The sequence below is a fragment of the Paenibacillus dakarensis genome, from assembly GCF_001373415.1.
Lineage (GTDB): Bacteria > Bacillota > Bacilli > Paenibacillales > Paenibacillaceae > Paenibacillus_AQ > Paenibacillus_AQ dakarensis.
The window spans coordinates 57,672-115,342 of the sequence record NZ_CDSE01000030.1 but is presented as its reverse complement, the minus strand read 5'-3'; the positions used below and the strand labels follow the sequence as shown (position 1 = coordinate 115,342).

The following is a 57,671-nucleotide window of genomic DNA, read 5'->3' as shown; positions in this document are numbered from 1 at the left end:
AGCAGTATCGGCAAGGGAACGGCTGATGTATTTGTGGTGATTCCGCAGGCGGATTTTAATCTGGATATCTATACGGAAGCTTACTTAACCTTTAAGGATGCAGAGGCACTCGCACCATATACCCCTGCCTATGATGAGCTTATTGAACAGCATAAGGAAGAGGTAGAGCAGGCGCTTGAGCATCAGCCTGAGGAGCGGCTGAAGGAGATTAAGAAGGAAGGACAGGTTGAGCTGGATGAAGCCCGTCTAAAAATTACCGATGCCAAGCAGCAGCTGGCGGATGCCCGGAAGAAGCTTGCGGATGCCAAGGCTGAACTGGATGAGGGACGACGCAGCTATCAGGATGGTGTAGAGAAGCTCCAGTCTGAGCTTGCCAAAGGCCGGAGTAAGCTGGATGCTGCGCAGCAGGAGCTTGAAAAGGGCAAGGCTGACCTGGAACGGAACCGAACACGTATTACCGAAGGGAAAGCCCAGCTAAAGGCAGGACAAGCAGAGCTGGATAATCAGAAAAAGGCTTTGGAGCCGAAGCTTGCTCAAGGACAAGAGCTCGTGAGTTCGCTGAAGCAAATAGCGAAGCTGCCGCCGGGAGCAATTACTGAGGAGCGGAAGTCGCAGCTGGTTGCCGCAGCAGGCTCAGCGGATGAGAAGCTGGGACAGGTCGTTTCAGGTTATTTCAGCGGAGCTGTAGATGCTGCCGTTTTGAACGGTGCTGTAGGTTCTTTCGAACAGGGATTAAACCAAGCCTCCGGTAAGCTTGCTTCCGCACAGCAGACGCTGGATGCGAAGAAACAGCAGCTGGATGAGGGACAGGCCCAGCTTCTAGCCGGTGAACGCAAGCTGGAACAAGGGCAGACAGAGCTCGACAAGGGTCGAGCGGATCTGGCCGAGGCAAAACAGAAAGGCGAGGCAGAGCTCGCATCTGCGAAGAAGAAGCTTGAAGATGGCCAAGCGGAATATGAAAAAGGCAGGGCCGAGTATCAGGAAGAGAAGCAGAAAGCAGACCGGAAAATTGCTGACGCAGAGAAGGAAATTGCGGACGGGCAGAAGGAGCTGGATGAGCTCGAGCTGCCGAAGACATATGTTCTGGAGCGCAGTACCAATCCAGGGTATACCGAATTCGGTGATAATGCGGACCGGCTCTCATCCATAGCAACGGCGTTCCCGGTATTCTTTTTCCTTATTGCGGCTTTGGTCAGTCTGACCACGATGACACGGATGGTGGAGGAACACCGGCTTCAGATTGGAACGCTGAAAGCACTCGGGTACAGCAACGGGGACATTATGAAGAAGTTCCTGGTATATGCTACTCTGGCAAGCGTAACTGCCTCCGCGGCAGGTCTGGCCGTGGGCTATACCTTATTTCCTACAATTATTTTTAATGCTTACGGGTCGCTGTACAATCTGACTGACTTACGGATCAGCTTCTATCCTAGCTACAGCATTATTTCAATTATTGTTGCACTGGTGTGCACCACGATGACAGCGCTGATTGCTTCACGGGTCGAGCTGCGAAGTAACGCATCTGTACTCATGCGTCCCAGAGCGCCGAAGAGCGGACAGCGTATTTTGCTCGAACGGGTAGGCTTTATCTGGAAGCGTCTTAATTTTACCGGAAAGGTAACCGCGAGAAACCTGTTCCGCTATAAACAGCGGATGTTTATGACGGTACTCGGAGTAGCAGGCTGTGCGGCTCTCATTCTTGCCGGATTTGGGATGAAGGATTCAATCGGGGGAATCGCCCCGCTTCAGTTCGGCAAGATCATGAAGTACAATGCAGCGGTGGCTTTCCATGACGACAGCAGTGAGCAGGAGAAGAAGGATTATGACCAGCTGATTGCGAATATACAGGGGCTAACTGGTGTCCTGAACGTAACTCAGGACGCAGTTACGGCGACCGCTAAGGGAGTCAATAATCAGGAGGCGATCGTATTCGTTCCCGAATCTCCGGATCAGCTCAGTGATTTTATCCTGCTGAACGACCGGAAGTCGGGTGAAAATATACCGCTAACGGATCAAGGCGCTGTAATCACAGAAAAGCTGGCTCGATTATATGGTGTAGGTGTTGGAGACAATCTGACGATCCAGAACAACGATAATGATAAGTTTGATATCAAGATTGCTGATATTACAGAGAATTACACGATGCATTATCTATACATGACACCTTCCTATTATAAATCCGTCTTCGGTGATCAACCGGAAGTCAATGCGCAGCTTCTTACGTATAAGGATACGAGCGAGAAGTGGGAGGATGCCTTCGGGGAGAAGCTGATAAAAAACGGTGGAGTGGCTATGGTCAACTTCACGAGCGGAGTGAGCAGCGCGTTCGATGATACGATGGGCAGTATGAATGTGGTGGTAGTCGTTCTTATCGTTTCTGCAGCAGCGCTGGCCTTTGTCGTTCTGTACAATCTGACTAACATTAATGTTTCGGAACGGATCAGGGAGCTGTCGACGATTAAAGTGCTTGGCTTCTATGATAAGGAAGTCACGATGTATATTTACCGGGAGAATATGTTTTTGACTGTTCTCGGCATTTTCGTCGGTAATTTCCTCGGGATATGGCTGCACTCATTTGTGCTCAAGACCGCTGAAGTCGATGCGATGATGTTCAGCCAGAACATCAAGTGGATGAGCTACGGGTATGCGGCGGTGTTAACCCTGCTGTTCTCCGGGATCGTGATGCTGTCCATGCATTACAAGCTGAAGCGGATCGATATGATTGAAGCGTTAAAATCGGTAGAGTAGGGAAGTTGGGTACGAAAGAATAAATCTCATCTATAGCTTATTGAGAAAAGAAACAACGGGCTCCGCCATGATGCGGGGCCCGTTGTTGTTTAACCATTAATCAGCTGCCGGAATGCTCTGTTCAAAATGTGTGACATCTGCATCATGTCTTTTTTATTGCTGTAGATTCCGTTCAGTACCATCTCTCTCTCGGTCTGCTGTTTGAAATCAAGGAACATGTTTTGAGCCTGGATCAAGGCCCCCATGGTTTCAGCCTGATGACGGTTATCGTCTGATTTCAGAAAGTGGATCAGGTTGATGACCTTGATAATCTGGAGTGCAACAGCCTCCTGGGGAATTTGGCTCAGCATCTTGCCCACAGTGCCGCCGGCTATCGCACCAAGCAGGCTGCTTCCGCCGACAAGCACTGTCATGCCGCCGGCCATTCCAAGACCGCCCGCTGCAATCGAGCCGCCGCCAAGCATGGCAAGACCAGCCGTTGTAGCAGCGGCCCCGGAAAGGCCGAGCATCCCGCCAACGGCGGGGGCAATGACAGGCAGTGCCAGCACAGCTGCGACGGATCCAATGCCGACGAGGCCAGTGATGCCCCATTTCAGCATCTTCCCGCCTTCATCCTTGATATCTATGAAGAACTTCTCGGTGTTTTTATAAATCTTCTTGCCCCAAGGGCCGAAGCCGCACATCAATGAAATTTTATCGATATGAGCTTCAAAATGGGCCTCTTCGCCAACATTCTTAAAGTGGTCCATATCATAGTAAATCGGCGTATGAATAACTTCCTGCATAATGAGAAACAGCTGTACTCGCCCGTTGGCCGTTTCGCTGTATTGGCTGATCAGCATCTCGGTGGATGTGTTGCGGAGACTTTCCGGGAGTACAAGCAAATACTTCGCTTCCCAGTACGCTTTCCATTCCTCTTTGCGGCGGATTCGCTCCATGACCTTTGCGGCTGCGTGATCCTTATGGGCCTTATTCAGCGAGTGAATGAATCCGTTCTTCTGCGCGATATGCTGCTGCTTCTCTTCAATCAGCCTTAAGGTATGCTGTTCATACGACAGATCTTCTTCGATCCGGAAAAGCACCAATTTCTGGATCAGGGTGTATCCTTCTTCATTTAACGTAAACGTCTGCGGTAGATTCATGACATCCTCTTCTTTCTACATTGCTATATACTATATCGAAAAAAATGGGCTATTCATTTAGCACTTCCCCGAGCAAATTTCTATTTCTAAACGATTCAGCCTGAAAAAAAACGTTATAATGTACATATGTGGTTATGAACGAAATATTGATGTTATTATGGAAGGCCTTCGCATAACGCGCTGTTGCGACATCAAGGCCCGGAAGCCGGAGGAATGTGAATGGGAATCGTTTTTTCGTTTTTGAAGAAGTACCGGGTTGCCGCTTTAGCGGCGCTTGCGATGATGCTGATTGAGCTCACGCTTGAGTTAGTGCAGCCGCTGATCATGTCCAAAATTATTGATGACGGAATCCAGCATAATGATTTAACCGTAGTATGGATGTGGGGCGGGGTGCTCATGGGAAGCTCTGTCATTGCATTTGCAGCGGGCATAGCCAGCTCCTTCTTCGCAGCTCATACAAGCCAGGGGCTTGGATATGATATGCGGGACAGGCTGTATGATAAGGTTCAATCCTTCTCTTATGCGGTGTTTAACCGGTTTGCAGCATCTTCTCTGATCACGCGGCTGACTGGAGATGTGACACAGATTCAGGATACGGTGTTTATGGGTTTACGGTTTATGACACGGGTTCCGCTTGTCGTATCGGGAAGTATCATTATGGCACTTTTCGTTAATGTGAAGCTTGGACTGTGGCTGGTACTGACCGTGCCGGCATTATTTATGTTCATCGCCTGGATTATGAAAAAGGCTGCTGTTTCCTTCCGTCAAGTACAGAAACGTCTGGATGCAGTGAATGGAGTAATCCAGGAGAACCTGACGGGAATCCGGCTGATCCGTGTATTTGTACGAATGGGGCATGAGACCCAGCGGTTTGCCCGTTCTTCCGGACAGCTTATGAAGGATACGGTGTCTACGCTTCGGATGACCGAGCGGACGATGCCTTTTATTCTCATCATCATGAATGCGGCCATTCTTGCAATTCTATGGTTCGGCCGTAACGATATTGCGACCGGAAATGGTGCTTCCATGGGGGAAGTCGTTGCAGTGCTTAACTATACGCTGCGCTGTATCGGAGCTATGTCGGCCTTGTCGGGACTTGTCATGGTATTATCCAGAGCGCGTGCGTCTGCCGGGCGGATAGAGGAAGTCATGAAGACGGAGAATGACGCTTATGAGTTACAGATGACTACGGGGAACAAGGCAGTGGAAGGCGGAGTAGAGTTTACGGATGTAAGCTTCAGCTATCCTGGAAGTGATATTAAGGTCTTGTCGAATATTTCGTTTAAGGTGAGTCCAGGTGAGCGTATTGCGATTATGGGCGCCACAGGTTCGGGTAAATCTTCATTGGTCCAGCTGATTCCCCGATTGTATGAAGAGAATTCAGGTACAGTCCGGGTAGATGGAATAGAGGCGAGCAAGCTGAACCCGGATCATTTACGGCGAAGCATCGGTTATGTTCCGCAGGAAGTACTGCTGTTTTCCGGCACAGTACGAGACAATATCGCCTGGGGACAAGAGCAGGCAACGATGGAGGAAATCCGGGAAGCTGCCAGACGGGCTCAAATCCATGAGACCATTGAGGGCTTGCCTCACGGTTACGATACAATGATCGGTCAGCGGGGTGTGAACCTCTCTGGTGGTCAGAAGCAGCGCTTATCCATCGCGAGAGCGCTGGTTCGCAAGCCGGCCATTCTGATTCTGGACGACAGCACCAGTGCACTTGACGTACGGACCGAGGCAGCGTTGCTTGATGCACTGAAGGATTTGTCCTGTACGACATTTTTGATTACACAGAAGATCAGCTCCACGACATCGGCGGATCATATCCTGCTGCTAGATGACGGACGGTTGATTGCACAAGGGGATCATGAGGCTTTAATGGACAGCTCCTCACTGTATCGCCGCATTTATGAGTCCCAATACGGGGAGGAGGTACAGCATGTTCAAAGCAATCACTGAACCATTCCGTCACCAGAGGCCCAAATTTGAACTGGGAGAAGGCACGGGGATTTTCAGCCGGAAATCAAATGTTAAGGCAAAAAACTGGTCAGCGACACTTCGCCGCATCTGGTCCTATTTAGCACGCCGAAAAGGGAAGCTGTCACTCGTCCTGCTGATGGTAATGGTAAGCTCGGGATTAGCGCTGCTTGGACCGTATTTGCTGGGGACTGCTGTGGACGATTTCCTCATGGATGCGAGCAGGTCAGGCGGAAGCGGCGGACCGACATGGGTTTACTTCCTTATAGGATTGGCTATTGTATATGTTCTTCAGGCATTAACAACCTGGCTCCACAATATATGGATGATTGGTATTGCTCAAGAGACGGTATACCGGATGCGGATGGATCTGTTCACGCATTTGCACCGTCTTCCGATCCCGTTCTTTGGAAAGAGGCAGCAGGGTGAGATCATGAGCCGGTTAACGAATGATATTGAGAATGTCAGCTCCACCCTTAACAGCTCTGCGATTCAGATATTTTCGAGTGTGCTGACACTCGCTGGAACAGTATCGGTTATGCTGTGGCTCAGCCCGCTTCTGACTCTCCTGACATTTATCGTCGTTCCTTTGATGGCGCTGGGGATGAGGTGGATTACCCGGCGGACAGGCCCGCTGTTTAAGGAGCGCCAGCGGAATCTTGGTGAACTGAACGGCTACATTGAAGAAACGCTTTCTGGTCAGCGTATTATCAAGGCTTTTTCTCAAGAGGAGCGGGTTATTCGGGAGTTCGGTGAGCGTAACGCCAAAATTCGCTTGTCCGGCTTCTGGGCACAAACGATATCGGGCTTCATTCCTAAGGTGATGAATGGTCTTAATAACCTGAGCTTTGCGATTGTTGCGGGCATTGGCGGCATTATGGCCATTAAGGGGTATATTTCGATAGGGGTCATTGTTATCTTTGAGAGCTATGCAAGGCAGTTCACCCGGCCGCTGAATGATCTGGCGAACCAGTGGAATACGCTGCTATCTGCTATTGCAGGTGCGGAGCGGGTATTTGAGGTGCTGGATGAAGAGGTAGAAGCGAAGGATGAAGGTAAAGCGGTGAAGCTGGCGCAAATAGAGGGGGCAGTAACCTTTAAGAATGTTTCCTTCTCCTATGAGAAAGATGGTGACTCTGATACGCTTGAGGGGATCAGCTTTCAGGCCAAACCGGGGGAGATGATCGCTTTGGTCGGTCCTACCGGAGCTGGAAAAACGACACTCATCCAGCTTCTTTCCCGCTTTTATGATCCGAAAAGCGGAATGATTACGGTAGATGGCCGGGATATTACAACGATTCAGCGGGAAAGCCTGCGTAGTCATATGGCATTTGTGCTGCAGGACTCGTTCCTGTTTGAAGGAACGATCCGGGACAATATCCGTTTTGGCCGTCTGGACGCAAGTGATGAGGAGGTCGAGGAAGCGGCGAAGCTGGCGAATGCTCATTCCTTCATCATGCGACTGAATGACGGTTATGACAAGGTTCTGAAGGAGGGGGGCAGCGGAATCAGCCAAGGCCAGAAACAGCTGCTTGCTATTGCCCGGGCCATTTTGGCAGACCCTGCTATGCTGGTGCTGGATGAAGCAACAAGCAGTATCGATACCGTGACTGAGATCAAAATCCAGGAAGGATTGCAGCGCCTCATGAAGGGGCGCACAAGCTTTGTCATTGCACACCGCTTGAATACCATCCGGCAAGCTGACCGTATCCTGGTTTTGAAGGAGGGACAGCTTCTGGAGCAGGGCTCGCATGAAGAACTGTTGAAGCAGGGTGGATTCTACAGTGACTTGTACCATAGTCAATTGAAGAGGGCTGCGTTGTAACAGCAACCAGCTGTGTTTGAAAAGACAGCTTGGCCCCTCTACGGTATGAAAGTGAGGAGATATTATGCAGCAATTAATGTCACAGGAGGCAATTCAGCATGTAATCGAGGAGCAAAGGCTTGTTCTGTTCGTCGTAAAGACAGGGCAATGCGGCGTATGTGAATCGGTTCAGGCTAAGGTTGCCGTAATGCTGGAGTCACATCCTGATGTGACAGGCATATATGTTTACATGGAGGATGCACCTGAGGTGGCTTCAGCTTACCTGGCGTTTTCTGCGCCGACGGTAATCCTGTTTTTTGAAGGGAAGGAAGTATTCCGCGTTGCCCGGTTCGTCCGCTTTGATGAACTGGAGCACGTGCTGTCACAGTACGAGGAAGCGCTCAGGGAAGGATAATTATCCCATCAATGGAGGTGTCCCAAGAGATCTATGATCTTGCGGGATGCCTCTTTTTTCTTCCTTCAAGCTTGCAGTGTAATTCTCTCAAAAAACCTCTTGCCTATAATGGAATGTTCTGGTATTCTAATGTCCTTCTCTCATTTTCGCCTTGTCTGAAGTGGACGGATATGCCGTCAACAACTACTTATCGGAGGTGTTCCATGCTTTATTTCACACTGGCTTCCAAGGCCTATGCCCGAAATTTGCAGTACCGGGGCGCACATATGGTCCATAATATCGCGAGTGCGATGTTTGGCTTCATGTATGCCTGTATCTGGATTGGTCTAGGGGCAGACTACTCCCTAGGAGAATACGGGACGCAAGGGATGGTAAGTTATATTGCCTTTACCCAGTCTGCGTTATGGATCGCAAGCTTTGTTACGAATGGTCTGGGTATACCCCAGGCGGTCAGGACCGGCCACATTTCACTCGATTTGATGCGTCCTGTCCATTTGTTCAGCCACTTGATGGCCAAGGAATGGGGGCAAATTGCCTACCAGCTCGTGTATAAATCCATTCCCATCTATCTCGTCTATTATTTCGCCTTTTCACTCTCCTTCCCTTTGCAAAAGTCTTCCCTTCTTTACGCCGTTATTGCATTAGCCGGAGCCGCATATCTGTCGATTTGCATCAATTATCTGATTGGCGCATCTGCCCTGTGGACAACGGAATCTTCATGGCTCTATTGGGGAAATCACGCTCTCATTAATTTGCTTGCCGGATTTTTCATACCGATTGAATGGCTGCCGGATTGGCTTGAACGTATCGCCTGGTGGTCACCTTATCCGTACCTGCTATATGTTCCTACTAGATTCTATCTCGGCTTAGGTCATGCTTCGGCTTTATGGGGCACGCTGTTCTGGTGCGTTCTGTTTACCGTGGTATGTCTTCTTGCGACCGGATTCCTTCGCCGTAAAGTGGAGGTACAGGGAGGATGACGATGAAATCCTGGATTTCTTTATATGGACTGCTGATTCGAACAAGTATCAAAAGCCGTATGCAGTACAAATTCAACTTCGTCCTTGCATCTCTGCTCGCTGCGCTCATTCAGATTTCAGAATTTTTGATGGTTGCCATTGTGCTTCATAAATTCGGGGCCATTCAAGGCTGGTCTCTGTATGAAATCGGATATTTGTTTGCGGTGATGACACTCTCGAAGACACTATATCGGACCTTCGCGGATGAAGTGCATCATCTGGAGAAATACCTTGTTTCCGGCGAGCTTGACCAGCTGCTGACCCGGCCTATGCCCGTGCTGCTTGCACTGATGCCGCAAAACTTCCGCATCATGCTTGGTGAGGTGCTGCAGGGAGGATTCCTGCTGATCTTATCGATTAGCGGCATGATGAACAGCGGTCAGGTCGATTGGATTGCCGTGCCTCAGACCGTATTCATTATTGGTACAGGGGCTGTCATTCTGTTCTCGATCGGGCTTGCTACAGCAACACTCGGGTTCTGGACGACCCGGATCAATGAGCTGCAGACCATTACCGAAGATGCTGCACGCACCGCGGCGCAATATCCGCTGTCCCTGTATCCCCGATGGATGTCGTCTATATTGCTCATCGTTGTGCCTGTTGGTTTCGTGAATTATGTGCCTTCATTATACATACTGCGCGGGGAACTTGGCCCCTGGGTATTGCCGGCTGTCGCCTTCGTTGCAGTAGCATGCTTTGCCCTCAGCCTTCGGTTCTGGCGGTATGGCATTACTAAATACCAGAGCGCTGGGAGCTAAGGAGGAATAACGAATGATTGAGGTACATAACATACGCAAGGAATTTAAGACCCCGGTAGTAAGACAGGGGCGGTTTGCTGGTTTGAGAACTCTTTTTTCCAGAGATTATAAGATTAAAGAAGCGGTTCGTAACATTAGCTTTACCGTCAACAAAGGGGAATTCGTGGGATACATAGGACCGAACGGGGCAGGCAAGTCAACAACAATCAAAATGCTCACGGGTATTCTGCATCCGACTTCCGGTGAGGTTTCCATTCGGGGAATGAACCCCCATAAAGACCGACGCCGGGTCGTACAGAATCTGGGTGTCGTGTTCGGTCAGCGCAGTCAGCTGTGGTGGGATCTGCCGGTGAAGGATTCATATGATATTTTGGCAAAAATGTATTCGGTGGATAATAACGATAAGCAGCGGAGACTTGATCAGTTTACAGAGCTTCTCGATTTGAAGGCGTTCTGGGAAACGCCTGTTCGGAAGCTGTCGCTCGGACAGCGGATGCGCGCCGACCTTGCGGCAGCGATGCTGCATGACCCGGATATATTGTTCCTGGATGAGCCAACCATTGGCCTTGATGTGAACGCCAAGCGGAATATAAGGCAGTTTCTGACCCTGCTGAACAAGGATTTTGGCAAAACCATTCTTCTCACCACCCATGACATGGATGATATTGAACAGCTGTGCAGCCGGGTGATGGTTATTAACAACGGTGAGCTGACGTTTGATGGAACAACCCGTTCCCTGAGAGATACGATTGGATTGCCAACTCGAATTACGGTGACATATAAAGGGGCTATTCAAGTACCCGATTCCTATCTGAAGCATGGGATGGCAGCCCCTGGCTTGAAATTGGCCCATACCATAAAGACTGCAGCAATTCCTCCTACGATCCGCGTAACTGATGTGAATGAGAATGTGGTTACGATCGAAGTCAATCGGCGGGAAATGAATACGATGGATGTGATTAAAGAGCTTGGGGGCTGGGGAGATCTGGATGATATCGATATGGAGAATCCGGACTTTGAGGATGTCATTCATAAGGTGTATTGAATAAGAGGCTGGACATATGATTGTATTTTAGGGAAAATATGAGTTGAATCTGAGCAGGAGGGGAAGCCGCGAGGTTTCCCTGTTTTTTTATAAGATTATAAGCAGCTATACTTGGTTTGGGTAATGATGAAGTAATATAGTAAGCATGAGGAATGATTTGGAATCATAATGTCATACATACAAACTTAAAGGGTGAGAGAAATGCTTGTAATGGACAGAATCTGGCTCAAGCTCGGGCGCTATTATCAGAGTCGACAAGATCTAGAGAAGGCTCTCAGATATATTAGAAAAGGTCATAGAGCTATACAATCATTAACTGATCAGATTACATACGCTGAGATGCTGCATCATACAGGGCATTCGGAAGAAGCTATTGCCTATCTTGGACAGGTTATAGAATGGAAGGGAGCAGGAGTGGCTTACGAGCGGAGGGCCCATATTCTACGGGAACTGAACCGGGAAGAAGAAGCGATATCCGATCTGAACGAAGCGATTGAGCTTAATAGCGATAATTATATAACCTGGTATACGAGAGGTGTTACATATAAGGATCTTGGCAGGTACAATGAGGCGATTAGGGATCTGAAGGAATCGATCAAGCGAGAGGATAAGGATTCCGCAATATCCACTTATTATGAGCTCGGGATGGCGTATTATGAGAGCGGTAATCCGGGTGATGCGGTTGATTGCTTCAGGGAAAGCGTAAGAAATCCGGAACGGGCCATTCCGATGTATTATTGCATGCTTGCCAGATGTCTCGATTTGATCGGTGAGTTGGAGCATGCCGTATCCGTCTTATTACAGGGAGTGGTTTTGTCTGACCGATATGAAGCTGAGCCGGATCAAGGGTTCAGTTTGTTCAATGCAAGTACGAATTATAGCCGCGGAGCCTTCCTCACCTTTCAGAGACAGATGAAGGAGACCTTTTCATTCCGGCTGCTGCTCGCGGACATGTTCCTGCGGTTAGGTCAATATGAAAAAGGTGTTCATGCGGCTTCAGAAGGACTACAGATCTATACAGGTGCTGTGGATCTCTATTTGAAACGGGCGGAGGTTTATACAGAGTGGGGTAAGAAGTCGGAGGCTGTAGAGGATCTGGAGCTTGCCATCCACCAGGATATGAACGACTTCCGTGCCTATTTTGGGCTTGCCAGATTGTACCGGAATTACGATGAGGAGGACAAAGCTGCGGATGTAATTGCGAAGCTGTACCGTTTGCATCCGGAATCTCCGCTTGTGTGCTACTGGATGGCCGATGCCCTGTTTCGCTTAGGGCGTCATGACGAAGCTGTTAAATTGAATGATAAGCTGCTTGAGTTAGAAAAAGACGATGCCGCTAACTATACCCAGCGTGCAGATATTTATATTGAGAAAGGGAATTTGACTGCTGCTGAAGAGGCTCTGCAGGAGGCATTAAAGATAAATGACATATCCGAGATTCATAACAAACAGAGTTATGTGCTGTATTTACAGGGCAAGAATGAAGAAGCGATGCTGGAGCTGCAAAAAGCTGCTGAACTGGACCCTGAGTACGAACACCATCCTACTTATTTGACAGCAAGCGGTCATATTTATAAAGAGATGGGTTTATGGGATTTAGCGATTGACTCGTATACCAAGGCTATTCAAGCGGCCTCCGGTAATGCGAAACTGTATGAATTCCGGGCAGGATGTTTTTTTGAGACTGGCCAATTGGAACGGGCGCTGTCTGATTGTTCGCAAGGTATTGAGCTGGATGTCAATTATGCAGGGCTGTACAGTCTTCGAAGCGCTGTTTATTTAGCCATGATGGATTATGCGAGAGCCAGAATGGATATTATGAGGTTCCTCGAACTGCAGCCAGGCCATCCGGGAGCTTACTATCGATTAGGACAGATCAATTACAAGGATCATGATGAGGAGGCGGCTTTGGAGGCTTTTGATGAGGTGTTAAGCATCTTGCCTGAGCATGCAGAGAGTTATTTGTACAAGGCGCACATATATTTTCACCAGTTTGAATCCGAGGAAACAATCCAGAACATTGTGAACTGGAGTCTGCACTTAAACAAAGAGGATTCGCCTGCTGACAGAATTAGAGCAATTCAAGGATTAGAGGGTTTTGATGAAATGATCCTGGAGCGGGCTGTCGAAAAATTGTCCGCAATGTATGGTCATCAGTTGTATTTGTCCTAAAAAAGCAGATCGCCCAGGGGATCATCCCTTGAGCGACCTGCTTTTTTTACGGCTAAACATACCACTCATTATGCCAGCGGCAGCGATATCGTGAAGCTCGTTCCAGACCGGGGCTCGCTTTGCACGGAGACGGTTCCGTTCATGGACCGGATTGCTTGATAAGAATAAGTGAGTCCAAGTCCGGTACCTGTACTCTTCGTGGAGTAATAGATGGAGCCCAGGCGGCTTAGCTGCTCCTGATCCATTCCAATTCCATTATCCTCGATGACAAGCTGTACCCTCTGAAGATGAATTCTGAAGGATATTCCAACGCGAGCACAAGGGACATTCATACAGGCTTCGATCGCATTTTTGATGAAATTAACGAGAAGCTGTTTGAGTTCTGAAGGATTACCAAAGATTAGGATAGGAGAAGCAAGAGACTCTGTTTCCAGCGTAACATTATTCATAATGGCATACGGAGTCATCACTTCAACAACGGTTCGCAGCTGGCTTACCAGATCAATTTTCTGTTGAATACATTCAAGTGGTTTACTGATCGACAGATAGTCAGATAATATTTGCTCAGTTCGATGGATCTCTTCGATGCTGATATCTATGAAACGCTCGGTTTTTTCCTTGTTAAAGCTGTTCGAACGTATTAATTTGAGGAAACCAAGAACGGTGGTAAGTGGATTTCTGACCTCATGGGCCAGTGATGCTGCGACCTGATTGATCGCCTCTACCTTTTCATTCTGAATATGCTTGAGATAAAATTCTTTATCCTGGACGGATTTATTAAATAGAGTGACAAGCAGCCAGATACCAAGACAGTTCTGAACCGGAATGACAAGAATATTGAAAGATAAATTTGCGATGATGTAATCCGGGTGGTTTATGTAGAGCTCGATGAAAGGGATGAGAGAAAAGCCGATTCCCGCGACAAAAGTGATGATATGTCCATTTCTGATTTTGTGGTAGAGAGAGCACAAAAGAATGGATAAAGGAAAGGTGAATGCTTGAATAATTAATGCATCAAAGGTAGCTGCGCCACCGATGTAAAGGCGGTAAATGATGAATTCTCCCAGCAGGATCAGGCCTGTCGATATCCCGCCAAACAAAATACCAAAAAACATAATGACATACCTGCTGTCAAAGATAAAGCCTTCTTGTGTGCTGGAGGGAAAAGACATCGATACCAATAAACAGAATGAGCAGGTAATCAGAATAAACCGTTTGGAATAATTAATCTCAAGCTTACGGTAGTGGATGTTATATATAACAAATGGTGAAAGTGCAAACAAAAGCTGAAGGAGTATATCTTTGATTCCCCACAAAATATTTCACCCTCTAATTTAAATGTATATCTCTCCTCATTGAGGATTAATCTTTCGACATAGACAGAAGAAATCCCTTGGCATTTATATAAAACTTGAAAATTTTATGGATCAGCGCCAAAATACCCTAAGTTTTGGTACAATGGAGAAATGATCCTGGGTCAAGCCTGACTAATCGGGTCTCCAGGATTGATATTTTGGAACGAAGGAAGGCACACTGTGAGAAAGCGCAAAGGGTTTAAACTTCGGATTATACTTGGTTTACTCGTTGTTGGATCGGTATTAATAACCGCTGTCGTCGGAGGATATTTGGCGATCAGTGCCAATATAAGATCTTTAACCTCGAATTATTTGGACAATAATCATCAGTACGCCAAGAAACTGGCCTCCAACACGACTGATATTCTGAATATTATGCAGGATAACATGAACGGCCTGGCTCAATTGGCCGGAGAGTCTTCTTTTAGTCATCAGGAATTGGGGATCTGGTTTAAAGCGAATGAGCAGTATTTCAATTCGGTTGTTATTACGGATTCAGACCGGTATATTAAGTGGATGACGCCTGATCAGTCATATAGCTTGAAAGGGAGCCAGCTTACATCTGAAGCATCTATTCAAGCGATCGAGAAGAGGACTTCGTTCATATCGGAGCCCTACATAGCGGCAACGGGGCGCCTGATCCTGCTGATCTCATCACCAATCTATGACGCGAATGGTCAATATAAAGGCTTCGCAGGCGGAACGATTTATTTGCAGGAGGATAATGTTTTGAGCCGGCTGCTGAATGAGCATTTTTATGACAACGGCTCATATGTCTATGTCGTGGATGAGCATGCCCGCCTTATTTTTCATCCGGATCCCAAGCGTATTAATGAGCAAGTGCAAAGTAACGAAGTTATATTGAAAGTGATCAGTGGAAAAAATGGATCATCCGAGATTATGAACTCCCAAGAGAATTCTTTTTTTGCAGGCTATGCTTATGAACCGAAGGGCGGGTGGGGAATTGTCTCGCAAACCCCGGTTTCTGTTCTTAATGAACCGCTCAGGAAGCTCGCCTTAAATATTATACTTCAGGCGCTGCCCGTTTGTATCATTATTCTGTTCATCGCCTTGCGTGTTGCACGTTATATTGCATTACCTTTATACGAGCTGGCAAGATTCTCGGAAGAAGCTGTAATGTCGAAGAAATCCGTTCCGCCGCAGATGCCGAAGGTCGCTTCCCTTATTTATGAAGTGAAACAGCTGCACCAGAGCATAGGCAATCATTTGAATCTTCTTAATGATGAGATCCAGATCGATGGGCTTACAGGGCTTGCGAATCGCAAGACATTTGATTTGACACTTCAAGAATGGTTAGAGGACCGGGTGTCATTTGCACTTGTTTTACTGGATATCGATTTCTTCAAACGGGTTAACGATATGTATGGTCATGCGGTAGGCGATGAAGTGCTCAAGCATCTTGCAGCAGAAATGAGGTTGACTGCAAGAGAGCAGGACATTTGCTTCCGCTATGGTGGAGAAGAGTTTGGTATCCTTATGAAAATTGAAGATATTGAGGAACCATATGCTATTGCTGAAAATTTAAGACAGAGGATGGCGTCAAGTCCCGGTCCGGATGAAATCGTTGTAACGGTATCGATGGGGATTGCACTTTATCATCCATCCGAGCTGATAACAGCCAAGGAACTGTTAGAGCGAGCGGATACGGCTCTATACAAGTCTAAGCTTGGAGGAAGAAACCGGATTACGATGTATTCCGAAGAGAAAGAAACAATCAAAATATAATCATATACGAACTCTCTTTAAACAGCTGATGGTGCTATAAAATCACGGCTTAAGTTAAAGAGAGTTTTTATATATAACATGGAATAAACGCGGGAGTCGTATGATGATCATGGATGGGTCCCAGCCATTAAATGGGTATAAAACTGTAGAACAAATTTTATGACCTTAAGGAGTGTTGAAGCTCATGATCATTGGAGTTCCGAAGGAAATAAAGAATAATGAGAACCGTGTTGGAATGACACCGGGGACAGCTATAAGCTACAGAAATGGCGGGCATGAGGTATGGGTCCAGTCGGGAGCTGGCGAGGGGATCGGATTCACCGATGAAGACTACAGAACTGCAGGCGCCCGAATTGTTGCAACGGCAAAAGAGGCTTGGTCCGCTGATATGGTCATCAAGGTAAAGGAACCGCTGCCTGAGGAGTACGGCTATTTTCGGGAAGGACTGATCCTGTACACATATTTACATTTAGCTCCGGAGGCGGAATTGACCAAGGCATTGGTAGATACAAAAGTAACAGCGATTGCTTATGAAACAATTCAACTGGATGAAGGGAGTCTGCCTTTGCTTACACCGATGAGTGAGGTAGCAGGAAGAATGTCGATCCAGATCGGTGCTCATTTTTTGGAAAAGGCCCACGGCGGCAAAGGGGTGCTCCTTAGTGGAGTCCCTGGTGTCGCACCGGGGAAGGTTGCTGTCATTGGAGGCGGCATAGTGGGAACCAACGCTGCACGGGTTGCACTTGGCTTGGGTGCAGATGTCAGCATAATGGATATTAATCCGAATCGTCTGCGTCAGCTCGATGACCAGTTTCAAGGCCGTCTCAAGACGATCATGTCCGATCCTTTTCATATTGCAGAGACGGTTAGAGAGGCTGATCTTGTGATCGGTGCTGTACTCATACCAGGCGCTCGCGCGCCCCGGTTAGTGACCGAAGAGATGGTGAAGGGGATGAGCCCCGGCTCTGTTATCGTAGATGTGGCTATCGATCAGGGAGGTTCCATTGAAACGATTGACCGCATTACAACTCATGATAATCCAACCTACGAAAAGCATGGTGTTATTCATTATGCCGTGGCTAACATGCCCGGAGCGGTTGCCCGTACCTCTACGCTGGCACTGACCAATGCAACTACTCCATATGGGATCAAGATCGCAAATCAAGGAATTCGGCAGGCATCTATGGAAAATCGCGCACTGGCTAAGGGGATTAATGTGATCGGAGGCAAGGTAACTTATCAAGCGGTTGCTGATGCTCATGGCTATGAGTTTACAAGTTTAGAAGCTTACTGGTCCAATCATGGCTGAATAAATTATTGATCTTCATATCCATCATAAAATTCAGGTTCGCCGCGATCTTCATCTGCAACGGCCTGAATTTCTTCAGATCCAATGCTGAGGTATTGATAGCCTTCTTCCATATGCTTTTTCAGGGCGCGCTCCTTTACGTATTTAGGACTGGCTTCACCGGAGTCTTCGTCATATACAAGTAAAATTCCATCTGTTTTTCGGAACAGGAGCTCGTCTCTGGCTTTAAACTGCCAGCTTCCTTGGTATGAGTCTTTGCTGACAGCAGCGTAATAATCAATGCCCCTGAGAATTTGCTGGTAGTATTCTTTTTTCTCATCGCTCCACTTTTCTTCCGGGTGTGTATAGGCTGTAATAATCGAGCATTTCAGATGAGGGTATCGGGATTTTAACAAGATGGCTGCTTCACATGCCCAGAGATCCACTCCGTATTGCCCTGGTGTAATGACCCACTCCAGTCCCTCCTCAATCAGCGGGATGAGTCTCGCTTCGATCGCTTTGCGGATATATGGGATTCCCTTATGTTTGTTATTATAAATGCCGAGTTCATGAGCTCGATATCCGGTAATCAGGAGGTTTTTCAACTTGAGGCACATCCCTTGATGAATATTTTGATGCAGATAAAATCATATCATATTTTTGAGTGTTACATTCTGTTGCATATGGGGTAATGACATTGGAATACATATTTTAGGAGGAAATTGTTTTGAAAAAATGGATGGTTGCATTATTAAGCATGACTTTAGTTTTAGGAATCACAGCGTGTAGCAAAGAGAAAGAGACGGGTGGAGACACAACGGGCACAACTCCTACGGAGCAAAAGTCAGGTAACAATGAAAAAACGAATGCAGAAGCGCCGAAAGAGGATGCACTCCCTACAGTGGATGAGCTGATTCAGAAGTCAGCAGAAGCCAGCCAGAAGATGAAGAGCTTCGCACTCGATACCGACATTAAACAAAATATGGTATTTGGTGACGGCGAAAACAAGCAGGAGCAGGACGTTAGTATAGTAATGAATGTGGAAACTACACTCGATCCGCTGGAAATGGTTCAGGAAATGACAATGGATATACCAGGTGAGGGCAAGCAGGATATCAAGCAGTATATTACGCAGAATGGCGTTTATTCTTCTGTAGATGGCCAGTGGTTCCAGCTTCCGGAGGAGAATGTCAAAGAAATTATGGCTAATATGGAGATGACCAAGGAAGGCCCAGAGAAGCAGCTGGAGCAGTTTAAGACAATCACCAAGGATACGAAAATTGCCGAAGAGGGCGATTCATATATTTTGACGGCTGATGTTTCTGGTGACAGTTTGAAGGAGTTGGCCAAATCCTATATGAGCCAGGCTGGCGGTTCTAACGATCAGACGGCTGCCATGCTGGAGCAAATGGATATCAAGAGCATGAAAATCATGTATGGAGTGAAAAAAGACACTTATCTGCCAACCAAATCCGATGTGGATATGGTATTGTCCACGAAACAGGATGGTCAAAGCCTCACCATAGATATGAAGATGAAGAGCGAGTATACGAAGCATAATGAGATCGATAAGATTGAAGTTCCACAGGAAGCACTCGATAGTGCGAAGGCCTCTGGCAACGCGAAATAATTAATTTATTCTTATCAAAAAAGAGCTTTCCTTAAGTAGTTATTCTACTCGGGGAAAGCTTCTTTTTAGATTATCAGCCTGCTTGAGAAACTCACATACTATTCAACTTCTACAATGACACTTCCGTATAACCTCTCGTCGATTGATACCATGAGTCTCCATAAGCCGGGTGTTGGCAGGCTCATGGTAGTTGGAAGTGCAGCATCTGCATTATTCAGTTTGCCTGTTCGCAGGCTTCCTTCAAACACGTCGATAATTTCTGATGAATTTTGCTTCACCGCCGTAATACGAAGGTCACCATTCAGCTCCTCTTCAGAACCCCAGAAATGCCACATGTATTTATTCGGTTGGTTTGCTTTAAATGGAGGATGGATAAAGCCCAGCCGATTCTCTACTCCTGTCATCTCGTAAACGCCGGATCTGAATGAAGGACTAGGCTCCCAGCTGCTGTCAGGCACATCGAATACTACATCCCCAAACTTCTCTTCGCCAATATAGACATCAAATTTCCATAATCCGCTTAGCGGAAGGGCGAAGGAGGAAGAGACGCGAGTGAAATCGTCGTATGCCATGTCTGGTGTAATGGTTGTACTGGTCAGTTCCTCGATTTGCATACCGGTATCCTTATGAACCGCCGTAATACGAATGCTTTGTCCTTCAAGTGTACTTACGGGAACGTATAAATTCCACCAGCTGCCTGCCGGAGACCCTGCCTGATATTCACCGCCTGGAAAGGCATGGAGCTTTGGATTTCCCTCTGGGGTCATATATTCGGAATGAGGTGCCCAATTGCCTGGAACCGCTGAGGGCTGCTGCACAGGATTGGCCGGATTTTGATGAAACGGTTCTGCACCGAAAATCCAGATGGCCCCGAGTATAGCGAGAGTGCTTAAGCCAGCGGCAGCAGCACGAACCATGCGGTTCTTTTTTCGCTTGCCTGCCTGGCTGTCGTTCATTGAGCGATTCAGAACTGAAGTCATAAGCTCGGGTGTGAAATTATTCTTTTCAAAAGGTGGGCTGCTTAGCTCCTCCATCCACGCTTGATCATTTTGATTCTGTTCGCTGTTCATTCAGCTTCATCTCCTCTCAGCAGCGCTTCCATACGGACACGGGCACGATGAAGCCTTGATTTAACTGTACCCTCGGAAATATGAAGAAGAGCAGCAATCTCACGCCTCGGCAGCTGGTAATGGAACTCGAGAAGGAGGACTTCTCTGAACTTGACAGGCAAACTCAAGACATGCTGCCATGTTCGGGATACATCCATGTTCCCGATGGCTTCCATTTCGGCGGATCTTTGATGATCCTTGGCAGTAACCCGATCGACAAGCGTTACCTTTCGGATAAACGAGGACCTAAGGTAGTTCATCGATAAGTTGCGGGTAATGGCGAACAGCCAGGTCTTCACAGTGCTCCGGCCTTCAAATTGCCGGATATGCTGAAACGCCTTAAGAAAAACATCCTGGCTGATATCATCGGCTGCATCACGGCGCTTCGTCAGAAAATAGGCGTAGTTCCATACATCCTGTCCATAAGTCTCCATCATCTCGATCAATGCCAGATTTGGATTATCTACGGACACCATGGTTTTTAAGTACTTTAAACCCACTCTGCTCACCTCTCTAACTATTAGACAACGGACCTGTTGTTTGGTTCCAGAAATTTCTCCAAAATAATAATTATAGTATCGCAGATCATTTCTCATGGTGGAATAATAGGTAGCAGGACGTATAATAAAGTCAACTTATCTTTACACCAACAAGGCTGGCACAGGAGGAAATTACAATGGACGAAGTTATGGATCATCTGGATTATGGTCTCTCTGTACTCTTCATTGGCTTTAATCCAAGCCTGCGTTCCGGTGAAGTAGGTCATCATTATGCGAATCCCCGGAATAATTTCTGGCGTATTCTGTATCAGTCGGGATTAACTCCTCGTCTGTATGACGCTTCTGAAGACGGAGATCTCATCAAACTTGGGTACGGCTTCACGAACATTGTGGCCAGACCAACGCGGGGAGCCGAAGATATAACGCGGGAGGAGTATGAGCAGGGACGTGAAATATTGAGAGCCAAGCTTGAAAAGTACCGTCCTCGAATTGCCTGTTTCGTAGGAAAAGGAGTTTACACCGAATACAGCCGCAAAACGCAAGTGAACTGGGGCTTTCAGCCGGAATCGGTCGTTCAGGAGGTACTGGAGTTTGTAGCTCCGTCTTCCAGTGGTTTGGTGCGAATGAAGATGGATGATATTATCGGAATTTATCGGCAGCTTAGCGATTATATCGCGAGCGAAAGAGAAGATGAGTGGTGAAGGAAGGTATACAGTGGGGATTATATAAAGAGGAACGCCATAGGTTCACCGTGATGAACCTCTTGGCGTTCCTCTTTTTTTATATTCTCCCCGCCTAACGCAGCTTAGCAGGATCAATACGAGGAACAAGCCCTTCGTCTGCAGCACGATTCAGCAGGGCGGATACCGCCGCATACCCATCATCACCGAGTTCCCCGGTAAATGAATTCACATACAGGCCGATGTGTGCATCCACTACTGCCGGTTCCATTTCCTGTGCATGAGTCAGCACATATTCACGGGAAGCCTCAGGATGCTCCCAGGCATACTGGACAGAAGCGCGTGTCCAGGCTGTAATCTGGTCCAGATCAAGGCCGCGGCGTGCGATGATAGCACCGAGCGGGATCGGAAGCCCGGTATCTGCTTCCCACCAGCTTCCCAGATCAGTCATCAGATTCAAGCCGTAGGAAGGGTACGTAAATCGGGCTTCATGAATCACAAGCCCTGCGTCCACTTCGCCGTCCCGGACAGCAGGCATAATCCGGTCAAACGGCATGACAATAATCTCGCCGATACCGCCGGGAACGTTCTGAGCGGCCCACAGCCGGAAGAGTAAGTACGCGGTTGAACGCTCGCTTGGTACAGCGACTTTACGGCCTGACAGAAATGCTGGATCAGCAGGTTTCCCCGATGAGTTATCAGACGGGGAGGATGCTCCGTTAGTCAATAGAAGCGGGCCGCAGCCGCGGCCAAGTGCTCCACCGCAAGGAATGAGCGCATATTTATCAAGCACCCAAGGCAGGGCGGCATATGAAATTTTGAGTACATCATGGTCGCTTGGGTTCGCGCCGGAAGCCCAGTTGTTCGTAATGTCAATGTCGGCATAAGATACATCCAGCTTAGGTGCGCCAGGGATAAGGTTATGTACCCAAGCATGAAATACAAACGTGTCATTCGGACACGGAGAAAAGGCGATTTTCATGTCAGTACCTCCGGTAGTGTTGAGCTTACGGCTTCTAATACCCGCAGCGCTTCAGGAATATTCCATGCATCACGGTCGCGCGGACCTACAAGATTTGATATTGCACGGATTTCAAGCACAGGCAGTCCGAAATCCTGTGCCGCTTGTGCCACGCCAAATCCTTCCATACCTTCAGCTGCAGCTTCAGGGCTCCGGGAAATCAGCGCTTCGGCAGATTCTCTGGTTCCGGTCGTTGTCGATACACTCAGTATAGGGGCAAGAACTGCCTGTAGACCTGCGGCTTGAAGCCGTACGGTTAACAATTCTGAGAGCTCAGATAAAGGATGGATATGTGACGAACCGAAGCCGAGCTCGTCTACACTAAGGAATCCGTCCGGTGTTTCAGAGCCGAGATCTGCCGCAATGATCGCACTTGCTGTAACCACGGACCCGACAGGAGCCCGTCCAGGAAATCCGCCGCCTATTCCTGCGCTGATGACGTATTTATAATGGCCGGATGCGAGTGCCATGGCTGTTCGGGATGCGGAGGCGGCGGGTCCGACACCACCGGCGATGACATCATACTGGTCATTGCCGGCTAATCCGCGAAGAACAGCTTCTTTCTCTGCATCAACGGCTGTGACAACTAATATTTTAGGTGAAGAATCATTCATTAGCTTTCCCCCTCAACAAGCAATTACATCTCTCATTTTAACTTAACGTGAAATCATTCGCGAATCAATGTTTAGTCAGGTGGAGTTCAGATACAGAAGCTTGGCTTCGTCTATCAAGAGATAAACAAGATATTGTTCTGACATAGGATGATACATATAATGGTAGCCAAGAGAATGACCTGTAAGGTTAGGGTGGGTGAATAATGACTAAGAAGTATGCAGTGTTGACAGCTTCTATTATAGCGGTTGGAATGGTAACTCTTTATTTGGAGACAAGCCCGACGGTGAAGCGTGTTTTGCCGTTTGCAGATGACGGGACGATCCATTTTCTTGGAAGATCTGCAGTAGTACATGAGAATGCCGAGATTTTACTGGATTACGAGAGTATTGAGAGAATCGGCTCACGAATGTTGAAGGAAATCTACACAAATGATGGATTTGAGGTATATGGATCATCCCGGGAAAACGATAAACTGTTGGCGGTATATGATGTGAAGGATTCGCTTCCCGCTGCCGTTGATCGGCATCTGGAGAATCATATACTGGATAAACGGTTTGGTCCTGAAAATGCGAACATTACCATGGATCTTAAGGGATACTCTGTTTTCATTCTTTACTCTTTGAGTGACGATGGAGGCCCTTTAGAGATTCATAGAGTCCGATGGTTTCCGTCCCACTTACGGGAGAATGAGCTGCAGTATATACGATATGAGGAACAGCTTGATCTTGGGGTATGGCCTTCTGAATCGATTAATCCTGAATATGTGGATGAGGCCGCACGGTCAGATATGGAGCAGCAGAACAGGGAACAGCGGCGGGAGCGAATCTATAAATTACGGGATAGATATATGGAGTAGATAATAACGGAACAGAACCCATCTTTATCATAAAAGGGCAGCCCCGTCATCGCCGGGACTGCCCTCCTATCATTAAATAAATAAAGCCCTTTATTTCCCCGCCTCCAAATGCTCATATGATTCCAGCGGAGGACGTTTACCTCGCTTCAGCTCCCGCAGGGAGAGGCCGAAGTCCATCTGTAAATGCGGGTAGTCCGGGAAGTTGGTCCAGTCGCCGCCCCATTCAAAGCCGAGATCCTTAGCAATGGCGACGACCTCCATCCAGTCGGATTTGCCGTTTTTGTTGCCGTCATACTCCATATCCCAGATCACACGTCCATCCTTCAGACGCAGAGCAAAGTCTATCGCAAGCCCGTAATTGTGCAGGGATTCACCGGCTCTGGCGTTCGTTACAATATTCCCCTCGGTGCTTCTTCCTTTATTGTATAACCGGTTCTGTTCCTCATCACTACGATACCCGTCTGTTATCATAATTCGAATTCCGATTTCCCGGGTTTTCGCTACAAGTTGATTCTTCTGGGCGAGTACAACGGGATGAATATCGGTAAGCGGCGCAGCATCCTCTTGCTCCACATCCGGAACAATATCAGAAATGGACGTAGATAACTGCATATATAGAATTGCCAGCAAAACAGCAAAAACGATAAACAATGTCGGTCTTGATCTTCTGCGTTTAACCTGTACCATGTCGCTTTGAAGTTACCTGCTTTCCTGTATGATAGTCTTATAACGATTATATCTGTAATTTAGTTTGCATTCCAATAGAGTGATTTTCCAGTCTCATGCATAATGATGTAATGATTTCTGCATGCTAATCAATAAGCAAATTATTGATACATACAATTGTGAAAGGGGAATACCAACATGAGTGATGTCCAATCCATCGCCAATAAACTAAGCCAGGTGTCAGGAACGCTGTCACAAATTCAGCAGAATGGAAATGCAGAACAACTGGATGCGGTGTTAAATGACCTGGGACAGTTAGATACAGACCTCAAGACTGCACAAGCTCAGTTCAGTGCCTCAGCAACTGAATCCACGAGGCAGGATCTGGTCAACTGCCGGATGGAGCTTCATCGTATGGCGAGCTTTGTCTCCGATATTCGCTCAGAGACAGCCGAGCGGTACCGTCAGGCACTCGGGGATCAGAAGGCATCCTTTGAGCAGATGGAGGAATCCATGCAGCAAAGCACCTTTCCCGAGGCATACCAGCACAGACAGATGTTCAAGCAGATGGATGTTGTGAGCAGCCATCTTCATCAGCTGAACGGAGCGATGATGGATGCAGGCTATCAGGCAGGGAGAGACCAGCAGAACGGGAATGAAGCCGCTTATACCGGGGAACACGAACCGAATGTGATGTCAACAGAAACGGATCTGGACACGAACAGCTTCTCTTGATGAGTAAACAAATTAATAAGGCATTAACCGAAGAGGGTGCCCCTGGTTTGTTCATACCAGGGGCACCCTCTTCAGCTTTATTGTTCTTTTCTCCACTGATCCACTGCTGCATGCAGGCGGGACATGGCTTCTTGTGCGGTAGCATATGTGCAGGCGACATTCATGCGCATGAAGCCTTCAGCCTCGGTTCCGAACATGATTCCGCTGTTCATGCCGATTTTTGCTTGTTGAACAAGAAACCGGGTCAGCTCTTCATGAGTCATGCCAAGCCCCCTGAAATCGATAAAGAGAAGGTAGGTCGCTTCTGGCAGGTTAACCTTGATCTCAGGAATATGCTGTTCCAGATACGATTGAATATACTCCATATTTCTCCGGATATAGGCGAGCAATTCATCAAGCCATGCTTCTCCCTCACGGTAGGCGGCCTCCGTAGCGGCTGCACCCAGCGGCGTAATGGAACCGAGTGCATACTTCCTGAGTGTTTTTTCGAATCTTTGGCGGCGCTCTTCATTCGGAATAATTATGTTTGCAGTATTAAGCCCTGCTATATTAAATGTTTTGCTTGGGGCTGTGCAGACAAAGGAACGGTTCGCTGCATCCTCGGAGAGAGAGGCGAATGGCGTATGCGAGCCTGTCTGAAAGAGAAGGTCAGCATGTATTTCATCTGATGCCACAAGTACATCGTATTGTTCACATAAGGCTGCAACACGGGAAAGCTCATCCCGGGTCCATACCCGGCCCACCGGGTTGTGGGGGCTGCACAGAATAAGCAGTTTTATCCCTCCGCCGGACAAGCTGCGTTCCAGGTCGTCGAAATCCATTATATAATCGCCTTGCTCCGTTACCTTTAGCGGGTTATGTACAAGCTCACGGCCATGATCCTTCACCACGCTGTAAAAAGGCGGATAGACAGGAGTCTGGATGATGATCTTATCCCCGGGATCCGTAAAGGTTTCCACGATCAAACTGAGTGCCGGTACAACACCGGGACAGAATTGAATCCATTCGGGTTTAATGCTCCATTGATGGCGATTTTTCATCCATTGGGTGACTGCTTCACGGTAGGAATCGGTTTGAAGTGTGTATCCGAATACGCCGTGCTCAACCCGCTCCTTCATGGCACGGACAACGGCTGGAGGCGCTTCGAAATCCATATCTGCGACCCACATCGGCAAGGCGTCTTCCACGCCGAATACAGCAGGTATACTACCCCATTTCACTGAAGCGGTGCGGCTGCGGTCAATATTTTTATCAAAATCAAAAGTCATAATATCTCCTCCTAGCGGGTACAGTGGGATCAAGCTACAAGTTTGGCCAAGGATATTAAGCCGGTAATTGTTATTACATTCAGTATGGTTGACAAGAGCACAGTCTGTGCAGCAAAATCCGGTTCATTCTGATATTCTTCAGCAAGAATGGATGTATTAACACCAACCGGCATCCCTGAGGCAATAATAAGGGCCTGAGCTGGAATTCCTTTCAGGCCAAGTGCAAATACAATCAGAATACCTATGGCAGGTGCAGCTAGCAGACGAAGTACTACACTAATATATACATCCAGTCTGCGCAGACGAAGCGGATATTTAATAATTTGGGCACCAAGCGTCAGCAGTGCGATCGCGACAAGGGATTGGTCGGCATAGATTAGCGGCCGGGAAATGAACACAGGGAGCGGCACTGCTAAAGCATGCAAAAGCAGCCCAAGAACCAGCGCATAGGGAACCGGCATTTTTAGAAATCCGATAATCGCGTGCCGGTATAAGCCTTGAGTCTTTGCACCCTGAATGGAAATGACGCCAAAAGTAAATGTAAGCAGGCTTTGCAGCGACATAATCAGCGCTTGAACAGAACTGGCGAGCGGATCACCTTTAAACGCAAGGTCATTGATTGGCAATCCGTAGTTTCCCGCATTGTCCAGAATAAGACTGTTCGTAAAGGCGGCTCTCATGCCGGGAGTGAATTTACGACGCGCGGCAGTCAAACGTCCAATGAGGTAGAGAGCAGATACGTATAATGCATAGAACAGGGTTACCGTCCCCAGCAGCCTGGGCGACATTTCAGATTCGTACATACTCATAAATACAGCAGCTGGGGTGATGTAGTAAAAATTGATTTTGGCCAGTGTGTATAAATCGAGTTGAAAAGCGCGCTGCATAAGGATTCCGAAACCGATCAGGACAAAAATGGGCAGAACTACTTCCAGAAGGATGTCAGCGATCATGGGAGGTTATTCATCTTCTTTCCATCAGCATAAGGTTATTTTAGATTATAGCATGCCCTTTCAGATTGCACACCGCTAACTAGGAGAAGAAGTGCTTCCGCTTCCCTCGGCGCTGAGGCTTACAAGAAAAGCCGTTCTATCTCAATAAGAAGATAGACGGCTTTGGTCAATTATGATGGTAGATACCAATCCTGTTTATTGAGGATTCGTTGTCCAAATTCCGGCTGTTTTCACGAACACACGAGGAGGAAGCTTCAATGCAGCAAGCGCTAATTCGGCAACATCCTCCGGCTGCATCATATGATCTTCAGCACCGATTTTCAGTCCTGCATTAACTGCGAGATCGGTATTGACCGTGCTTGGCGTCAGCGCAGTTACACGGATGTTATGCTTGCGGACCTCTTGCAGAACAGCCTCAGTCAACCCCATCACGGCAAACTTGGAAGCATTATAAGCTGATCCTGTTGCAAAGCCGCGTTCTCCGGCCGTAGAGGAGATATTGATGACATCCCCTTTGCTGTGTTCGATCATTCCAGGAAGTACAGCACGCAGCATATGATAAGTACCCATCAGGTTTACGTCAACGATACGTTTCCATTGTTCCGGTTCCATCTCAAGCAGATTTCCGAATTGGGCAATGCCCGCGTTATTAATAAGAATATCAATAGCTCCGAGTTCCTGGTTGATCGTTGCAAATGCAGCTTCTGCCTCGCTTTGGACCGAAATATCGGCGATGGCAGCAACCGCTTTGACTCCGTATTGCTCTGTAACAAGTTTACTGAGTGCTTCCAGGTCGGAAGCTGTGCGGGCTACAAGACCAAGATGTACGCCTTCCTTCGCAAGAGCAATTGCGATTGCCCGGCCAATTCCTTTACCTGCCCCGGTTATAATGGCTGTTTTATTTTTTAAGCTCATAATGTCTCACTCCTATCCTAGAAATAGTAAGGTATTTCGTATACCAGTATACCTCGCAGATAACATGGATTCCAAATCTTGAGCGCTGCATCCGGCCTGTTCTGTTATAATCAATAAGATGAAAATACGGATCGGCATAACATATTTTTCCTGAGGGAGTGTGTGAGAAGGATGTTAGATTCACTTCACGCTATATCTGCTTACAGGCAGGGGGATTTCTCGCTGCTTGAGAACAATGAGTGGCTTAAACGGATCGTGTCTGCGGAAGAGCGAATCGTGAACCTTGAGAGAATTACGTCCATCGGTGAATTAACCAAAGCTAATCCGGTACTTGACTATACGGAGAGAACGCTGCGGGTGTTAAATGATCTTCCTGTTTCGTTCTGGATCAGGGAGCTGCTGGAGGAGGTGCTGGCTTGGTCTGAGACGGCTAAGGGAGGCACATTGCGAGAGCGTATACAATGGCAGGAATCCGGTGTGAATCTATTTGTACATAACCTCGGATCAGGAGAGCTATATGCGAGGTATATTCAGGAACGATATGGACAGATGAGCTTGCGCCACAAGGTAGTTCATACGTTGATTATGACACATGGACTTGTAGGGCAGTATATTCGGGGTGAAGTCCGTTTTCACGAGAATTATGCTCTAACCGAACTGGTTACAGCAGGTTACTTGACGTCTGAAGAGCTCATCAGGCTGCTCCTTCCACTGAATCAATGTATCATGAGCGGCGTATCTGAGTCTTTATGGAAAGCGGCCAAAATAGAAACGGAAGAGATTATTGCTGCTATTGCGGAGGGAAGAGAGCCTAAGGAGTGGAACTACGCCCATCGGCTGGAGCGTTTACGTACAGGAAGTATCCGGCAGGGTGAAGCCTTTCACTCGGAAATTTCCCATATTGCATCGGAGACGAATCTTTCCGCTGCCTTGGCCCCCATGGATCATCTGACATTATGGTTCGTGGAGGCTGCTCTGCAGGATTTCTCTGTAGACGAATTTGTTAAGGTGCTGATGATCAGCCTTCATGGACAGATTGAGCGCCAAGACCGGGATGCAGACACCGAATATGATTCGGTTACGTCACGTGCTGAGCGGAGCCAAAGGGACGAGATTCATCATTTAAGCTTCGAGCCGCTGATGAATGAGATGTATTACGATTATAAAGGCGTTAAGAAGCTAAATGTGTATAAAAAACGGATGATTGAGCAGTATCTGCATCAATTGGATTGGGATGCTTGCCTTGAAGGAGGAGCTGGCAGCAATCCGCATTTACGTTATCGATTAGATCAGAAGAATGGACTTGAGGATACCGTCTTTTTTACATTCGAGTTCTCCCGTGCTGCAGAGCGATTGATTGAATTTTGTATTGAAGCCGAGAAATCACCGCTCTATGAAAAGGCTGTTCTGATGCTCTTTGACCTGTTTGGTCTCCGAAGGGATGCTTATGACCGGTTTCATAACGAAGAGGCCTATTTGCAAGACATGAACAGCTCCGGCGATTATAAGAGTGTCATATTGGATTACATAACCGGCTCCCGTGCTGTGGATATCGGTCCTGGCGGTGGTATTTTGCTCGATCTGATTGAAGAGAAGCTGCCTCATGTCCATGCGGTCGGAATTGATATATCGTCTAATGTAATTGAAGCACTGGAGAAAAGGAAGCGGCTCGAAGGGCGCAGCTGGGATGTCGTGAAGGGGGATGCTCTGAAGCTTCGGGAGGAGCTTGGACCAGAGAGCGTGGATACCGTGATCTTCTCATCTATATTACATGAGCTGTATTCATATATTGAGTATGAAGGCTTCCGGTTTAATCCGGCTACAGTAAGAGCTGCGCTCAGAAGCGCTTACGATGTCCTGTCACCGGGCGGCAGAATTATTATAAGAGACGGAATTATGACTGAGCCGGTGGATCAGCTTCGGCGGATTCGTTTCCTCGAAGAGGATGGGATGCTGTGGCTGTCAAGATACGCCGAGGATTTCAACGGAAGAAAGATTACTTACGAAGCACTGAATGATCACGAAGTGCTTATGCCGGTAAACGATGCGATGGAGTTTCTATACACATATACCTGGGGGGAGGAGTCCTACGTTCATGAGGTCCAGGAGCAGTTCGGATATTTCACACCGTCACAGTATGAAGCTGTCATCCGTGAAGTGCTCGGTGACGCTGAGATTGTGACAAGTAAGCATTTCCTGCAGGAGGGTTATACGGAAGCATTAGCAGGTCGGATTGAATTTGCAGATGAGTCGGGGACTTTGATCTCTCTTCCAGACAGTACATGTCTGATCGTCATTGAAAAACCTTTAGCTTCAGGGGTTCAGCAATAAAAAGAAGAATTACGTTATAGATGGAGCGAATATAGCTGGTTAAAAGGAACAAGAGGACGAAGCCGAATAAGCTTGTCCTCTTGTTAGTAATACAGGTTTATTATTTTTTCTCCGGTTCCGGGTATTCTTTGCCGAGGGTGTCGACCGTTACCTTCTTCATCGTTGGCAGTGGATCCTTGGGACGATCATTAAGGTCTGTACGAAGTCCCGCAATTTCGTCCACAACTTCCATTCCCTCGGTTACTTTGCCAAAAGCAGCATAGAGAGTATCCAAATGCGGGGCATCAGCATGCATGATAAAGAACTGAGAACCGGCTGTGTCAGGGAGACCGGTTCTGGCCATCGAGAGAACTCCCCGCGTATGCAGCAGATCATTCTGAATTCCATTCTCTGTAAATTCCCCGGCAATGTTGTAGCCTGGACCGCCTGAACCATCACCTTTTGGGTCCCCGCCTTGGATCATAAAGCCCGGTATTACCCGGTGAAAGACCGTTCCATCATAAAAGCCCTTATTTACTAATGAAATGAAGTTGTTAACCGTATTCGGAGCAACCTCCGGATACAGCTCCGCCTTAATGATCTTGCCGCTGTCCATTTCAATCGTTACGACAGGGTGGCTTGCTTCGGGATCCGGAAGGACCTGCTTTCCAGCGGCAGGTTCTTCATTTGCCGGCTCTTCTGCTGCAGGTTTCTCAGTTGTAGTTGATCCGCTTGCGTTACTGCTGTTATTGCTGGTCCCACTCCCATTTCTCTCTTCGTCCACACCGCATCCGCTCAAGATAAGAATCAGTGTCATCATAGATAACAGTATGAGCATCAGCTTGTTCTTTCGATTCATCAAATAATTCCCCCTAGACATATGGTTCATGGTTGTTATCTTAACACATGTTCTGAGTTACGGAAAATGCCGCAGAGGGACTATATATATTGGTTATTTCGCCCGGTAGATTCCTTCCACCTTGTTTAAGGGAAACAAGATCCGGGAAGGGTGCTTCTCTTTTCCCAGAAGTTCGATAAAGTCAGTCCCGATCCGGACGAGACGAATTCGACTGAATGCCTTGCCGCTTGGAAACACGGTTCGGACTCCTATGAGAAGAGTTTGACGTGGAGGCTTCGTATCGAACACCCGAATTGAATTTAAGCTCGAAGGAATGAACAATTCCCCATTTACCTTGATGAAATTAGATCTAGAGACCATCTCCAGCCGTCCAGGCTCCAGCCCTGTATTTGGTGCATTAATCTCAACGAGATGCCCTTTAAACATGGACAGCCGCTGCTGAAGTGTGATAGGTCGGCTTTCTTGTAAGGTCAAGATTTTCTTCATGTATACCATCCTTCCAGGATCATATGGATTATTTATGGTATGATGCAGGGTTTGTTTAAGGTGCGGATGCTCGGTTATTCTGCTATCGCATACATGAAGAGCAAAGAGCCGCTTCTGACTTCAGAAGCGGCTCTTTGCTCTATTTATATATACAATTACATGTCGTCGGGGAGTTTACGGTCATGCTCGTCATCTACACCGCCAACACCATTTAGCAAATCGGTTCCATGCTGATCCACACCTTCAGGAACAGCGGGATCAACAGGGCTTCCAGCCTGAAGCTCGTCTGCATCCGGTACATCTTCCAACGGAGTTTCTACTGAATTCGCTGTTCTGGATGGGAGGCGAGGCTCATAAAAGGCTGCTTGATTTCTTGAAGTTACTTCTTCTTCATGAAATGCCGGATCAAATTCGGGGGCTCGGCGTTGATAAGTTTGATTTGCATCCGTTCCGAGTGAAAAGGATGTATCTGCAGGAACATGATCCAGCGGAAGCTTGCCTGCTCTTACAGCCTCATCTCCGTGTTCGCCTTCGTTCCGGGTGAGGTTTTGCCCATCAAGCCCATTCATGTGAACTTCATCGCCCAGAGTACGGTTATCAGGCTCTGCGCCTGTTGCCCGCCAAGCTTCCAAAGCACTGATATCTGGATCAATTCCTTCATCATCTTTCTGTGCATCAGCCGGTCCGGCTGTATTTTGGCTGAAGCCGCTATGGTCGGCTTCTTCGCTGCTCAAACTTTGACTTGTATGTGTACCTACATTTTTTAGTTCATCTTCGGGAATATCGGTCATCGGTTCAAGAGGATTCATCGTCTCATACTGCCGATGCACTAAATCTGCATAACTATTTCGGTTCGAATCATCACGCATTTTATCCATCTCCCTTCATGATCACCTTGCAAAAGGATCAATGATAACAGCATTAATCCCGTATACTTGGATTTACCCTGTGTGTAAGGATTGAATCCATGCTTAGCCCTGTAACTCCATACACTTTTTTATGTTTTCCCTTGGAGAGTTTCTTTATGAAGGAAACTTGCTTAGTTACATATCCATTCCAGAATATAAAAAGGAGCTGTCACTTCGTAGATAAAATCTACTTAAGCGACAGCTCCTTTGATCTAAGGAAGATATAATTTACTTGTATGACAACCCGCTATTTAGCGGAAACGATGCTTTTTCCTGTTAACATGATCGATTGTTGTACGAGAACCTCCATAGCGTCAATAGAGCATTCTCTGTAGAAATCGCTCAGAGGGATACAGGACAATTCTGTGCATGCGAGAATAACACACTGGCATTGCTCTTCATAAACAAGGTGATGAATGAGTGATTCCAGTTTGGCAGGATCCACATTCTTACGGCCTTTTACATCATTATAAATAATGTCCATTACTCTCTCCTGAAGAGACGCTTCAGGCTCATAAAGCTTCATGTTGTAGTGTTCACACGTGTCACGGTATATGCCGGTACGGATCGTCCCGTTCGTTGCCAGTATGCCGACTTTGCTGCCTTCACCGTAACGTTTGCAGATTTCTTTGACCGTTTCATCAACCATGTTGATAATATTGATCTTAGTCATTTTCTGCATTTCGTCATAGAAATAATGGGAGGTATTGCACGGAATAGCGATGTTCGAGACTCCCGCAAGCTCCAGGAGCTTGAAGTCTTTCTCGACGGCGTCCAGGAACAGCTCACCGCGTCCTTCCAGTATGACTTTGGTCCGGTCGGGCAGGGTAGCATGATTCAGGATGATGATATCCATATGATCCTGATCGCGCTCGGCCTCCGTGTTCTCAATCAGCTTATCGAAAAAGACGGAGGTTGCCTGCGGTCCCATACCGCCGATGATGCCTAATTTTTTATTATCCATTATTCAACAACTGCCTCTTTTTGAAGTCATTCACGATCTCAGCCTCATTAAAAGGAATCTCGGTTTTCCCGATCACTTGTGAGGTTTCGTGGCCTTTCCCGGTGATTAGAACGATGTCATCTTTGCGGCTGATTGAAAGAGCATATTCGATCGCTTCCTTGCGATCTACGATAGCTTTGTAAGTGCCGCCAGCCTCCTCCATGGAAGCAATGATATCAGCAATGATTGCATCCGGGTCCTGGTCTTTAGGGTTGTCCGATGTGACCACAGAGAAATCCGCATGCTGAGCGGCTACTTTCCCCATAGAGCTGCGTTTGTCATGTCCCAGCTTACCTGCTGCTGCATAGACCCCGAATACGAGAATGATACGGCCCTTCGCATAAGGACGAAGGATTGTCAGTGCTTTTTCCAGACTGTCTTCGGTATGAGCAAAGTCAACGATAACCAGGCTGTCATCGTCTTTGTACACCACTTCCATGCGGCCCTTTATACCTTCAACGGCCTGTATACCGTCTTTAATGATTTCCAGATCGATACCGCTTGAGTATGCACAGGCAATTGATGCCAGGCTGTTCAGCACATAGATTTTTCCCGGGAGATTAACCTTGATTTCGATATGTCCAGCCGGTGTATGAGCAACAAATATCGTTGAATCGATCGAATAACGGATATCTGTAGCGTAAACATCGGCCTTGTTGTCGATACCGTAAGTAATAAGCTTAGTCTCGTAATGCTGAACTTTATCGATGAGTCTTCTGCCGTAGGGATCATCGGCATTGATGATATTGTAATCGGTTGTCAGGTCGAACAACATGGCCTTCGCTTCAAAATATTCTTCCATATTTTTATGCAGTTCCAGATGATCCGGGGTTAAATTGGTGAATATCCCGGTATTGAAACGGCTGTATGCCACTCGTTTGAGACTAAGCGCATGGGAGGATACCTCCATAACACAATCACTGACATTCGATTTAACCATCTCAGCAAAAATCTCCTGCAAGTAGAGGGATTCCGGCGTCGTGTTTTTGTTCTTCTTAAGCTCGCCGCCGATCATGGTACCGATCGTTCCAATAATACCTACGTTTTTGCGGGCATGCTCAAGTATGGATTTCATGAAATAGCTGATTGAGGTCTTCCCGTTCGTTCCGGTAATCCCGATCATGTTCATCTTATCCGTCGGTGTTCCATAAAAGTTAGAGGATAGAAGCGCCAGTGCGTCACGCGTGTCCTTAACTTTTAATACCGTAACTTCTTCAGTGACTTCAACATCCTTTTCCACAACAATGACTGCAGCCCCCTGAGCGATGGCCTTAGGGATAAAGTTGTGGCCGTCTACAGTGAATCCCGAAACGGCGACGAAGACACTATGGGGAACGACTTCCCGGGAATCGAAGGCTACGGCCTTCACTTCAATATTCAGATCACCTTGTACGAGCTCAAACCCAAGATTTTTTACGATGGATGATAATAGCATGGGATAGCTCCTTTCCGGTTTTTTTATCTTCTAAATACTTTTAATAACCTGACGAAGGGTTAATTGCTTCGTTCTAAACAGCTGCTTTAATCAGATAAAATTGTATGAAATAAGATATACATAAGACTTTATCAACTAATAATAATACTTCTTCACAAACTAGATTACAAATAGATTTGACTCACTGGGATTATTTGAATAACAGCAAGCTGATTTCATGATATATTTATAGAAACTTGATTATACATAAAATAGCATCAGAATGAATAGTTGGTTTTGAACTACGAATTGGGGTAGAGGTGCTAACCGAATGAAGGCTGTGCCTAAATATTTCGCCGTATTAATTATGATTATTGTTCCGGTACTGCTTCTGCAGCTTTTATTACCCTCCATTGCTGCAGGAAATGAATCGTATTCTTTGGCCCCGGATTGGCAAGTCATGTGGGAGTGGAAGAAGCCGGATACCATTACACCTGAGGCGGTGAAAGAATCACAGGACTGGCAGAGTATTGAAGGAGGCCTTTCTAAACCGGAAGGTGCTGTATCTGCCTGGTTTCGGGCTTCTCTTCCTCATGATGTATTAAATCAGCCTGCAATTTTACTTGGTCAAGTAACCGGAAAAGACGTTATTGCTTTTGTAGAGGACGAACCCCTGTTTGAATCTCATCGGGATTATATGTATACCAAACATCGTTTGCTGCTCTCACTTGCACAGGAGGATATGGGAAAGACATTATACATATGGATTGAAACACCGCGCGGGGCGACGGGGATTGAAGGGTTTATGAGCATTGGGGAATATGAGAATTTACAGGGTGAGTTCATTCAGGAGGATCTGGATGACTTTGTTATGGGCAGCTCCTTTTTATTTATTGCTCTCGTTATGTTCTTCTGCTGTTTCTTTTTGCCGAGACATAATGTAACAACCTGGATTTCGCTTAGCCTGGTGATTTGTGCAAGTGGAATTCTGCTAATTACGTACTCTCCCTTTTTATACACCTTTTATAGTGAATATGGGGAGCTATGGCTGACATTATTCGATATATCCATGCTTGTCCTCGTTCCTGCGTTAACCTTTTATTTTGAGAAAATATATGGTACGGGGCCATTTGGCGTGATTCGATATATGAAGAACTTCTTATTCATCTACTCCATGATCTGCCTGGTGTTCCTGTTCGTGAATCAGTTATCCGGAGACCGGTTCTATAATGCCTTTTATATCATCTCAGTGAGTGTCCTGGGTATTATCGTCATCATTGAGATGTTGATTCTGGTAGGTATTACGATCATGTATACGATTAAACGCAAAAAGGACGCGTATATTTTTTCGATCGGATTCAGTTTGCTGACTGCTGCGGCAATAGGTGATCTTATTACCTTCTATACCAAAAATGGACATTACTATTTCTTTCTTTGGAAATGGGGAGTGCTTGCCCTCATCATATCATTGATTGTTATGCTGGGAAGGAAGTTTGTCCGAAGCCATGAACAAGTAGTCAGATATTCGAAGGAATTGGAATTGTTCAATAACGAACTTCAGCGTTCCGAAAAGATGGAGATCATTAGTGAACTGGCTGCATCCGTGGCACATGAGGTTCGCAACCCCTTGCAAGTAACCAGAGGATTTATGCAGCTTCTTGGAGAGCGTTCCAATCCATCGCAGCAAGAGTATTTGGATCTGGCCCTTAAAGAGCTGGATCGTGCCTCGGCGATTATTACCGACTTCCTTACATTTGCAAAGCCAGAGCTTGAGCAGGTATCCAAACTTAATCTACCCGATGAGCTCCGGCATGTGGCAGGAATTTTAATGCCTCTGGCGAACATTGGGGGAGGTACGATTGTGCTTAATGCTCCTGAAACGATACATACTTTGGGGAACTCATCCAAGCTAAAGCAAGCGATGGTCAATCTTGTTAAGAATAGTATCGAGGCTCTGGATGGAGAAGGGACCGTAAATATATGGGCTTATAAGGATAAAGAACAGGCTATTATTCATATTCGTGATGATGGGGTGGGTATGGAAGCGCAAGAGCTGGTAAGGTTGGGCGAGCCTTATTATTCGAATAAGACCAAAGGAACAGGGCTTGGATTGATGGTTACTTTCCGAATAATTGAAGCCATGAAAGGAACAATTGAGTTTACGAGTCAAAAGGGGATAGGAACAGAGGTTATAATCCGTTTTCCTCTCGCAGACTAAACAGACTTACGATCAGATTGGATAGGCTGCTCATGGATGAAATCCTTGAGCGGTCTTTTTTTTATAAATCGGGAAGGTTTACCCGCTTATTCGATGAAAGTGGGGACGCAAAGCCAAGATGTCACTTCCGTCAGCTGTATGTTTAAAAGCTGCGAAGGTAAACGGCTCGTCCCCATTTTTCTTACGATTAAGAGGCAGGATAGTTATGTATGTATTACCAAACGGCTTTTTCCTTAGCTTCGGACTTGATTACTCCTGATGGATTCGGAGGGATTACCAGATACAGCTCGTTCGACTGCTCCTCAACCGTTTTCACTTGGATGTGATCAGGAATCCATACGCCAAAGACCTCTTTAATGGCGGATTTGGGATCTCTCAGCAATTTAGCTTTAAAAGCTGGATCCTCCCATGCTTTCTGAATCAATTGTGTTTGAAAGATGGCTTCTGTCGTCATAGAATCACCCTTTCAAAAATGGTTATTATTTACTCCAAAAGAATAACATGTAATATATTTAAAATCTATTATATTTTACTCAAAATAGACAAGTAATAGTTTAGTCCGCCACGCTCAAGCATTTTTCGGCCATTTTTAATATGTTCAGCTTCTATTAAAAGCTCATCCAGCAATGCTTTATGAAAGGATATGACATGGGGAGCATTGAGACTGGAGTTCAGTATTCTTGAATGGGTTGCAGAAGCAATATCAGCATATGAATCGAGAACTTCATAGAGGTAGATTGCACGTTGAACTTCTTCAGTGTTAAGCCTGTAGTTGTGGGGGAGGTTGTTCACTGACTGGATGAGAGACAGCAGGCAATTATAACTCCCGTCAGCCAGATCCTGTTCATAGTCAGCCCAATCGTCCATCATTTGCAGAGTGAGAAGGACGTTATTTAGGAGGTCGGCTGCTTCCTCGACGAGATCATGCCGGTCGGCCAACAGCAGAACTGCAGTGCTTCCCAGTTTAACGGGGGCTGCTTTTTTTGAAATATGTATTGGATTGTGGTGGAAATAATTATGCTGGCTTTCGTGAATGACACCCTCGGACCAATCCTGTATATAGCTTCTGAAATAGCTCCAGAAAGGATGATGAGACGGAAAAAAATCAAGGTAGATATGAATGAATTCGGTATACAGGAGATTTGCCAGTACGAGCTGATGCTTCCACATACCCGGAATAGAGTCCTTGGGATGGGTGTCCATAATGTCGTCTTGGATGAAGAAATAGAGCATCCCGAAGATATTGGCGGCGGAAAGACTGCGGTACACATCCGGGGAGAGTGATGTCTGGTCTTTCATCCAGAAGGGAAGAAGGTAGCAAATATAGTTCTTGGCGCTGCCTTGCTGAAACACATCGAACTTCCTCATGTATTGTAGTCCAATATCGTTTAACGGGGGAAGGAAACCGTCAATTCTGATGCGGCACTCCGCAAAAACCTCTAATAATTCATGTTCATACGGTTTGAACCATTCCATGGCAGCACCAGCCTTTTAGATAGTTTACAGTTCTTCTAATACCGGTAACTCGAAATTCCTAACTTGCTGTCTTATCGTATCACGTATTCAGGGGGAGTTAAATATTTACAATTAAAATAGTAGATATGTTGACGGACTGATGTTTTGTGAAAAAATATATTGACAAATAATTTGAAATCTGCTTATTCGTGTTTGACAAATCCGGCATAAGTTTAATGTAGAGATGAGCAAGGATACAACAGACGAGGCAAACATTAACTCTAGGAGGTAATTTATATGACTCAGAGAATAGTTGGTGCATTTAGTACAGAACAGGAAGCTACTCAAGCTATCGAGGATTTGAAGCAGCAAGGATTCGGAACAGAGGAAATTTCGGTTATTGCAAAAGACCGTGATGATGTGACTACAATTAATGAAGAGACAGGAACCAAAGCCCCTGAAGGCTTGGCATCGGGAGCTGCAACAGGCGGGATTCTTGGTGGAGTAACTGGACTTTTGGCAGGACTAGGCGCTTTGGCTATTCCTGGTATTGGGCCGATCGTAGCAGCAGGTCCTATTGCGGCTACACTGACAGGTGCAGCCGTTGGAGCGGGAGCTGGCGGCTTGGTTGGCGGCCTGATCGGACTTGGTATTCCGGAGGATGAAGCTAAGGAATATGATGAGTATGTGGAAGAAGGACGTATTCTGGTGCTCGTTGAAACAGATGAGGATCGGACAAATAAGGTGTATGATACATTCCGTCGTAACAATACGTTGAATGAACACCACTATAATCAAGGCGGCAGCTATACGGGGAATACCGGATTGAATTTAGATTCCCGTACTGAATCTGCAGCCGCTGCAGAAGAAACTGTGCAGGATCCGAACCTCTATCAAGGATATGGCGCAGGCATGGGTAATGCAGGTATGAATAATGCAGGTACAGGTGGTGCAGCAGGCACTGGCACCGGAGATATTCCGGAGCATTATACGAATCGGCAAACCGATACAGATCTCGATACAGATCTTTCGGACAGATTAACTATGGAAAATGACATTGAAGATACAACCCATCGCACGATGCCGCTTCGTGAAGAAAAGCTTGATATTAACAAGGAGCGGGTGCAAAGCGGAGAAGTAACACTCCACAAGGAAGTTATTGAGGAGCAAAAAACGATTGAAGTGCCAGTAACCCACGAAGAGGTTGTTGTGGAGCGACGGGCGGTATCAGACGGATCGACGGCAAACGGTACAATCGGTGAAGACGAAACCATTCGTATTCCGGTAAGTGAGGAACGGGTTGAGGTGAACAAGCGCCCGGTAGTTACGGGTGAAGTTGAGGTCCGTAAAGAAGAAGTTCAAGATACAGAGCACGTTCAGGATACTGTGAAAAAAGAACAGGCTCATGTAGATAAAAGCGGCAACCTCTCTGTTCGTGGATTAAATGAAGTGGATGAGGATTCAACCGCTGTAGATGGAACAGATCTCTCCATGAACCAAAACAATAGTTCATTGAATACGAAAAAATTCTAAAGATAAGTATTTAGCAAATAGAAACAACGAAATGGCGGTGCCAGGGATGAATGAAGTGCTCCCTGCACCGCCATTTCTGTTTCTCAAGAGAAAATCAAGGGCTTTATTTCTGTCCAGGACCGCCTTTTTGGATCGGACGGTCATGCCTGCTGTATCCTACCGGTCTTCGATGGCCCCAGCCTCCCCAGTGTCCGCCAAAGTGTCCTCCATAATGCGGGTAATGTCCGTAGTATGGATAATACGGGTAAGAGTAAGGTGGATAAGGATAAGGATAAGGATAATAAGGATAGTAACCGTAATAAGGATAGAGGTAACCGCCAATATTACGGTAGCTTCGGGGTTCTTTATTGACATGGATCATACCGATTCCCCTTTCTTTGTAATAGGCTAAGTTATCTTATGCAATATCCCAATACAGGGATACTTGCCTTTCAAGAATAGGTGCATATTCCTCACAATGAGAAAGCCCCAAGCTATGAGCTTGGGGCTTTCTCATTGTTTTAAAGGGTTAATAATTAAATGTACTGCAGACCTGCTGTATACGGTAGGGGAATAGGACGCAGCATAAAGTCCTGCCCTCCCATCTCCGATCCTGCTGCTGTTACCCGGTGTGGAGATTCCGGATCAAACAGCAATGATATCAAGCCTTCATCATCCAGCTCGATGGTATTGCTTCCTTGTTTATAAAGATAAGGACCGTGATCGCCTTCAGCTTGCAGCATACCGGCTGCTTCTTCGGGGATAAGGGGAGCAAGCTGGCGCAGCAGCTCTTGTCCGTTCACAAGGAAGATCGTTCCTGAGTTCTGTATATGATTCTTGGCGGCGCCGGCAGATTCTAAATAATCCGATAACTCCTGATCCTGCCAGGCAAGCGAGATCAGAAGTTCCGTTAGGCCATAGAGTGGAATAGCTTCACTTAGAATACTGGCAGCCGCCTCTGCCTCGCCGGCCCATTCAATGAGTGTCGCCGGTGCTGATGTTGTCATTCGATTTCCAGGGACGCCGATAACCGCAAAAGCTGCAATGCCTCCATTCTGCTCGGCAATCAAAACCTTTTGATCAAGCTGCAGCACATTCGCATAAGCACTTGCATCAAGCAGCCTGCCGAGTTCTGATACCGAGCTCATATAGGCGGTATTACGTTTTGTCAGCAATTCATGCATGGCAAAGATATCTTCAGACTTCATTTCACGGATCTGATATTCTGCCTGTAGCTTGTTTTTAAGTTCCTGTGCCCCTTCAGGCATAAGGCGATGTTCCATTACTCGGCCAAAGTGACGGCAGCCTGCACGTGTATATAAGGAACGATCGCCTGAGACGAAGATCAACGATGCGCCGGAACGTTCGGCATGAGCTTTACAAGCCTCCAAGAGTTCTCCAGCTAACCCTTTTCCGCGTTGGTCTGGATCCGTACAGACAGAACCAATCGAAAATACCTTTAGTTGAGCTGCTTCTGTACGGATGGTGAAGGGGACTAGACCCATAAATGCAGTCACGTTTCCATGTTCATCAAAAGCCCCATAGGAGTGACTGAATCCAGGGTCAAATATTAAGGGAAACGAGCTTCCCATAGACGGCTGTTCTGAATTAAGAAAGACCTGATCTGATAAGTCCACAGCTTGCTTTAAGGCATGAGGTTCCATTAATTTGATATTCATTTTGTCTTAATGCCTCCTAAAGGTATTTAATATTCTCAGTATAAGGTTTGTTTTTCTACAAAACCAGTAAGCGTTTTCCTTATACGGGATGAAAGCCCTGTTTTAACGCATTGACTTGCCTATGTATTTTTGGGGTAATAATATAGCAAGTCTTCAAGTCGGAGGGATGAACTTGCTAAGTTTTGTGGATTCAGTCATTTTGATGGCTGCATTACTCTTATTAACTGGTGTATTGACTACCAAATTTTCAAACCGTTTCGGGATGCCGGCCCTTGTGCTGTTTATTGCCCTCGGGATGCTTCTAAGTCGTTATATTTATTATGATGACGCAGAAATTACTCAGCTTGTCGGGATTTTTGCTCTTATTGTTATTCTATTCCAGGGAGGGATGCAAACCGATTTTAAGGAGATAAAGCCAGTTCTAGGACCGGCTTTGTCTCTAGCAACCCTGGGTGTCCTAATAACTACGGTCGTGGTTGGCATAGGTGCGAGTTACATATTGGATATACCGTTAGAAAGGGGGCTGCTGATCGGCGCTATTGTGGGATCAACCGATGCAGCTGCTGTATTCTCTGTCCTGCGAGGACATAACATTAAACAAAAATTAACGTCGACGCTCGAAGCGGAATCGGGAAGCAATGATCCTATGGCTGTTTTTCTTACCGTTTCGCTGATTGAATGGATTCAGACCCCCGATACAAGTATATTCGGAATGATTCTTTCCTTTTTCATGCAAATGGGACTGGGACTCATTGTAGGTATTTTAATAGGTTATTTGGCCGTATATGTAATTAATCGTATAAATTTTGATTCTTCGGGACTTTATCCTGTAATGGCACTAGGGTTTGCAATAATGACCTACGGAGTTGCAGCGCTTTTACATTCCAGTGGATTATTGGCTGTTTATGTAATCGCATTGGTTCTGGGGAATTCAGACCTGACATACAGACGTACCATTCTGGCTTTTAACCAGGGATTCGCCTGGATGATGCAAATTGCGATGTTTATTCTGTTGGGTTTACTTGTATTTCCAAGCCAGCTTTCGGGAATTTCTTGGCAAGGGTTGTTATTATCCTTATTCCTTATATTTGTAGCTCGTCCAATTGGTGTTTTTCTTAGCTTGCTGTTCACGAAGTTTGCATTCCGGGAAAAGATATTAATTGCTTGGGCAGGTCTTCGCGGGGCGGTGCCTATTGTATTAGCTACATATCCTCTGATTGCAGGCATTGAGGGTGGGCAGATGTATTTTAACGTTGTATTTTTTGTCGTATTTACATCAGCTATTATTCAAGGGACCACGATTTCCCCGCTGGCGGTGAAATTGAAGCTGTGTGAGAAAGATCAAGCAGAGGGCCCTTCCTTGCAGGAGTTGATTGCTCTGGGAAAAACCAATTCGGAAATTAACCATGTTCGGGTTCTCCCCAATATGCCTGTCATCGGCCAAGAAATTCAGAACCTGAACTTGCCGGATGATATTTTGTTCACTGCAATCATTCGCGGTGATAAGATTATTACGCCAAAAGGAAATACTGTTATTGAGCAGGGTGACACCTTGTATGTGATGAGTCCAAAAACCAAGCGAAGTCAAATGAAATCGATTCTTGGAATAGGAATAAAATCAAACAGTGGTACCCCAAAATAGGTGAATGATGATGTACTTCATTGCTTATCCTAAAGTATTGTCCATAAGATGAGGATAACAAAGTGTTGAATTATTTTGCCAACATGGAACAGGTATGATATACTTAAAACAAAGATTTAGAATAAGTCTAAATCTAATAATTAAACGGGGGGATATCAATCATGAGTAATGTAACAAGAGAAACTCAAACAACAAATAAACTGCACGCCGTATTAAATGAACAATTGGCTAACTGGAGCTTGCTTGGTGTAAAGCTTCATCATAATCACTGGTTTGTACAAGGTCCTCACTTCTTTACCCTGCATGAGAAATTCGAGGAGCTGTACAACATGGCTGCAGGTTATGTAGATGAAATCGCGGAGCGCTTGTTGGCTATCGGTGGGAAGCCTGCGGCAACCATGGCGGAGTACTTGAAGCTTGCAGCGATCCAAGAGGCTGCTGGCGAGAGCAGTGCGGAGCAAATGGTTGAAACTCTGATTACAGATTTCAAAACGATTGTTGAAGGTATGAAAGCCGGTATTGAAGCTGCTGATGAGCAGGGTGATAATCCGACTGCAGACATGCTGATTGGTATGAGAACTGAAGTTGAGAAGCTGAACTGGATGCTGAGTGCATATCTGGGTAAATAATATTTCTATTATTGACAACCGCCCATATCGATTTGGATAGGGCGGTTTTTTTATGGGATAAAAATATAGCCGTGCCCGAACGGTAGACAATTGCAAAAAACGAGCCTTTCTCTTCGATAGACAACAGCTCGAAAGTGGGAGAAGCGCTGAATGAAGCCGGCCGCGAGGAAGAAGAAGCGGAATACAGCGGTGGCGATACCCAATATCTGCTTCAAGATGCTGCAAGGCTCCCGATTCAGGTTATGGATGCAACGCCTGACCGGATTACGGAGAAAAGAGGAAACTTGCGGCAGAGCAGGGGGCGACAACGGGAATTGGAGGGGTGTTTACGATTGCTGCTCGGGATGAAAAAACTGTTTCAGATGATCCTGATTTCCTTATTTTTCATACCACAGTTTGAAGACACGCCCTAATTAAAAATCTGACTTTTTCAGTGACTTTCAGGTATGAAAGGAACGTATTTTCAATGCTTAATTAGCATTTGAAATGTATTTCTATGATTTTAATTTTTCTTTTAATACTTCAAAGCGAGCATGAATTTCAGCACCTTTTTCTTCGACTTTGCGTTTACGTTCTTCTGAGCGCTTTTGTTTCATTTGAACGCGAGCTTGACGTGCAAGCTCTTTTTGCACTTCATCTGCATACTCGACTTCTTCTTCAATAACATTTGCATCATAGCGAATAATCGTAGTATCAAATTTAGCAAAATAGTTATCCAGCTGTGCTTCATTTTCTTCTTGAACAACGGCTAAAATAGCGATGTCATCCTCTTGCAAACGGCTTACAACCGATTGTAGTAATCCAGAATTTTCTTCCGTATCATCGAGAGATGGGAGTGAACCGATTGCAGCCCCCACGCCCATGCCAAGTAATACACCTAACGGGCCACCTAAAATACCAATGAGACCACCGATAATTGAGCCAATTGCTACGTCCTCACCCATGTTTTTCTCATTATTATAGAAATCCTTCGCAATAATAGTACCGTTTTCTCTCTTAATGAGGGATGCTTGCTCAATTATAATAGAGTTGCTTTGAGAAAAAGTATGTTGACGCATTTCAGTAAATGCTTGATATCCTTCACTCTCAATATTGAAGTAAATAATTAATACGTTTTCTTTTACCATATATTGTCCTCTCCTTGAGAATTAGTTTTATTAGGGCGTGTCTTCAAACGGTGACATAAAGGAATATTGGTAAAATGAAAGTATGCATAGGCAGATTTGTAAATGAATCATAACTATGGGTTACCCTAAATTTAGTTAAACATTTCACAAGTTGTTGAATGTAAATATTTCCGGTTTCTTTTGTCCGTTTATATAAGAAAAAGGCGGCAAGGAAAATCCTTGCCGCCTTTGAAGCACTCCATTTTATTCGCTTGCTTATCGGTTATCCACCTTTTCAGGATACATATCATGGTTCATCAGTCGATGGGCAGCCATTTCTTCGTACTTGGTCCCAGGACGACCATAGTTGCAGTAAGGGTCGATCGAGATCCCGCCGCGAGGAGTGAACTTACCCCATACTTCAATATATCGCGGATCCATCAGCTTTATCAGATCGTTCATAATAATGTTAACACAATCCTCATGGAAATCTCCATGATTTCTAAAACTGAACAGGTACAGCTTTAATGCTTTACTCTCAACCATTTTAATATCGGGGATATAGCTGATATAGATGGTTGCAAAATCAGGCTGACCTGTGATCGGACACAGGCTTGTAAACTCAGGACAGTTGAATTTTACAAAATAGTCCCGGTATGGATGCTTGTTATCAAAGCTTTCGAGTATGCTCGGATCGTACTCGAAATGGTATTTAGTACCCTGATTCCCGAGCAGAGTTATGTCTTCCATTTCATTGCGTTGTCTTCCAGCCATAGTTTAAACTCCTTTATTTATCATAATCGTTACGACAGAACGGTTTATACGCCTCGTTTGTTGCTCCATACCAAGGTATGAAGCTGTGGAAGTACACGGACGTCATTCAACCGATCTGATTTCATCACAGCATCTATCAGACGTTCGTAGCGCTCCAGTAAGTTTGAAATATGTGAAGAAGCCTCGGTGGTATTCACATCCGGATTTCCTGCTTGAATATAGAAAGGAACATTCGGATAGCGTTCATGTACGGTCTCGGCATAAGCAAGATCAACGTTATCAAATACAACGACTTTAAGGCTGAATGGACGCCCGGGCACACGTGCCGACAAACGTGTAATTATGTCATCCAGCTTTGCCCAGTTGGTTTCCATCCCGGAGCTTGGCGGCTTCGGAGAAATAGTCACCTCATCAATATCGTTCAGCCAATCCTGCCAGCGGGATCCTTGTGTCTCGACAGCCACGGTAATGCCATGAGCATGCAGGGTGTTAACCAGTCCGCCCAGCTGAGACAGCAGGGCAGGATTGCCCCCGGATAGTGTAACATGATCAAAACGGTCTCCACCAAGACGGTACAGCTCTTCCCAAATTTCGTGTGGATTCATGCGGGAAATGGAATCAGCCCCGCTTCCGTCCCATGTGAATGCGGAGTCACACCATGAGCAGCGGTAATCGCAGCCCGCCGTCCGGACAAACATGGTTTTGCGGCCAATGACCATACCCTCTCCCTGGACGGTAGGTCCGAAGATTTCCATGACAGGGATAGGCCGGTCAATAACGGCTGCACCTGCTGGAACTCCGGATTTGGCAGGTGATTCAACTACATGACTACTCATTTACCATCCACTCCCGTCTAACTTCAGCATAACTCGTAGGTGTCTCGTACAGACGAACGAACTCAGTTCTGGTTTCCTGCTCTATAAAGGCTTGCTGCTCCGATAAAGCATGCTCCATCTGTTCGTACAGCCATACGACCATATTCTCGGCAGTTGTATTCATCGGAGGCAGTGTTTCATTTAAATATCGATGATCGAGAAAGGGTTCAATTGCTGTTTTCCAGATGTTCTTGATTTCTCCGAAGTCAACCGTGATCCCAACCTCGTCAGGTTTACCGCTGATCCCGAATACCACCTTGTACGTGTGACCATGCAGGTTTTTGCACTTTCCTTCGTACGCATGCAGGTGATGGGCAGCGTCAAAAGTAAACTCCTTGGAAACGAGCACTCGCTTGCGGTGATAACGAAGACTTCCTGCATCGATATCCTCACCCAGCTTTTGTAATTTGTCGACGATGCGAAAAGCTCCAGGCTGGCGTACCATTACAGCTCGCTCCCTTCTGGATGGGGAGTCCGGCGGCTTAAATATTTATCCAGTCCGGCTTGTCTTAGTTGGCAGGCAGGACATTCACCACAACCGTCACCTTTTACTCCGTTATAGCAAGTCAGTGTGTTCTGACGGATATACTCCAGTTTTCCCATTTGGTCAGCCAGTTCCCAGGTGTCGGCTTTATCAAGCCACATCAGCGGAGTATGAATAACAAACGGATAATCCATCGCTAAATTAAGCGTGACATTGAGTGACTTAATAAAGCTGTCCCGGCAATCGGGATAGCCGCTAAAGTCAGTTTCACATACACCGGTAACCAGATGCCGGGCTCCCTTTTGTTTGGCAAGCACTGCAGCGAAGCTGAGAAACAGATGATTGCGTCCGTCTACGAAGGTGTTCGGGACACCCTGGTCACCCTCAGCAATCTCTATATCGCCTCGTGTCAGTGCGTTGGGGGCAAGCTGGTTCAATAGACTCATATCAAGCACCGTTTGCTGGACCCCTTGTTCCTGCGCAATCTGAGCTGCACATTCGATTTCATATTTATGCCGCTGACCATAATCAAAGGTTACAGTCTCCACCTCGGCGAAATGCTTCTTAGCCCAGAAAAGGCAGGTCGTACTGTCTTGGCCTCCACTGAACACGACAATCGCTTTTTCATTTTTAAGCATGTAAAAACCCCTCATTCTTCATATGTTAACAGGCAGCATTGAAGCATCCTGAAGAAAGAGAGGTTCTGAACTTTAGTCCGTAAAAAAACAAGCCTTATTACGAGGAATAAGGGCCGTATAGTTTTTTATAGAGGGAGTTCACGAACCTCTCCCATGCAGCAGGTGCATGGATTGTATTCAATTGATAACAACGATTTATAATCGAATAAAATTCATTATAACACGATGTCTTCATTTGATAAATACACCGCCAAACGGGATTACTTCCCTTAAAAACCGCTTTATGATGCCATCATCGTTCATATCCCGTTCAAGCCGCTGATTCTGCCGACCTGCCTGGAACAGCACAAATCCCTCGCCGGTGAGCTTCCAGTGGTAATTCATATGCTGGCTTGCCAGATTATTACCATACACGGTTAATTCCAGATTTGCGTTTTCCGGATACGCTATAATGCTGCTGGCATCCACATATAGAGGCTCGGTAGGGTGGAGTTTAGCTTCGCACACCGGGCCTTGTGTCAAAATACCGATGCTTCCCGAACCGCTGAATTTCATTTTGACGGCATCACGGGTGATAAACATATTTCTGATTTTTAGAATGCGGGTCTGCATGTTTACACCATTCGTATAAAAAAATACATTCTTAAAGTCATACAGCATATCCTCCTGGCCTTTAAGCTGGATTTCTCTCATGCTGAAGCCCGGCGGGAGAGCTGCGGTAAACTGGCTTGGTCCGCTGATGTCTGCACGAATCAATTTATTCTTACGGAGTATTCCCTTTACTTCCATAAGCCGATCACTTCGGTTATGTGATCGACCGCGGAAAGCAACAATTTGATCAGGATGCAAAATATGAGCCAGATCTCCCTCCTGAAGTGAAAATGTGACAGCCTGACCGCTCCCATTCGTGAAAGTATTCTCCAAGCGGATGATCATAATTGTCTCCTCCTTTATAGATACAGCACTAGCTGCAGGGCTTAGAACCGCTTATTTCGGCTTCTCATACCATAACGGAGGACCCTTGTGAATATGAAGTATCCAGCTAAAAGTATTAAAGCGGTTATGACTGCTGTCTTGATGCGCTCTGCTCTTTGTGATCTTGCAGTCTCAGCTTGCTGAAGCTGTTCTACCATTTTAGTGAGCTGTTTATTCTGTTCAGCAAGCTCAGCATTTTGTTTCTGGTACAGTTCAGCATCCAGACGGGCACGATCTAATTCCTCGAGAGCTCTTTGGTAACTGTTTTTCATTTCATCTATTTCACCCGGCAGCTCCGAGAATTCCTTAAAATTGTTATACACGTCATCAAAATAACCTGCATGAGCGGTTTGGCTGCTGTAATAGAAGGATGTGTTACAGGTTAGTAGAATGAAAGCTAGCATTGTTTTTGTGAATAATCTGGGTTTATTCAAAGCGTCACCGCCTTTATTAAAATGTTCACCCTAGCTTGGCGTTTAACTAAATGTTGAACAGGGTAAATGTAATGTAGGAACATGCAGGGTACTGACAATTTATTACCCATAAAGAACACAGATTTAAGCCCAATTATGAATTAATGTTCTGTAATATAAAGGAGAATACAAATGATGAAGCAAAATAACTTGAAACGCATAATGATTACGGTAAACGGCAAACCGGTTGGCAACGGTCTTTTGATTGATAAAGTAACTTATGCTCCGGTAGCTTCCGAATCTGATGCTTATATCAATGAACAGAATCGAATGTCTAAAACGGGCATGAATTAAAACTTGAACTAAAAATAAGGAGCAGTCCCTTAATGTGAAATTTTACAGGGACTGCTCCTTTTTTTGTTGCCTTATTAAATTTTAAATGTCAGAGGCAGGCTCTATTGGGGTCATGTCTCCGACATTTTTATCTTTTGTTTACCAAAAAGTAGTTTTTTGTCGAAATCTTGATAGAAACATATGTTCCATGACAGAAAGCTGTCCTTCCATATTGGTACATTAATAGGGGAATAGGAAAGAGGTGGGCATTTTGCAGTCGAGCTTGTATACGGAGTTTACATGGAGCCGGAACCATGTCGCCGCAAGCGGTGCCAAAAAGGTCTATTTGCTGGTGGAATACCACAATACTGTGGCAACGACTAGTAAAGATATTGTACATTCCAGGCGTATTGCAGAGCAGGTTCAACTTCATCTCCAGCTAGGGACCGGAGTTCGACTCAATGCCTGGTATGGATGCAGAGCTGAGGTGTTGAACGAGCTCAATTATTCTATATGGCTCGGGTCTTTGCTCGAGGGAGAAGCCAAACACATGGTATTAGAGTTTGATTGTGCTCCGCATCCATCAGGAAATCATCCTATTGTAACCGTTTTATGTACCTATAAGGACGCAACGCATAACCAGATTATTTTACCGTCGCAAACGATTTCCCTGCAGTTCAGCAATCACACGTCAGTGTTTGTTAAAAAGATGGATCGGCGCGTTGAGAAATGCTTGAAGCTGCTTCAAAATCCGTTCGTGCTTGAAAAAGCTTTACGGGCATTTGAAGGGGGAAATCTTAAACGTGGTGAAGAAATGATCCGCCGCCGGGCAGATGAGATGCTTACACAAGCCATACGGCTGGAAGATATTGATTATTTAAGAGAAGCTGAAATTTTATATGCATTAAGTCGTACCTTTTTAAGCACATATTTGGTTGATCGGTTAGCAAATGTTTAACGGTATTATCATGGAGGCCTTTAGACTTATTAACTTTTAGGTGAAATGGCATAAGGATCGTTCTTAATTAATTAGTCGGTAAAGAAGGAATAAGAGATATGGGGGTCGAATGTACTAGTATAATGTCTTGATGTATAAGTCTAATTTACTAGATTGATAGGGAGAAATGCATATGACAGACCGTCTGATCCGACTAATGAGAATTATTACACTTGTGCAAGCGAGACCAGGGATATTAGCTAGGGAACTTGCTGAACGCTGTGGAACAAGTGAAAGAACCATATATCGAGATATGGATGCGTTAAGTGCAATGCATATACCAATTACTCATCAGGGCCGGGGTCGGGGATATACATTTATTGGCCATTTTGCAATGTACCCTTTAGGGCTGACGGAAGAGGAAATTCTGGCATTATTCAAGTTCCTGCCTTTGCTGGATGAGATGAAGGATATTCTGCCGGAAAGCTTTGAGGGCGCTTATGAAAAAGTGTTGGCTGCTGTTTACAAGCAAAGCACTGAAAAAGATGAATTACAAGCGGAAATTTAGCTTCTCCTCAAGGGGCCTGATATATCGGATTTAAGAAAAAGCGTCTTCCTTACGGAAGACGCTTTTTCTATATGATTCGCTGCTTGGGCGAGCATTTTATATGGCTCATTGTACTGGCCAGCTTCCTGTATTCAGAAGATACCGCGCAAATGCCATAGGTTTTCGGTAGGTTTCTTTCCACTCTTCGTCCATTCCCGCTTCCCGGAATCCATATCGCTGGTCCCGGCCATTTGATTCGATAAAATACAGCCGTCCGTCTGAAGTGACGGCTACATCCAGGCCAAAATCTGCTGCGTACGGCATATGCACGGCAAGGGTATTTGCAATACGTTGAGCAAACTCAGCTGTACGCTCTGCCATAACCTCCGGAGGAATTCCCGGCAGGGAATGATAAAAGACTTCGTGAACCGAATGAGCCGATCCGCCCTGGGCAATATTCGAGACGAAGGTGCGTGGCGATGACGTCTTGGCGAACATTCCACTTATTTCCCATTGTCCAAACAATCCTCTTTGTATCGTTATGCGGATATCATAAGAGCTTCCCTTGTATGTCGCTAATGGAATGCGCTGCTGTACAAGGTAAGGGGACCTCCGGACTCTGGAAGCCACCAATGCAGGTATTCTGCTCCTTGAGATCCGCAGTGTTCTCCAACCTTTTGATGAAGGAGCAGACCGGGAGTATGTTAAATAGTCATGGAACGGGCCGCGGCGAAGGCGCATAATCCCGCGGCCTATGCTTCCTGAGCACGGCTTCAGAATAATGTCTCCGTGCTGGCGAAGCATGGAGCGGATCGAGGCCGCGTTTGCAGACGTTGTATCAGGAAGAGCAGCTTGGAGCAACGGATCATTATACAGCATATGATGAACATGATATTTGCTGTACCTTGTGTTCGCATTATAAACGAAAATCCCTTGTGATATAAGCTGACTGATCAACTGCCGGTCGCTGCTGCCCCGGTTGAAAGATCTGTTGTGTATGACGCGGGGCATAGGCAGCATGCTTCTTTTATAGCCGGATGGATCACGGATATAGCCGGCAGCTGTACCTGTTTCAGGGGATAGATCCTGTGTCCTGAAAAAGCAGGGAACCAACCCGAATATTTTGGCCGCTTCTTCATAATTGTCTAAAGATTCCGTACCGGTTTTCCTGTAAGGAATGCCTCGATACATGCTGTCGTTGATTAGGATACCGACATGTTCTGGCGGCATGTTCGTCCTCCTTCCGCAGCTGTTCATGATTGGCTGTTTCTTATATCAGTCTATGCGGCATCGAGCGTTGCCCGGGTGGACGGGTGACACGCGGTTGGTGCCCTATTCTGCTAAGAAAAGAAAGGAGGCGTATTAAACTGCGAAAGGTTGCGGTAGTGACACCTGGCTCCTTCGTTATACCTTCAGGAAGAAGCAGTTCGGTCGAACGGGTTGTAGAGCAAACCGTGCCATTGGTTCAGAAGACCATGGAGATCCGAGTTTACGGAGTGATCGGAAATGGCCTTCCGGGCGTAGGGGACATCAACGGCGTGGCATGTTACCGTTTGCCAAAATCGGCTTACTATCCCGCTTTAAGGCAGCGTCTCAGCCATTGGAATCCTGATGTGGTAGAAATCCACAACAGACCTCTCCTGGCTAAGCGGCTGAAGCTTCATTTTCCGAATGTAAAAACTGTGCTTACGCTGCACTCAAACACCTTTATCAGTCCTCCTTATATGAACAAACAGCAGTTTGGAAAAATAGCTGAAATGATGGACGGTCTCATCGTAAACAGCCGTTTTTTGTCGGATCATATTACTTTTTATCATCCCTCAATTAAGAGCAAAATCACCGTGAATCATTTGGGCGCGAGCCTGGAGCATTTTACACCTCCGTTCAGTCCGGCAGCGAAGGCTCTTAAAGAGGCCAAGCTGAAGCATTACGGATGGAATGGGCGCCGTATTGTTCTTTATGCCGGCCGTCTCATCCCCGATAAAGGAGTTCACTATTTAATCGATGCTTTTCCCAAGGTCATAGAAAAGCATCCCGATGCACTCCTGATGATCGTCGGAAGCTCTTCTTACGGAAACGACAGGGAGACTCCATATATCCGGAAATTAAAAAAGATGGCCAGACCGTTTCAGGCCTGGATCACATTTCTGCCTTTTGTGCCTTATCCCGGCATTGCGGAATGGTATGGAATTTCAGAGATCGTCGTTGTTCCTTCTTCTCCAAGAGAAGCGTTCGGTCTTGTCAATGTAGAGGCTATGGCAGCGGGAGTTCCAGTTATTGCTTCCCGTGCAGGAGGGATTCCTGAAATTGTTCATGATGGAGTGAATGGATATCTAATACCTCAGGAGCATTTCACGAGTGGATTGGCAGAGCGGATCCATATTCTGCTCGAAGATGATGAACTCCGTACCAGGATCGGGATGGCGGGACGAGAAACGGTTCGCCAGCAATTCAGATGGGCGTATACGGCGGAGAGATGGGCCCAACTTATGCAAAATATATAAGGTGTGACGGGAATGGAATCTGTCGAATACGATGAGTTGACGAATGAAAACAAAAGGGGAGAGCAGTCAGTGAACAAGGTGAGAAGGAACGGCCGGGGCAGGAAAAGGTCTCTGCGGCGGTATAACAACTGCCATAAGAGAATGGCCTTAAGAGGGATGGGGCACATCCCGGTGGATGATGATGCCGAGCAAGGAATGGCGGATGACAGCATTAGTGCTTCCCATCTTCAGAACCGCAGTGTAAGAAGCGAAGCGATCGAGGACAATACGGTCTACAGTATCCACCTGACCCCGGAATCGGTAACCACCCCGAAGCTGGCTCCCCAATCGGTGACCTCCTCGAAGCTGGCTCCTCAATCGATTCTCCCCGCCCACCTTGCGTTTACTCCAGTCCAAGGAATGCTGCAAGGGGGGGATATTATACAGCAGTTTGGGCATAAGGCTTACTCTTTTACGGAAGAGCAGGAGGTGGCTTATATCCATATCCCGCTCAGTTCACCCTACACGGATGCTTCCTATGTCATTATCGCCACGTGCAGCCATCCGGAATTTTACGCCTGTGTTATGAGCCGGAGAGCGCATGAAGCCGTTATTGGAATCTCACGCCCGAAGAGCTGTTTAGTGACGAAAGGAGAATTGTCTTGGTTGGCCATCGGCGTAGCAGCACCATAAAAAAGAAGAGGTAATGCCATGAATCTACGGACTGCTCATCCAAATGCAAAGCCGGCGCAGCTTTATAAAACCGGATTTCAGGCCGGTTATGATTTGGGCTTTCGAATCGGCAAGGAAGATAGGCAGCGTTCATTTGACGGGACCAGTATCATTTTAACTGGCTGCACTTCAAGTGAAGATTTTATAGCTGCGATTCAGAATATCGAGGCTTTAACTCCTCCTCCCTACGAAATGCTGGTTGCCGATAATGAACTTTCCGAGAAGACCAAACAATATATACAAAAGCGTACCGGTGCTATCAGGCATATTATCGATAAAAGCGATAAAGGAGCAGGCAGTGTTCTGAATAAGGCAGCTTATGCTTCACACGGCCGGGAAATAGCCGTATTGATCGGCTCCTCACCCAAGAAAGATGGCTGGATAGGTCAACTGCTAACCATATTGAAAGAAGACTCACTAGCCAAAATGATTTGCGTTTACTCTGGTCTAATTGATCCTTCTCTGGAGTCTGGTTCCCTTAAATCGGGTGCCCTAGGGATGAAGGGTCAGGTGAATATTCACGGTCTCTTGTTTCGAAGAGAGTTATTGTTCGAGATTGGCGGCTGGGATGATAAGCTTCCATCATTGAAGGAAAGTGTGCGCCAATGGATTCAGAAGGTTCCCAATGAAAATAGACGGATGGTAAGCTCCTCCGAAATGTTTGAGTAATCTCCTGTTGTGGCTAGCGGGATCCGAAGTCTTGGCAGATAGCACCGCCAATCTTAACCGTGCATAAGCTGAGTAAATGCGATTAAGGAGGGTTCCAGTTGGAGAATAAAATTGATGAGATGATAGAACATCTTTCGTATTCCCAGCAGCAGATAGCACGGATCTTTGAAGCACAGAGGCATACGTCCGTTCACATGTCCCAGGTCATACATTCGCTGCCTATGGATCAGGTTGAATCAAAGGATGATTTGGTATCGCCAGGCGGGCAAAGAGGCCCGGATAAAATGAAATCGGCCGGAGGTCATGTGGGCCAAGTAAACGGGAGTATCTCATCTTATTTGAATGCCATGGCCGATCTGCAAGAAATAATAGCGGACAGTCTGGAAGCTGCAATGAAAGAAATGAGGGTGAATGATCAGGGAGAAGAATAATCAAAGTTTGCAGCTGTTGGAACAGGAGGGGATATAAGTGAGCAGAGAGTCGTCTTTCATTCGGATTTTGGATGCAGCTGTTTCGGTTCAGTACAATACCTATTTAATTTTGCAAGGCAAAGCTATTGAAGCGGAGAAGGTTTGCCAATGGATTATGGCCCAGTATCCACATGCTAAAGGCGATTTAAAGGGTTCGTTAACGATTCATGAGCAAATTGTTGAGCAGATTGAGGGTTTAAACAAAATCGGATCAGGATTGTGCCGTAATTTACGTATTGCTCTCGGAACCTCTGAAGATTCAGATGCAAACAATATAGGGTTTGAAGGCTTTAATTTCGGAGATCAGAATTTATGAACGAATTAATATATAAGGAACGTGCAGCCAAAATCGCAATGATTTCATCTATCGCTAAAAGTCAGGAAGCCTTGGCTCACATCTTAACAAGCATAGCACATATATCAGCACACTCCGATATTACTGCACGAAGCCTTTTCGAGAATATTCGGCTGCTCAGCGAATACCAATTGGTGATGACCGAGATGTTGACAGGCATTCAGGTTTGCCGTTCGAGGTTGGGAAAACCGGCACCTCCCTGGGTAACCTCAGAGTGTTCGATATGCGAAGAAGACCGATTATACGAGGAATCACGGGAGAATATGGTATGAAGAGGCATTATCCTAAGACATCAAAACAGAGAGCCCCCCGTGCTGCCAAACGGAATTATGGGAATTACAAAAGAGGTCAGAAAAAAAGTTCAGCAAGTCGGAGGGGATGTCGACCGCAATATGATCATAACTACATTGAAGCCTTTAAAGCCGGATTTGCCAAAGGTTATGAAGATGGAAATCTGGAAGGTGAAAATCCATGATCACCGTACAAGCGGTCAAATCCGGTATTGCTTTTAAATTGAAATGGAGTGAGGTCTAGTGAGTCAGACCTGTACAATAGATAAGGATTTCATTCTCAAGACATGGCATCATAAAGAATTTTTTAGAAAAATTCAACATCATTCAAGGGAAAACGTCCTGCTTGATCACAGCAAAATGGAGTGCTTGAAAGACTCCTACAAGAGCAGTATCTGGAGGCTCCAGATGAATGCCGGCTCCAAAACGTATCCTATTATACTGAAAATTTCTAAACAATTAAAAAAAGCACGGTCTGAAAGCACGGTTGAAAAAAATATATACCGTAAAGCGCGTAAAGTGCTGCAGCCTTTTATGCCGCAGGTGTTGTTTACAAAAAAAAATGTAAACGGCAGAGACTTATGGGTGTTCATGGAAAATATTGACCCTATTAAAGAAAGGGTCCAGTATAATCCTGATCACTTTGGCAAGATTATTCCCGCATTGGCTAAACTCCATGCCTCTACGATGGGCAAACGATTTAAGCAGCAAGAACAGTTATTCTCAGGATGGCTGCCCCGGTTTAATTCCAAAGAAGCACTTCAAGAGAACCAACGATTAAATCAATTAAGCCTCTTTTTTCTTGAAGAGGCTATGAAGATTAGAGATTTAAATCCTATAGTTCAGCCGTATTACTCCCTTATTAAGGATATGCTGAAGAAGGGGCCTGGTTATTTTCCGGAAGTAGCACAATCCGGATGCTGTATTATTCACGGAGATTTGCATACAGCCAACATTGTTTGCCCAAATGTTAATGAAGATATATGGGACGTAAAGTTTATTGACTGGGAAGGAGCGAAGTATGCCCCTTGCTGGCTGGACCTCGTTAATTTGGTGGG

The 57,671-nt window shown here is 46.2% G+C and carries 59 protein-coding genes and 1 riboswitch (2 of these 60 cut by a window edge); of the genes, 31 read left to right on the top strand and 28 right to left on the bottom strand.

The features are described 5' to 3' along the window. Positions 1-2,748: the 3' portion of an ABC transporter permease gene (locus BN1234_RS08760; protein ID WP_245640131.1), read on the top strand. The gene continues 561 nt to the left of window position 1, outside the view; only the last 2,748 of its 3,309 coding nucleotides appear in the window; the start codon falls outside the window, past its left edge; the stop codon is at positions 2,746-2,748. 89 nt (positions 2,749-2,837) lie between these two features. Here the strand turns inward: BN1234_RS08760 and BN1234_RS08755 are convergent, their stop codons facing one another. After that, on the bottom strand, positions 2,838-3,890 hold the full coding sequence (locus BN1234_RS08755; protein WP_054956278.1) for a hypothetical protein: 1,053 nt from the start codon (positions 3,888-3,890) through the stop codon (positions 2,838-2,840). Between the two features lie 219 nt (positions 3,891-4,109). Between BN1234_RS08755 and BN1234_RS08750 the strand changes: the two genes are divergently transcribed. From BN1234_RS08750 to BN1234_RS08720, 7 genes are all read left to right on the top strand, one after another. After that, a complete protein-coding gene (locus BN1234_RS08750) occupies positions 4,110-5,849 on the top strand; it encodes an ABC transporter ATP-binding protein (RefSeq protein WP_054956277.1) in 1,740 nt (579 codons plus the stop codon). Continuing rightward, a complete protein-coding gene (locus tag BN1234_RS08745; protein WP_054956276.1) occupies positions 5,830-7,692 on the top strand; it encodes an ABC transporter ATP-binding protein in 1,863 nt (620 codons plus the stop codon). Before BN1234_RS08750 ends, BN1234_RS08745 begins: the two co-directional genes overlap by 20 nt. Before the next feature lie 64 nt (positions 7,693-7,756). Continuing rightward, positions 7,757-8,086 (top strand): thioredoxin family protein, encoded by a 330-nt coding sequence (locus tag BN1234_RS08740; RefSeq protein WP_054956275.1) that lies wholly within the window; start codon positions 7,757-7,759, stop codon positions 8,084-8,086. A 203-nt stretch (positions 8,087-8,289) separates the two neighbouring features. Beyond that, complete coding sequence (locus BN1234_RS08735; RefSeq protein ID WP_054956274.1) at positions 8,290-9,066, top strand: ABC transporter permease; 777 nt, start codon at positions 8,290-8,292, stop codon at positions 9,064-9,066. Further along, positions 9,063-9,863: an ABC transporter permease gene (locus BN1234_RS08730; protein WP_054956273.1), complete on the top strand. Its 801-nt coding sequence runs from the start codon at positions 9,063-9,065 to the stop codon at positions 9,861-9,863. Before BN1234_RS08735 ends, BN1234_RS08730 begins: the two co-directional genes overlap by 4 nt. A 13-nt stretch (positions 9,864-9,876) precedes the next feature. Then, entirely contained in the window at positions 9,877-10,908 is a 1,032-nt protein-coding gene (locus BN1234_RS08725) for an ABC transporter ATP-binding protein (protein WP_054956272.1), read from the top strand. Between the two features lie 210 nt (positions 10,909-11,118). Beyond that, positions 11,119-13,080 (top strand): tetratricopeptide repeat protein, encoded by a 1,962-nt coding sequence (locus BN1234_RS08720; RefSeq protein ID WP_245640130.1) that lies wholly within the window; start codon positions 11,119-11,121, stop codon positions 13,078-13,080. 68 nt (positions 13,081-13,148) lie between these two features. On the opposite strand, the gene BN1234_RS08715 is transcribed toward BN1234_RS08720, so the two are convergent. Then, positions 13,149-14,396 (bottom strand): ATP-binding protein, encoded by a 1,248-nt coding sequence (locus BN1234_RS08715; RefSeq protein ID WP_054956270.1) that lies wholly within the window; start codon positions 14,394-14,396, stop codon positions 13,149-13,151. 219 nt (positions 14,397-14,615) lie between these two features. Here BN1234_RS08715 and BN1234_RS08710 point away from each other — a divergent pair, with 219 nt between their 5' ends. Together BN1234_RS08710 and ald are read left to right on the top strand one after the other, a co-directional pair. After that, positions 14,616-16,181 carry a sensor domain-containing diguanylate cyclase gene (locus tag BN1234_RS08710; protein WP_156337178.1) on the top strand — a complete coding sequence of 522 codons (1,566 nt, stop codon included), beginning with the start codon at positions 14,616-14,618 and terminating at the stop codon, positions 16,179-16,181. 184 nt (positions 16,182-16,365) lie between these two features. Beyond that, positions 16,366-17,490, top strand: a complete 1,125-nt coding sequence (gene ald, locus BN1234_RS08705; protein ID WP_054956269.1) for an alanine dehydrogenase — start codon at positions 16,366-16,368, stop codon at positions 17,488-17,490. Positions 17,491-17,495: 5 nt separating this feature from the next. Here ald and BN1234_RS08700 read toward each other — a convergent pair whose 3' ends face one another. Then, positions 17,496-18,074, bottom strand: coding sequence for an SLOG family protein (locus tag BN1234_RS08700; RefSeq protein ID WP_054956268.1), 579 nt, complete (start codon positions 18,072-18,074; stop codon positions 17,496-17,498). A 122-nt stretch (positions 18,075-18,196) separates the two neighbouring features. Between BN1234_RS08700 and BN1234_RS08695 the strand changes: the two genes are divergently transcribed. After that, positions 18,197-19,099: a DUF6612 family protein gene (locus BN1234_RS08695; protein WP_054956267.1), complete on the top strand. Its 903-nt coding sequence runs from the start codon at positions 18,197-18,199 to the stop codon at positions 19,097-19,099. Between the two features lie 98 nt (positions 19,100-19,197). On the opposite strand, the gene BN1234_RS08690 is transcribed toward BN1234_RS08695, so the two are convergent. Together BN1234_RS08690 and BN1234_RS08685 are read right to left on the bottom strand one after the other, a co-directional pair. Beyond that, positions 19,198-20,169, bottom strand: a complete 972-nt coding sequence (locus tag BN1234_RS08690; RefSeq protein ID WP_054956266.1) for a DUF4871 domain-containing protein — start codon at positions 20,167-20,169, stop codon at positions 19,198-19,200. Further along, positions 20,166-20,708, bottom strand: a complete 543-nt coding sequence (locus BN1234_RS08685) for an RNA polymerase sigma factor (protein WP_306455055.1) — start codon at positions 20,706-20,708, stop codon at positions 20,166-20,168. Before BN1234_RS08685 ends, BN1234_RS08690 begins: the two co-directional genes overlap by 4 nt. 176 nt (positions 20,709-20,884) lie before the next feature. Between BN1234_RS08685 and BN1234_RS08680 the strand changes: the two genes are divergently transcribed. Next, positions 20,885-21,409, top strand: a complete 525-nt coding sequence (locus BN1234_RS08680; RefSeq protein ID WP_082423140.1) for a mismatch-specific DNA-glycosylase — start codon at positions 20,885-20,887, stop codon at positions 21,407-21,409. Between the two features lie 94 nt (positions 21,410-21,503). Here BN1234_RS08680 and BN1234_RS08675 read toward each other — a convergent pair whose 3' ends face one another. Continuing rightward, positions 21,504-22,370, bottom strand: a complete 867-nt coding sequence (locus BN1234_RS08675; protein ID WP_054956264.1) for a 1,4-dihydroxy-6-naphtoate synthase — start codon at positions 22,368-22,370, stop codon at positions 21,504-21,506. Continuing rightward, complete coding sequence (locus BN1234_RS08670) at positions 22,367-23,023, bottom strand: futalosine hydrolase (protein WP_054956263.1); 657 nt, start codon at positions 23,021-23,023, stop codon at positions 22,367-22,369. Before BN1234_RS08670 ends, BN1234_RS08675 begins: the two co-directional genes overlap by 4 nt. A gap of 203 nt (positions 23,024-23,226) precedes the next feature. Between BN1234_RS08670 and BN1234_RS08665 the strand changes: the two genes are divergently transcribed. Then, a complete protein-coding gene (locus BN1234_RS08665) occupies positions 23,227-23,880 on the top strand; it encodes a hypothetical protein (protein WP_054956262.1) in 654 nt (217 codons plus the stop codon). A gap of 90 nt (positions 23,881-23,970) precedes the next feature. Here BN1234_RS08665 and BN1234_RS08660 read toward each other — a convergent pair whose 3' ends face one another. Then, on the bottom strand, positions 23,971-24,567 hold the full coding sequence (locus tag BN1234_RS08660; RefSeq protein WP_054956261.1) for a M15 family metallopeptidase: 597 nt from the start codon (positions 24,565-24,567) through the stop codon (positions 23,971-23,973). A 177-nt stretch (positions 24,568-24,744) separates the two neighbouring features. Between BN1234_RS08660 and BN1234_RS08655 the strand changes: the two genes are divergently transcribed. Then, positions 24,745-25,281: a hypothetical protein gene (locus BN1234_RS08655; RefSeq protein WP_054956260.1), complete on the top strand. Its 537-nt coding sequence runs from the start codon at positions 24,745-24,747 to the stop codon at positions 25,279-25,281. A gap of 77 nt (positions 25,282-25,358) precedes the next feature. Here the strand turns inward: BN1234_RS08655 and BN1234_RS08650 are convergent, their stop codons facing one another. The 3 genes from BN1234_RS08650 to BN1234_RS08640 form a co-directional block, all read right to left on the bottom strand. Continuing rightward, a complete protein-coding gene (locus tag BN1234_RS08650; RefSeq protein WP_054956259.1) occupies positions 25,359-26,549 on the bottom strand; it encodes a MalY/PatB family protein in 1,191 nt (396 codons plus the stop codon). 29 nt (positions 26,550-26,578) lie between these two features. Next, on the bottom strand, positions 26,579-27,502 hold the full coding sequence (locus BN1234_RS08645; RefSeq protein WP_054956258.1) for an AEC family transporter: 924 nt from the start codon (positions 27,500-27,502) through the stop codon (positions 26,579-26,581). A gap of 195 nt (positions 27,503-27,697) precedes the next feature. Continuing rightward, on the bottom strand, positions 27,698-28,417 hold the full coding sequence (locus BN1234_RS08640) for a 3-ketoacyl-ACP reductase (RefSeq protein WP_054956257.1): 720 nt from the start codon (positions 28,415-28,417) through the stop codon (positions 27,698-27,700). Between the two features lie 171 nt (positions 28,418-28,588). Between BN1234_RS08640 and BN1234_RS08635 the strand changes: the two genes are divergently transcribed. After that, a complete protein-coding gene (locus BN1234_RS08635) occupies positions 28,589-30,748 on the top strand; it encodes a class I SAM-dependent methyltransferase (RefSeq protein ID WP_054956256.1) in 2,160 nt (719 codons plus the stop codon). Positions 30,749-30,848: 100 nt separating this feature from the next. On the opposite strand, the gene BN1234_RS08630 is transcribed toward BN1234_RS08635, so the two are convergent. The 5 genes from BN1234_RS08630 to BN1234_RS08610 form a co-directional block, all read right to left on the bottom strand. After that, the gene (locus BN1234_RS08630; protein ID WP_370733799.1) at positions 30,849-31,589 is read right to left on the bottom strand and encodes a peptidylprolyl isomerase; all 741 of its coding nucleotides are present in this window, start codon (positions 31,587-31,589) and stop codon (positions 30,849-30,851) included. A 90-nt stretch (positions 31,590-31,679) separates the two neighbouring features. Next, positions 31,680-32,072 carry a hypothetical protein gene (locus tag BN1234_RS08625; RefSeq protein ID WP_054956254.1) on the bottom strand — a complete coding sequence of 131 codons (393 nt, stop codon included), beginning with the start codon at positions 32,070-32,072 and terminating at the stop codon, positions 31,680-31,682. A gap of 155 nt (positions 32,073-32,227) precedes the next feature. After that, on the bottom strand, positions 32,228-32,941 hold the full coding sequence (locus BN1234_RS08620) for a hypothetical protein (protein ID WP_054956253.1): 714 nt from the start codon (positions 32,939-32,941) through the stop codon (positions 32,228-32,230). Between the two features lie 286 nt (positions 32,942-33,227). Next, positions 33,228-33,944 (bottom strand): cysteate racemase, encoded by a 717-nt coding sequence (gene cuyB, locus BN1234_RS08615; protein ID WP_054956252.1) that lies wholly within the window; start codon positions 33,942-33,944, stop codon positions 33,228-33,230. Then, positions 33,937-35,418 carry a UDP-N-acetylmuramoyl-L-alanyl-D-glutamate--2,6-diaminopimelate ligase gene (locus tag BN1234_RS08610; RefSeq protein ID WP_054956251.1) on the bottom strand — a complete coding sequence of 494 codons (1,482 nt, stop codon included), beginning with the start codon at positions 35,416-35,418 and terminating at the stop codon, positions 33,937-33,939. The genes cuyB and BN1234_RS08610 overlap by 8 nt, the downstream gene beginning before the upstream one ends. 310 nt (positions 35,419-35,728) lie before the next feature. On the opposite strand from BN1234_RS08610, the gene BN1234_RS08605 reads away from it, so the two are divergent. Next, complete coding sequence (locus BN1234_RS08605; protein WP_054956250.1) at positions 35,729-37,615, top strand: ATP-binding protein; 1,887 nt, start codon at positions 35,729-35,731, stop codon at positions 37,613-37,615. A 214-nt stretch (positions 37,616-37,829) separates the two neighbouring features. On the opposite strand, the gene BN1234_RS08600 is transcribed toward BN1234_RS08605, so the two are convergent. Both BN1234_RS08600 and BN1234_RS08595 read right to left on the bottom strand, forming a co-directional pair. Further along, on the bottom strand, positions 37,830-38,069 hold the full coding sequence (locus BN1234_RS08600) for an NHLP leader peptide family RiPP precursor (protein ID WP_054956249.1): 240 nt from the start codon (positions 38,067-38,069) through the stop codon (positions 37,830-37,832). 68 nt (positions 38,070-38,137) lie between these two features. Further along, on the bottom strand, positions 38,138-39,091 hold the full coding sequence (locus BN1234_RS08595; RefSeq protein WP_054956248.1) for a class 1 isoprenoid biosynthesis enzyme: 954 nt from the start codon (positions 39,089-39,091) through the stop codon (positions 38,138-38,140). Positions 39,092-39,367: 276 nt separating this feature from the next. Between BN1234_RS08595 and BN1234_RS21845 the strand changes: the two genes are divergently transcribed. After that, positions 39,368-40,603: a YsnF/AvaK domain-containing protein gene (locus BN1234_RS21845; protein ID WP_082423139.1), complete on the top strand. Its 1,236-nt coding sequence runs from the start codon at positions 39,368-39,370 to the stop codon at positions 40,601-40,603. Positions 40,604-40,706: 103 nt separating this feature from the next. Here the strand turns inward: BN1234_RS21845 and BN1234_RS08585 are convergent, their stop codons facing one another. Both BN1234_RS08585 and BN1234_RS08580 read right to left on the bottom strand, forming a co-directional pair. Beyond that, on the bottom strand, positions 40,707-40,964 hold the full coding sequence (locus BN1234_RS08585) for a hypothetical protein (RefSeq protein WP_211751798.1): 258 nt from the start codon (positions 40,962-40,964) through the stop codon (positions 40,707-40,709). A 154-nt stretch (positions 40,965-41,118) separates the two neighbouring features. After that, positions 41,119-42,261 (bottom strand): GNAT family N-acetyltransferase, encoded by a 1,143-nt coding sequence (locus BN1234_RS08580; RefSeq protein ID WP_054956247.1) that lies wholly within the window; start codon positions 42,259-42,261, stop codon positions 41,119-41,121. A 166-nt stretch (positions 42,262-42,427) separates the two neighbouring features. Here BN1234_RS08580 and BN1234_RS08575 point away from each other — a divergent pair, with 166 nt between their 5' ends. From BN1234_RS08575 to BN1234_RS08565, 3 genes are all read left to right on the top strand, one after another. Then, complete coding sequence (locus tag BN1234_RS08575; protein WP_054956246.1) at positions 42,428-43,903, top strand: potassium/proton antiporter; 1,476 nt, start codon at positions 42,428-42,430, stop codon at positions 43,901-43,903. A 161-nt stretch (positions 43,904-44,064) separates the two neighbouring features. After that, on the top strand, positions 44,065-44,532 hold the full coding sequence (locus BN1234_RS08570; protein WP_054956245.1) for a Dps family protein: 468 nt from the start codon (positions 44,065-44,067) through the stop codon (positions 44,530-44,532). Between the two features lie 134 nt (positions 44,533-44,666). Beyond that, positions 44,667-44,945, top strand: coding sequence for a hypothetical protein (locus BN1234_RS08565; protein WP_054956244.1), 279 nt, complete (start codon positions 44,667-44,669; stop codon positions 44,943-44,945). An 81-nt stretch (positions 44,946-45,026) separates the two neighbouring features. On the opposite strand, the gene BN1234_RS08560 is transcribed toward BN1234_RS08565, so the two are convergent. From BN1234_RS08560 to BN1234_RS08530, 7 genes are all read right to left on the bottom strand, one after another. Further along, a complete protein-coding gene (locus BN1234_RS08560; RefSeq protein ID WP_054956243.1) occupies positions 45,027-45,659 on the bottom strand; it encodes a DUF1269 domain-containing protein in 633 nt (210 codons plus the stop codon). A 255-nt stretch (positions 45,660-45,914) separates the two neighbouring features. Continuing rightward, positions 45,915-46,412 carry a preQ(1) synthase gene (gene queF, locus BN1234_RS08555; RefSeq protein WP_054956242.1) on the bottom strand — a complete coding sequence of 166 codons (498 nt, stop codon included), beginning with the start codon at positions 46,410-46,412 and terminating at the stop codon, positions 45,915-45,917. A 44-nt stretch (positions 46,413-46,456) separates the two neighbouring features. Next, positions 46,457-47,167 carry a 7-carboxy-7-deazaguanine synthase QueE gene (queE, locus tag BN1234_RS08550; RefSeq protein WP_245640134.1) on the bottom strand — a complete coding sequence of 237 codons (711 nt, stop codon included), beginning with the start codon at positions 47,165-47,167 and terminating at the stop codon, positions 46,457-46,459. A 73-nt stretch (positions 47,168-47,240) separates the two neighbouring features. After that, positions 47,241-47,732: a 6-carboxytetrahydropterin synthase QueD gene (gene queD, locus BN1234_RS08545; RefSeq protein WP_054956240.1), complete on the bottom strand. Its 492-nt coding sequence runs from the start codon at positions 47,730-47,732 to the stop codon at positions 47,241-47,243. Continuing rightward, on the bottom strand, positions 47,732-48,409 hold the full coding sequence (gene queC, locus BN1234_RS08540) for a 7-cyano-7-deazaguanine synthase QueC (protein WP_054956239.1): 678 nt from the start codon (positions 48,407-48,409) through the stop codon (positions 47,732-47,734). Before queC ends, queD begins: the two co-directional genes overlap by 1 nt. Before the next feature lie 111 nt (positions 48,410-48,520). Continuing rightward, positions 48,521-48,564: riboswitch (PreQ1 riboswitch) on the bottom strand. 76 nt (positions 48,565-48,640) lie between these two features. Further along, positions 48,641-49,345 (bottom strand): AIM24 family protein, encoded by a 705-nt coding sequence (locus BN1234_RS08535; RefSeq protein ID WP_054956238.1) that lies wholly within the window; start codon positions 49,343-49,345, stop codon positions 48,641-48,643. 41 nt (positions 49,346-49,386) lie between these two features. Then, the gene (locus tag BN1234_RS08530) at positions 49,387-49,818 is read right to left on the bottom strand and encodes a hypothetical protein (protein ID WP_054956237.1); all 432 of its coding nucleotides are present in this window, start codon (positions 49,816-49,818) and stop codon (positions 49,387-49,389) included. A 171-nt stretch (positions 49,819-49,989) separates the two neighbouring features. Here BN1234_RS08530 and BN1234_RS22485 point away from each other — a divergent pair, with 171 nt between their 5' ends. The 3 genes from BN1234_RS22485 (at position 49,990) to BN1234_RS08520 (ending at position 51,635) form a co-directional block, all read left to right on the top strand. Beyond that, positions 49,990-50,151, top strand: a complete 162-nt coding sequence (locus tag BN1234_RS22485) for a hypothetical protein (protein WP_170308011.1) — start codon at positions 49,990-49,992, stop codon at positions 50,149-50,151. Positions 50,152-50,392: 241 nt separating this feature from the next. Next, positions 50,393-51,088, top strand: a complete 696-nt coding sequence (locus tag BN1234_RS08525; RefSeq protein ID WP_054956236.1) for a hypothetical protein — start codon at positions 50,393-50,395, stop codon at positions 51,086-51,088. Between the two features lie 172 nt (positions 51,089-51,260). Further along, on the top strand, positions 51,261-51,635 hold the full coding sequence (locus BN1234_RS08520) for a helix-turn-helix transcriptional regulator (RefSeq protein WP_054956235.1): 375 nt from the start codon (positions 51,261-51,263) through the stop codon (positions 51,633-51,635). A gap of 105 nt (positions 51,636-51,740) precedes the next feature. On the opposite strand, the gene BN1234_RS08515 is transcribed toward BN1234_RS08520, so the two are convergent. Next, complete coding sequence (locus tag BN1234_RS08515) at positions 51,741-52,844, bottom strand: YheC/YheD family endospore coat-associated protein (RefSeq protein ID WP_054956234.1); 1,104 nt, start codon at positions 52,842-52,844, stop codon at positions 51,741-51,743. An 83-nt stretch (positions 52,845-52,927) separates the two neighbouring features. On the opposite strand from BN1234_RS08515, the gene BN1234_RS08510 reads away from it, so the two are divergent. The 8 genes from BN1234_RS08510 to BN1234_RS08475 form a co-directional block, all read left to right on the top strand. Further along, complete coding sequence (locus BN1234_RS08510; protein WP_245640129.1) at positions 52,928-54,118, top strand: glycosyltransferase family 4 protein; 1,191 nt, start codon at positions 52,928-52,930, stop codon at positions 54,116-54,118. 12 nt (positions 54,119-54,130) lie between these two features. Then, on the top strand, positions 54,131-54,790 hold the full coding sequence (locus tag BN1234_RS08505) for a WIAG-tail domain (RefSeq protein WP_054956233.1): 660 nt from the start codon (positions 54,131-54,133) through the stop codon (positions 54,788-54,790). A gap of 18 nt (positions 54,791-54,808) precedes the next feature. Then, positions 54,809-55,498, top strand: a complete 690-nt coding sequence (locus BN1234_RS08500; protein ID WP_054956232.1) for a glycosyltransferase family 2 protein — start codon at positions 54,809-54,811, stop codon at positions 55,496-55,498. Between the two features lie 98 nt (positions 55,499-55,596). After that, on the top strand, positions 55,597-55,929 hold the full coding sequence (locus tag BN1234_RS08495; protein WP_054956231.1) for a hypothetical protein: 333 nt from the start codon (positions 55,597-55,599) through the stop codon (positions 55,927-55,929). A gap of 37 nt (positions 55,930-55,966) precedes the next feature. Then, a complete protein-coding gene (locus BN1234_RS08490) occupies positions 55,967-56,284 on the top strand; it encodes an alpha-helical endospore appendage domain-containing protein (protein WP_054956230.1) in 318 nt (105 codons plus the stop codon). Further along, positions 56,281-56,595, top strand: coding sequence for a hypothetical protein (locus tag BN1234_RS08485; protein WP_054956229.1), 315 nt, complete (start codon positions 56,281-56,283; stop codon positions 56,593-56,595). The genes BN1234_RS08490 and BN1234_RS08485 overlap by 4 nt, the downstream gene beginning before the upstream one ends. A gap of 39 nt (positions 56,596-56,634) precedes the next feature. Further along, complete coding sequence (locus BN1234_RS08480; RefSeq protein WP_054956228.1) at positions 56,635-56,835, top strand: hypothetical protein; 201 nt, start codon at positions 56,635-56,637, stop codon at positions 56,833-56,835. Positions 56,836-56,856: 21 nt separating this feature from the next. Beyond that, a protein-coding gene (locus tag BN1234_RS08475; RefSeq protein WP_245640128.1) for an aminoglycoside phosphotransferase family protein crosses the window boundary here: on the top strand, positions 56,857-57,671 show its 5' portion. It continues 274 nt past the right edge of the window; only the first 815 of its 1,089 coding nucleotides appear in the window; it begins with the start codon at positions 56,857-56,859; its stop codon lies beyond the right edge, outside the window.

Excerpts from the sequence above, each read along its gene's own strand:
- BN1234_RS08755 (WP_054956278.1), bottom strand. The coding sequence starts at position 3,890 with ATGAATCTACCGCAGACGTTTACGTTAAATGAAGAAGGATACACCCTG.
- BN1234_RS08750 (WP_054956277.1), top strand. The coding sequence starts at position 4,110 with ATGGGAATCGTTTTTTCGTTTTTGAAGAAGTACCGGGTTGCCGCTTTA.
- BN1234_RS08745 (WP_054956276.1), top strand. The coding sequence starts at position 5,830 with ATGTTCAAAGCAATCACTGAACCATTCCGTCACCAGAGGCCCAAATTT.
- BN1234_RS08740 (WP_054956275.1), top strand. The coding sequence starts at position 7,757 with ATGCAGCAATTAATGTCACAGGAGGCAATTCAGCATGTAATCGAGGAG.
- BN1234_RS08735 (WP_054956274.1), top strand. The coding sequence starts at position 8,290 with ATGCTTTATTTCACACTGGCTTCCAAGGCCTATGCCCGAAATTTGCAG.
- BN1234_RS08730 (WP_054956273.1), top strand. The coding sequence starts at position 9,063 with ATGACGATGAAATCCTGGATTTCTTTATATGGACTGCTGATTCGAACA.
- BN1234_RS08725 (WP_054956272.1), top strand. The coding sequence starts at position 9,877 with ATGATTGAGGTACATAACATACGCAAGGAATTTAAGACCCCGGTAGTA.
- BN1234_RS08720 (WP_245640130.1), top strand. The coding sequence starts at position 11,119 with ATGGACAGAATCTGGCTCAAGCTCGGGCGCTATTATCAGAGTCGACAA.
- ald (WP_054956269.1), top strand. The coding sequence starts at position 16,366 with ATGATCATTGGAGTTCCGAAGGAAATAAAGAATAATGAGAACCGTGTT.
- BN1234_RS08690 (WP_054956266.1), bottom strand. The coding sequence starts at position 20,169 with ATGAACAGCGAACAGAATCAAAATGATCAAGCGTGGATGGAGGAGCTA.
- BN1234_RS08680 (WP_082423140.1), top strand. The coding sequence starts at position 20,885 with ATGGACGAAGTTATGGATCATCTGGATTATGGTCTCTCTGTACTCTTC.
- BN1234_RS08675 (WP_054956264.1), bottom strand. The coding sequence starts at position 22,370 with ATGAAAATCGCCTTTTCTCCGTGTCCGAATGACACGTTTGTATTTCAT.
- BN1234_RS08670 (WP_054956263.1), bottom strand. The coding sequence starts at position 23,023 with ATGAATGATTCTTCACCTAAAATATTAGTTGTCACAGCCGTTGATGCA.
- BN1234_RS08665 (WP_054956262.1), top strand. The coding sequence starts at position 23,227 with ATGACTAAGAAGTATGCAGTGTTGACAGCTTCTATTATAGCGGTTGGA.
- BN1234_RS08660 (WP_054956261.1), bottom strand. The coding sequence starts at position 24,567 with ATGGTACAGGTTAAACGCAGAAGATCAAGACCGACATTGTTTATCGTT.
- BN1234_RS08655 (WP_054956260.1), top strand. The coding sequence starts at position 24,745 with ATGAGTGATGTCCAATCCATCGCCAATAAACTAAGCCAGGTGTCAGGA.
- BN1234_RS08650 (WP_054956259.1), bottom strand. The coding sequence starts at position 26,549 with ATGACTTTTGATTTTGATAAAAATATTGACCGCAGCCGCACCGCTTCA.
- BN1234_RS08645 (WP_054956258.1), bottom strand. The coding sequence starts at position 27,502 with ATGATCGCTGACATCCTTCTGGAAGTAGTTCTGCCCATTTTTGTCCTG.
- BN1234_RS08640 (WP_054956257.1), bottom strand. The coding sequence starts at position 28,417 with ATGAGCTTAAAAAATAAAACAGCCATTATAACCGGGGCAGGTAAAGGA.
- BN1234_RS08635 (WP_054956256.1), top strand. The coding sequence starts at position 28,589 with ATGTTAGATTCACTTCACGCTATATCTGCTTACAGGCAGGGGGATTTC.
- BN1234_RS08625 (WP_054956254.1), bottom strand. The coding sequence starts at position 32,072 with ATGAAGAAAATCTTGACCTTACAAGAAAGCCGACCTATCACACTTCAG.
- BN1234_RS08620 (WP_054956253.1), bottom strand. The coding sequence starts at position 32,941 with ATGCGTGATGATTCGAACCGAAATAGTTATGCAGATTTAGTGCATCGG.
- cuyB (WP_054956252.1), bottom strand. The coding sequence starts at position 33,944 with ATGGATAATAAAAAATTAGGCATCATCGGCGGTATGGGACCGCAGGCA.
- BN1234_RS08610 (WP_054956251.1), bottom strand. The coding sequence starts at position 35,418 with ATGCTATTATCATCCATCGTAAAAAATCTTGGGTTTGAGCTCGTACAA.
- BN1234_RS08605 (WP_054956250.1), top strand. The coding sequence starts at position 35,729 with ATGAAGGCTGTGCCTAAATATTTCGCCGTATTAATTATGATTATTGTT.
- BN1234_RS08600 (WP_054956249.1), bottom strand. The coding sequence starts at position 38,069 with ATGACGACAGAAGCCATCTTTCAAACACAATTGATTCAGAAAGCATGG.
- BN1234_RS08595 (WP_054956248.1), bottom strand. The coding sequence starts at position 39,091 with ATGGAATGGTTCAAACCGTATGAACATGAATTATTAGAGGTTTTTGCG.
- BN1234_RS21845 (WP_082423139.1), top strand. The coding sequence starts at position 39,368 with ATGACTCAGAGAATAGTTGGTGCATTTAGTACAGAACAGGAAGCTACT.
- BN1234_RS08585 (WP_211751798.1), bottom strand. The coding sequence starts at position 40,964 with ATGATCCATGTCAATAAAGAACCCCGAAGCTACCGTAATATTGGCGGT.
- BN1234_RS08580 (WP_054956247.1), bottom strand. The coding sequence starts at position 42,261 with ATGAATATCAAATTAATGGAACCTCATGCCTTAAAGCAAGCTGTGGAC.
- BN1234_RS08575 (WP_054956246.1), top strand. The coding sequence starts at position 42,428 with ATGAACTTGCTAAGTTTTGTGGATTCAGTCATTTTGATGGCTGCATTA.
- BN1234_RS08570 (WP_054956245.1), top strand. The coding sequence starts at position 44,065 with ATGAGTAATGTAACAAGAGAAACTCAAACAACAAATAAACTGCACGCC.
- BN1234_RS08560 (WP_054956243.1), bottom strand. The coding sequence starts at position 45,659 with ATGGTAAAAGAAAACGTATTAATTATTTACTTCAATATTGAGAGTGAA.
- queF (WP_054956242.1), bottom strand. The coding sequence starts at position 46,412 with ATGGCTGGAAGACAACGCAATGAAATGGAAGACATAACTCTGCTCGGG.
- queE (WP_245640134.1), bottom strand. The coding sequence starts at position 47,167 with ATGGAAATCTTCGGACCTACCGTCCAGGGAGAGGGTATGGTCATTGGC.
- queD (WP_054956240.1), bottom strand. The coding sequence starts at position 47,732 with ATGGTACGCCAGCCTGGAGCTTTTCGCATCGTCGACAAATTACAAAAG.
- queC (WP_054956239.1), bottom strand. The coding sequence starts at position 48,409 with ATGCTTAAAAATGAAAAAGCGATTGTCGTGTTCAGTGGAGGCCAAGAC.
- BN1234_RS08535 (WP_054956238.1), bottom strand. The coding sequence starts at position 49,345 with ATGATCATCCGCTTGGAGAATACTTTCACGAATGGGAGCGGTCAGGCT.
- BN1234_RS22485 (WP_170308011.1), top strand. The coding sequence starts at position 49,990 with ATGATGAAGCAAAATAACTTGAAACGCATAATGATTACGGTAAACGGC.
- BN1234_RS08520 (WP_054956235.1), top strand. The coding sequence starts at position 51,261 with ATGACAGACCGTCTGATCCGACTAATGAGAATTATTACACTTGTGCAA.
- BN1234_RS08515 (WP_054956234.1), bottom strand. The coding sequence starts at position 52,844 with ATGCCGCCAGAACATGTCGGTATCCTAATCAACGACAGCATGTATCGA.
- BN1234_RS08505 (WP_054956233.1), top strand. The coding sequence starts at position 54,131 with ATGGAATCTGTCGAATACGATGAGTTGACGAATGAAAACAAAAGGGGA.
- BN1234_RS08500 (WP_054956232.1), top strand. The coding sequence starts at position 54,809 with ATGAATCTACGGACTGCTCATCCAAATGCAAAGCCGGCGCAGCTTTAT.
- BN1234_RS08485 (WP_054956229.1), top strand. The coding sequence starts at position 56,281 with ATGAACGAATTAATATATAAGGAACGTGCAGCCAAAATCGCAATGATT.